The organism is Pseudomonas sp. No.117 (genome assembly GCF_054558395.1).
Map to the genome: position 1 here is coordinate 112,433 of NZ_BAAJNP010000004.1, position 56,556 is coordinate 168,988.

The 56,556-nt window shown below is 67.5% G+C and carries 48 protein-coding genes, 1 other RNA gene and 1 riboswitch (2 of these 50 only partly in view); of the genes, 26 read left to right on the forward strand and 23 right to left on the reverse strand.

Features of this window, described 5'->3' with window-relative positions; genetic code table 11:
• The 3 genes in view from ACYJP6_RS10385 to ACYJP6_RS10395 are tightly spaced (at most 29 nt apart) and all read right to left on the reverse strand, a layout consistent with a single transcriptional unit that may run on beyond the window.
• Positions 1–225 carry the 5' portion of an ABC transporter substrate-binding protein gene (locus ACYJP6_RS10385; RefSeq protein WP_459474905.1) on the reverse strand. 612 nt of this gene lie to the left of the window's left edge, so the window shows 225 of its 837 coding nt (coding positions 1–225); it begins with the start codon at positions 223–225; its stop codon lies beyond the left edge, outside the window.
• Between the two features lie 26 nt (positions 226–251).
• Positions 252–1,124, reverse strand: a complete 873-nt coding sequence (locus ACYJP6_RS10390; protein WP_459474906.1) for a phytanoyl-CoA dioxygenase family protein — start codon at positions 1,122–1,124, stop codon at positions 252–254.
• A gap of 29 nt (positions 1,125–1,153) precedes the next feature.
• A complete protein-coding gene (locus ACYJP6_RS10395) occupies positions 1,154–2,674 on the reverse strand; it encodes an amino acid ABC transporter permease/ATP-binding protein (RefSeq protein WP_459474907.1) in 1,521 nt (506 codons plus the stop codon).
• A gap of 391 nt (positions 2,675–3,065) precedes the next feature.
• On the opposite strand from ACYJP6_RS10395, the gene ACYJP6_RS10400 reads away from it, so the two are divergent.
• The 9 genes from ACYJP6_RS10400 (at position 3,066) to ACYJP6_RS10440 (ending at position 12,564) form a co-directional block, all read left to right on the forward strand.
• Entirely contained in the window at positions 3,066–4,028 is a 963-nt protein-coding gene (locus ACYJP6_RS10400; RefSeq protein ID WP_459474908.1) for a LysR family transcriptional regulator, read from the forward strand.
• Positions 4,029–4,108: 80 nt separating this feature from the next.
• The gene (locus ACYJP6_RS10405; RefSeq protein WP_459474909.1) at positions 4,109–4,621 is read left to right on the forward strand and encodes a sigma-70 family RNA polymerase sigma factor; all 513 of its coding nucleotides are present in this window, start codon (positions 4,109–4,111) and stop codon (positions 4,619–4,621) included.
• Positions 4,615–5,562, forward strand: a complete 948-nt coding sequence (locus tag ACYJP6_RS10410; protein ID WP_459474910.1) for a FecR domain-containing protein — start codon at positions 4,615–4,617, stop codon at positions 5,560–5,562. The genes ACYJP6_RS10405 and ACYJP6_RS10410 overlap by 7 nt, the downstream gene beginning before the upstream one ends.
• Before the next feature lie 72 nt (positions 5,563–5,634).
• On the forward strand, positions 5,635–8,031 hold the full coding sequence (locus ACYJP6_RS10415) for a TonB-dependent siderophore receptor (RefSeq protein ID WP_459474911.1): 2,397 nt from the start codon (positions 5,635–5,637) through the stop codon (positions 8,029–8,031).
• 9 nt (positions 8,032–8,040) lie between these two features.
• The gene (locus tag ACYJP6_RS10420) at positions 8,041–8,976 is read left to right on the forward strand and encodes an ABC transporter substrate-binding protein (protein WP_459474912.1); all 936 of its coding nucleotides are present in this window, start codon (positions 8,041–8,043) and stop codon (positions 8,974–8,976) included.
• Positions 8,973–9,974 carry a FecCD family ABC transporter permease gene (locus tag ACYJP6_RS10425; RefSeq protein ID WP_459474913.1) on the forward strand — a complete coding sequence of 334 codons (1,002 nt, stop codon included), beginning with the start codon at positions 8,973–8,975 and terminating at the stop codon, positions 9,972–9,974. The genes ACYJP6_RS10420 and ACYJP6_RS10425 overlap by 4 nt, the downstream gene beginning before the upstream one ends.
• Positions 9,964–10,995, forward strand: coding sequence for a FecCD family ABC transporter permease (locus tag ACYJP6_RS10430; RefSeq protein WP_459474914.1), 1,032 nt, complete (start codon positions 9,964–9,966; stop codon positions 10,993–10,995). The genes ACYJP6_RS10425 and ACYJP6_RS10430 overlap by 11 nt, the downstream gene beginning before the upstream one ends.
• Before the next feature lie 10 nt (positions 10,996–11,005).
• Positions 11,006–11,803 (forward strand): ABC transporter ATP-binding protein, encoded by a 798-nt coding sequence (locus tag ACYJP6_RS10435; protein ID WP_459474915.1) that lies wholly within the window; start codon positions 11,006–11,008, stop codon positions 11,801–11,803.
• Positions 11,794–12,564 (forward strand): IucA/IucC family C-terminal-domain containing protein, encoded by a 771-nt coding sequence (locus ACYJP6_RS10440; RefSeq protein WP_459474916.1) that lies wholly within the window; start codon positions 11,794–11,796, stop codon positions 12,562–12,564. Before ACYJP6_RS10435 ends, ACYJP6_RS10440 begins: the two co-directional genes overlap by 10 nt.
• A 13-nt stretch (positions 12,565–12,577) precedes the next feature.
• On the opposite strand, the gene ACYJP6_RS10445 is transcribed toward ACYJP6_RS10440, so the two are convergent.
• A complete protein-coding gene (locus ACYJP6_RS10445) occupies positions 12,578–13,474 on the reverse strand; it encodes a LysR family transcriptional regulator (RefSeq protein WP_459474917.1) in 897 nt (298 codons plus the stop codon).
• 87 nt (positions 13,475–13,561) lie between these two features.
• On the opposite strand from ACYJP6_RS10445, the gene ACYJP6_RS10450 reads away from it, so the two are divergent.
• Genes ACYJP6_RS10450 through ACYJP6_RS10465 form a run of 4 tightly spaced genes read left to right on the forward strand, consistent with a single transcriptional unit; the run spans position 13,562 to position 17,898 of the window.
• On the forward strand, positions 13,562–14,338 hold the full coding sequence (locus ACYJP6_RS10450) for an SDR family NAD(P)-dependent oxidoreductase (RefSeq protein ID WP_459474918.1): 777 nt from the start codon (positions 13,562–13,564) through the stop codon (positions 14,336–14,338).
• 1 nt (position 14,339) lies between these two features.
• On the forward strand, positions 14,340–15,095 hold the full coding sequence (locus ACYJP6_RS10455; RefSeq protein ID WP_459474919.1) for an SDR family NAD(P)-dependent oxidoreductase: 756 nt from the start codon (positions 14,340–14,342) through the stop codon (positions 15,093–15,095).
• 38 nt (positions 15,096–15,133) lie between these two features.
• Complete coding sequence (locus ACYJP6_RS10460) at positions 15,134–16,534, forward strand: aspartate aminotransferase family protein (protein ID WP_459474920.1); 1,401 nt, start codon at positions 15,134–15,136, stop codon at positions 16,532–16,534.
• Positions 16,531–17,898: a glutamine synthetase family protein gene (locus ACYJP6_RS10465; RefSeq protein WP_459474921.1), complete on the forward strand. Its 1,368-nt coding sequence runs from the start codon at positions 16,531–16,533 to the stop codon at positions 17,896–17,898. Before ACYJP6_RS10460 ends, ACYJP6_RS10465 begins: the two co-directional genes overlap by 4 nt.
• A gap of 9 nt (positions 17,899–17,907) precedes the next feature.
• Here ACYJP6_RS10465 and ACYJP6_RS10470 read toward each other — a convergent pair whose 3' ends face one another.
• The 3 genes from ACYJP6_RS10470 to ACYJP6_RS10480 all read right to left on the reverse strand — a co-directional run bounded on the left by ACYJP6_RS10470 (position 17,908) and on the right by ACYJP6_RS10480 (position 23,487).
• On the reverse strand, positions 17,908–19,233 hold the full coding sequence (locus ACYJP6_RS10470; RefSeq protein ID WP_459474922.1) for a tetratricopeptide repeat protein: 1,326 nt from the start codon (positions 19,231–19,233) through the stop codon (positions 17,908–17,910).
• 196 nt (positions 19,234–19,429) lie between these two features.
• Positions 19,430–20,095 carry a response regulator gene (locus ACYJP6_RS10475; RefSeq protein ID WP_140216109.1) on the reverse strand — a complete coding sequence of 222 codons (666 nt, stop codon included), beginning with the start codon at positions 20,093–20,095 and terminating at the stop codon, positions 19,430–19,432.
• Positions 20,092–23,487 carry a hybrid sensor histidine kinase/response regulator gene (locus ACYJP6_RS10480; RefSeq protein ID WP_459474923.1) on the reverse strand — a complete coding sequence of 1,132 codons (3,396 nt, stop codon included), beginning with the start codon at positions 23,485–23,487 and terminating at the stop codon, positions 20,092–20,094. The genes ACYJP6_RS10475 and ACYJP6_RS10480 overlap by 4 nt, the downstream gene beginning before the upstream one ends.
• Positions 23,488–23,871: 384 nt before the next feature.
• Between ACYJP6_RS10480 and urtA the strand changes: the two genes are divergently transcribed.
• The 6 genes from urtA (at position 23,872) to urtE (ending at position 29,095) form a co-directional block, all read left to right on the forward strand.
• Positions 23,872–25,116 carry an urea ABC transporter substrate-binding protein gene (urtA, locus tag ACYJP6_RS10485; protein WP_459474924.1) on the forward strand — a complete coding sequence of 415 codons (1,245 nt, stop codon included), beginning with the start codon at positions 23,872–23,874 and terminating at the stop codon, positions 25,114–25,116.
• A 60-nt stretch (positions 25,117–25,176) separates the two neighbouring features.
• Positions 25,177–25,252: non-coding RNA, sX9 sRNA (locus ACYJP6_RS10490), on the forward strand.
• A 66-nt stretch (positions 25,253–25,318) separates the two neighbouring features.
• Positions 25,319–26,236, forward strand: coding sequence for an urea ABC transporter permease subunit UrtB (urtB, locus tag ACYJP6_RS10495; protein ID WP_309761875.1), 918 nt, complete (start codon positions 25,319–25,321; stop codon positions 26,234–26,236).
• Between the two features lie 10 nt (positions 26,237–26,246).
• The gene (gene urtC / locus ACYJP6_RS10500; RefSeq protein ID WP_459474925.1) at positions 26,247–27,407 is read left to right on the forward strand and encodes an urea ABC transporter permease subunit UrtC; all 1,161 of its coding nucleotides are present in this window, start codon (positions 26,247–26,249) and stop codon (positions 27,405–27,407) included.
• On the forward strand, positions 27,404–28,168 hold the full coding sequence (gene urtD / locus ACYJP6_RS10505) for an urea ABC transporter ATP-binding protein UrtD (protein ID WP_459474926.1): 765 nt from the start codon (positions 27,404–27,406) through the stop codon (positions 28,166–28,168). The genes urtC and urtD overlap by 4 nt, the downstream gene beginning before the upstream one ends.
• Before the next feature lie 237 nt (positions 28,169–28,405).
• A complete protein-coding gene (urtE, locus tag ACYJP6_RS10510; RefSeq protein WP_459474927.1) occupies positions 28,406–29,095 on the forward strand; it encodes an urea ABC transporter ATP-binding subunit UrtE in 690 nt (229 codons plus the stop codon).
• A gap of 395 nt (positions 29,096–29,490) precedes the next feature.
• Here urtE and ACYJP6_RS10515 read toward each other — a convergent pair whose 3' ends face one another.
• From ACYJP6_RS10515 to ACYJP6_RS10550, 8 genes are all read right to left on the reverse strand, one after another.
• Entirely contained in the window at positions 29,491–30,729 is a 1,239-nt protein-coding gene (locus tag ACYJP6_RS10515) for a Zn-dependent hydrolase (RefSeq protein ID WP_459474928.1), read from the reverse strand.
• 12 nt (positions 30,730–30,741) lie between these two features.
• The gene (locus ACYJP6_RS10520) at positions 30,742–31,917 is read right to left on the reverse strand and encodes an amidase (RefSeq protein WP_459474929.1); all 1,176 of its coding nucleotides are present in this window, start codon (positions 31,915–31,917) and stop codon (positions 30,742–30,744) included.
• Positions 31,918–31,945: 28 nt separating this feature from the next.
• A complete protein-coding gene (locus ACYJP6_RS10525) occupies positions 31,946–32,941 on the reverse strand; it encodes an ABC transporter ATP-binding protein (RefSeq protein ID WP_459474930.1) in 996 nt (331 codons plus the stop codon).
• On the reverse strand, positions 32,934–34,007 hold the full coding sequence (locus tag ACYJP6_RS10530; protein ID WP_459474931.1) for an ABC transporter ATP-binding protein: 1,074 nt from the start codon (positions 34,005–34,007) through the stop codon (positions 32,934–32,936). Before ACYJP6_RS10530 ends, ACYJP6_RS10525 begins: the two co-directional genes overlap by 8 nt.
• Entirely contained in the window at positions 34,004–34,897 is an 894-nt protein-coding gene (locus tag ACYJP6_RS10535) for an ABC transporter permease (RefSeq protein ID WP_058784481.1), read from the reverse strand. The genes ACYJP6_RS10530 and ACYJP6_RS10535 overlap by 4 nt, the downstream gene beginning before the upstream one ends.
• A 1-nt stretch (position 34,898) precedes the next feature.
• Positions 34,899–35,852 (reverse strand): ABC transporter permease, encoded by a 954-nt coding sequence (locus ACYJP6_RS10540; protein WP_459474932.1) that lies wholly within the window; start codon positions 35,850–35,852, stop codon positions 34,899–34,901.
• Positions 35,853–35,938: 86 nt separating this feature from the next.
• The gene (locus ACYJP6_RS10545) at positions 35,939–37,612 is read right to left on the reverse strand and encodes an ABC transporter substrate-binding protein (protein ID WP_459474933.1); all 1,674 of its coding nucleotides are present in this window, start codon (positions 37,610–37,612) and stop codon (positions 35,939–35,941) included.
• A 203-nt stretch (positions 37,613–37,815) separates the two neighbouring features.
• Positions 37,816–38,607 (reverse strand): IclR family transcriptional regulator, encoded by a 792-nt coding sequence (locus ACYJP6_RS10550; RefSeq protein ID WP_459474934.1) that lies wholly within the window; start codon positions 38,605–38,607, stop codon positions 37,816–37,818.
• A gap of 255 nt (positions 38,608–38,862) precedes the next feature.
• On the opposite strand from ACYJP6_RS10550, the gene fmdA reads away from it, so the two are divergent.
• From fmdA to ACYJP6_RS10570, 4 genes are read left to right on the forward strand one after another with little or no spacing between them, the layout of a single operon-like run.
• Positions 38,863–40,092 (forward strand): formamidase, encoded by a 1,230-nt coding sequence (gene fmdA / locus ACYJP6_RS10555; protein WP_459474935.1) that lies wholly within the window; start codon positions 38,863–38,865, stop codon positions 40,090–40,092.
• 25 nt (positions 40,093–40,117) lie between these two features.
• Positions 40,118–40,465 carry an FmdB family zinc ribbon protein gene (locus ACYJP6_RS10560; protein ID WP_459474936.1) on the forward strand — a complete coding sequence of 116 codons (348 nt, stop codon included), beginning with the start codon at positions 40,118–40,120 and terminating at the stop codon, positions 40,463–40,465.
• Between the two features lie 33 nt (positions 40,466–40,498).
• Positions 40,499–41,542, forward strand: coding sequence for an aliphatic amidase (locus ACYJP6_RS10565; protein WP_459474937.1), 1,044 nt, complete (start codon positions 40,499–40,501; stop codon positions 41,540–41,542).
• Between the two features lie 23 nt (positions 41,543–41,565).
• Positions 41,566–42,597, forward strand: a complete 1,032-nt coding sequence (locus ACYJP6_RS10570; RefSeq protein ID WP_459474938.1) for an AAA family ATPase — start codon at positions 41,566–41,568, stop codon at positions 42,595–42,597.
• An 18-nt stretch (positions 42,598–42,615) separates the two neighbouring features.
• Here ACYJP6_RS10570 and atzF read toward each other — a convergent pair whose 3' ends face one another.
• The 8 genes from atzF to ACYJP6_RS10610 form a co-directional block, all read right to left on the reverse strand.
• The gene (atzF, locus tag ACYJP6_RS10575) at positions 42,616–44,418 is read right to left on the reverse strand and encodes an allophanate hydrolase (protein ID WP_459474939.1); all 1,803 of its coding nucleotides are present in this window, start codon (positions 44,416–44,418) and stop codon (positions 42,616–42,618) included.
• Positions 44,419–44,429: 11 nt separating this feature from the next.
• On the reverse strand, positions 44,430–48,029 hold the full coding sequence (gene uca / locus ACYJP6_RS10580; RefSeq protein ID WP_459474940.1) for an urea carboxylase: 3,600 nt from the start codon (positions 48,027–48,029) through the stop codon (positions 44,430–44,432).
• Between the two features lie 179 nt (positions 48,030–48,208).
• A complete protein-coding gene (locus ACYJP6_RS10585) occupies positions 48,209–48,844 on the reverse strand; it encodes an urea amidolyase associated protein UAAP2 (protein ID WP_459474941.1) in 636 nt (211 codons plus the stop codon).
• Between the two features lie 9 nt (positions 48,845–48,853).
• A complete protein-coding gene (locus tag ACYJP6_RS10590) occupies positions 48,854–49,564 on the reverse strand; it encodes an urea amidolyase associated protein UAAP1 (protein WP_459474942.1) in 711 nt (236 codons plus the stop codon).
• Between the two features lie 11 nt (positions 49,565–49,575).
• Positions 49,576–50,334 (reverse strand): ABC transporter ATP-binding protein, encoded by a 759-nt coding sequence (locus ACYJP6_RS10595; RefSeq protein ID WP_459474943.1) that lies wholly within the window; start codon positions 50,332–50,334, stop codon positions 49,576–49,578.
• Positions 50,334–51,146, reverse strand: coding sequence for an ABC transporter permease (locus ACYJP6_RS10600; RefSeq protein WP_459474944.1), 813 nt, complete (start codon positions 51,144–51,146; stop codon positions 50,334–50,336). The genes ACYJP6_RS10595 and ACYJP6_RS10600 overlap by 1 nt, the downstream gene beginning before the upstream one ends.
• 23 nt (positions 51,147–51,169) lie before the next feature.
• Complete coding sequence (locus tag ACYJP6_RS10605) at positions 51,170–52,234, reverse strand: putative urea ABC transporter substrate-binding protein (RefSeq protein WP_459474945.1); 1,065 nt, start codon at positions 52,232–52,234, stop codon at positions 51,170–51,172.
• Between the two features lie 51 nt (positions 52,235–52,285).
• Positions 52,286–52,385: riboswitch (guanidine-I (ykkC/yxkD leader) on the reverse strand.
• 230 nt (positions 52,386–52,615) lie between these two features.
• Positions 52,616–53,521, reverse strand: coding sequence for a LysR family transcriptional regulator (locus tag ACYJP6_RS10610; protein WP_459474946.1), 906 nt, complete (start codon positions 53,519–53,521; stop codon positions 52,616–52,618).
• Between the two features lie 172 nt (positions 53,522–53,693).
• Here ACYJP6_RS10610 and ACYJP6_RS10615 point away from each other — a divergent pair, with 172 nt between their 5' ends.
• The 3 genes in view from ACYJP6_RS10615 to ACYJP6_RS10625 are tightly spaced (at most 48 nt apart) and all read left to right on the forward strand, a layout consistent with a single transcriptional unit that may run on beyond the window.
• Positions 53,694–55,214, forward strand: a complete 1,521-nt coding sequence (locus ACYJP6_RS10615) for an ABC transporter substrate-binding protein (protein ID WP_459474947.1) — start codon at positions 53,694–53,696, stop codon at positions 55,212–55,214.
• Between the two features lie 48 nt (positions 55,215–55,262).
• Entirely contained in the window at positions 55,263–56,180 is a 918-nt protein-coding gene (locus ACYJP6_RS10620) for an ABC transporter permease (protein WP_459474948.1), read from the forward strand.
• Between the two features lie 8 nt (positions 56,181–56,188).
• Positions 56,189–56,556, forward strand: the 5' portion of a protein-coding gene (locus tag ACYJP6_RS10625; RefSeq protein ID WP_145002508.1) for an ABC transporter permease. Its footprint extends 535 nt past the window's final position; the window shows 368 of its 903 coding nt (coding positions 1–368); it begins with the start codon at positions 56,189–56,191; its stop codon lies off the right edge, out of view.

Below are 56,556 nucleotides of genomic sequence, written 5' to 3' on the forward strand. Positions count from 1 at the left end.
CACGGAGCGACCCATGATCTTCGCCAGCCCGTCGACGAACTCGATGTCGAAGCCTGCCGGCTTGTTGTCCTGCACGTATTCGTAGGGGAAGAAGGTCAGGTCCGAGCCGGCGATGAGCTTGCCCGGCTGCTGGAAGGCGCCCGCGGTCGCCGAGGCCAGGGCGATGGTTGCGCCCAGCACGGTGGTGGTGAAGGTCCGGATCGAGACGCTGCTGAAGCTGTGCATGGCGATGCTCCTTGAGGGTGGGAAACTCAGCTGGCGGCCTGGTCGAGCCCGGCCTGTTGGACGAAGAAGGAGGCGCCGCGCGGCTTCTGCGGCAGGCGCACGCTGTTGGCCACGCTGCGCACCAGGCCGCTTTCCTGGCCGGCCACCAGCACCCCGGCGTGCTCGCTGGGCAGCGGGTTCTCGCCGAAGGGCAGGGCGTCCTCGGCGGCGTAGACGCTGATGAACAGGGTGCGCGGCAATTCGGTCTGGTTGGGGCTGGAGGCATGCAGCAGGCGGGTGTGCATGAAGCACACCGAGCCGGCCGGGCCGAAGCAGGCGGTGGGCTGGCCGCAGTGCTCGGCGACCACCTCGTCATCGACGGCGCCGCTGAAGCGGCCGTTCTGCCAGTGCGACCACAGCGGGCCCTTGTGGCTGCCGGGGATGACCGTGAGCGGGCCATTCTCCGGGGTCACCTCGCTGACCATCAGCAGCGCGGTGACCACGTCATCGTTGCTGTGCGGGGTGAACAGGAAATCCTGGTGCCACTTCACCTGGGTGGCGGTGTGCGGCAGCTTCGAGTTGATCTTGCTGTGATGGAAGCGGGTGCCGTTGCCACCGATCAACTGGGCGGCCACCTGGGCCATCCGCGAAGAAAGGGCGACCTGGCGGTAGGCCGCGGAGATCTCGGTGGGCGAGCTGACCCGGCGCAGGGAGGGGTGGTCGGGCCTGTGGTCCAGCTCCACGTCGAAGCGGGCGCGGCCATCCTGGGTCTCGCCCCAGGCTTCGGCGTGGCTACGGCTGTCTGCCACCCAGAGATCGAAATCCGCCTGCAGCGCGGCGATCTCGTCGGCCGACAGCAGGTTCTCGACCACCAGGTAGCCGTCTCTGTGGAAACTCTCCAGTTGCGCTTGCTCGATCATCTTTCGTTCTCCGAAAACCAAGGGTGGGGTCAAGCCAGGGACACGTCCTTGAGGAAGGCCTCGACGCGCGGATGCTGGCCGTTACGCAGTACCTGGGGCGCGTCGTCGCAGACCACGCGGCCCTTTTCCATGAACACGATGCGGTCCGAGACCTTGAAGGCGAAGTTCATCTCGTGGGTAACGATCACCATGGTGATGCCCTCCTGGGCCAGGGCCTCGATCACCTGCAGCACCTCGTTGACCTTCTCCGGGTCCAGCGCCGAGGTGGGCTCGTCGAAGAGCATGATCTGCGGCCGCATCATCAGCGCCCGGGCGATGGCGACGCGTTGCTGCTGGCCGCCGGAGAGCTGGTGCGGATACTTCCAGGCGTGGTCGAGCATCCCCACCTTGTGCAGCAGGGCATAGGCCTGCTGCTTGAGCGCCTCGGGGCGGTCCAGTCGGTGATAGCGCGGAGCGAGCAGCAGGTTGTCCAGCACCGTGAGGTGGGGGAAGAGGTTGAAGCTCTGGAACACCATGCCGATGTCCAGGCGATGCTCGCTGTGCTCGACGAAGCGCGACTTCTGGGCGCCGTCCTTGTGCAGGTGGATGAACGGCTGGCCGTTGATGCGGATCTCGCCGTTGTCCAGTTGCTCCAGGCCATTGAGCAGGCGGATCAGGGTGGTCTTGCCCGAGCCCGACGGACCGATCACCGAGACCACTTCGCCCGGCTGGATCTGCAGGTTGACCGAGCCCAGCACCTCGACGTCGTTGTAGGCCTTGTGCAGGCGGGCCGCCTGCAGGGCCGGGATGGCGGCGTCCCACTGTGGGCGAGCGGTGGCCGTCGAGGCCTGGGTGGCCAGGGCCAGCACCTGGGCGTCGGGCGTACGCACCACCTTGCGCTGGGTGACGTCGAGGAAGCGCTCCAGGCGTTTGAGCAGGAAGTCGAACAGGGTGACGATCAGCACGTAGTAGAAGGCCACCGCCACCATGGTCTCCATGACCAGGAAATTCTGCGAATAGAGGCGCTGGCCGACCATCAGGATCTCGGTCAGGGAGATCACCGAGACCAGGGAGCTGAGCTTGACGATGGAGATGTATTCGTTGGCCAGCGACGGCAGTGCTACCCGCAGCGCCTGGGGGATGACAATGCGCCACTGGGTGCCGAGAAAGCGCAGGCCTAGCGCCCGCGCGGCCTCACCCTGGCCCTTGGGGATCGACAGCAGGCCGCCGCGGTGGATCTCGGCGACATAGGCCGTCTCGCTGATGACTAGGCCGATCAAGCCGGCCCAGAAGGGGTCCGCCAGCACCACGGAGGTGGCCGGTACCGCCTGCGGCAGGTTGTAGATGAAGATCAGCAGGACCAGCAGCGGCACGCTGCGAAAGAACCAGATGTAGCCGCGAGCGGGGAGGCTGAGCGCCGGATAGCGCGACTGCTTCGCCAGGGCGATGAAGAAGCCGAGCGCGATGCTGATGATCCAGGTGAGGGTACTGAGTTTGATGACCGTCCAGGTTGCCAGCCAGAATTGAGTGTCGCCGATCAGGCTGAACATGTAGTTCCAGTCGAAAGTCATCGCTGCAGGACCCATTGCCATTCATTGAAGAGTGCGTGATCGAAGAAGCACGCCTGTCGCTCTGATTACAGAATTGGCAATCGCCCGACTTATCGTCAATTAACAAATTACGGGCCTCTGTATAGGGCGATCCTATACAGAAAGTTCGAGCTATCACTGGACTTCCGAAGGCGCCCCAAGACAGGGCAATTTGCCGCCATTACTGGCGGAAACGCAGGCTTTTGGTGCGCTTTGCACCAGCGCCCAAGCTCAGGAAGGAACGGAAAGGGCACCGGATTCAGCGACTTATCCCGTCCAGATGGGATGTCCAGCAGGCTTGGCATAGCTTTCGCTTTTCTGAAATGGACTATGCAGAAGCCATGGTTGAACAGTTTTTTTCTATAGGCGATCCGTGACGCATTTTACGCTCAGGCAACTTCGTTACTTCGTGGCGGTAGTAGAGGAAGACAGCATCGTCGAGGCGGCGCGACAGCTGCATATATCCCAGCCGTCGATATCCGTCGCCATCAAGAATCTCGAAGAAAGTTTCGAGCAGAAGTTGTTCGTTCGCCATCACGCCCAGGGCGTTTCCTTGACCGCGAGTGGCCGCCGGCTCTATGAAAAGGCCAAGGAATTGCTGCGGCTTTCCTATGAGCTGGAGCAGAACGCCCGCGCGGAAAGCGAAATGGTCTCGGGTACCGTGGCCGTGGGTTGTTTCGAATCCGCGGCGCCACTCTACCTGCCCAAGCTGGTCGCCGGCTTCAAGCGGCTCTACCCGGAAATCACCATCCAGTTGCACGACGGCGAACAGCATGAGTTGATGCACGGGGTGCACCGTGGTCGCTTCGATCTGGTGTTCCTCTACGACCTGGAGCTGGGCGATTCCATCACCAAGGAAAAGCTCAACGCCCCGCACAAGCCCTATGCCTTGCTGCCCATCGCCCATCCCCTGGCGCGCAAGAAGGCGGTGACGCTCAAGGAGCTCAGCCGCGAACCCATGATCCTGCTGGATGTGGTGCCCAGCCGTAACTACTTCATCGATATCTTCAAGGAGAAGGGCTACCACCCGACGGTGGCCTACAGCTCACCCTCCATCGAGATGGTGCGCTGCATGGTGGGGCAGGGCCTGGGCTTTTCCGTGCTGGTCACCCGGCCGACCACCGACATCACCTACGACGGCAAGCGCCTGGCCCAGGTCAACATCCACGACGACATGCCGGCCTCGACCTTCATCATGGCCTACCTGCGCAACAACGAACCGACCAAGGCGACACGGTTGTTCATGGATTATTGCCGCAGCGTCGATCTCTCGCCGCTGGCGGCGGAGCCAGAGTTGCGCGGGGCTGGCGCTACCGCGAGCCAGGGCACGGCGTAGAGCGTTCGAGCTGGTAGCCTGGGCTTCGCGTAAAGTAGAATCAATATCATTCAGGCATCATCGACCAGGTGGCTACCGGCATGAGTGATATGGCTCTCGAGTCCTCGCGTACCCTCCAGACCCTCTACCGTGACCACAGCGGTTGGCTACAGGCCTGGCTACGTCGCCGGTTGGGCAGCGAGTGGGACGCGGCCGATCTCAGCCAGGACGCCTTCCTGCGGTTGCTGCGCAATCCCCAGGTGCTGGGCGAGCTACAAGAGCCCCGCGCCTATCTGCTGACCATCGGCAAGCGCCTGCTGATCAACCTCCAGCGCAAGCGCAGCCTGGAGCAGGCCTATCTCGAGGCCCTGGCTCACCTGCCCGAAGCCTGCGCGCCATCGCCCGAGCAGCGCTGGGTGCTGCTGGAGACCCTGCAGGCCCTCGACGAGTTGCTCGACGGCTTGCCACCGGCCGTGCGTCGCGCCTTCCTGCTCAGCCAGCTCGAAGGCCTGACCTATCGCGAGATCGCCGAGCGCCTGCAGGTCTCCGAGCGCACCATCAAGAGGTACATGGCGCAGGCCTACGAGCACTGCCTGCTGGCCGAGCTGTGCTGAGTGAGGCCCAGGACCGCCGCCGCACGGCCATCCGCGAAGCGGCCGGCTGGTTGGCCCTGCTCGAATCGGGCGAGGCGGGGGAGCCTGAGCAGCGTCAGTTGCAGACCTGGCGCGCGGCCGATCCCGAGCACGAGCGCGCCTGGCAGGCGGCGCTGCAATTGCAGCAGCGCTTCGCCGCCGTCCCCGCGCGCCTGGCGATGGCCAGCCTGCAACCGGCCGATCGTGGACGGCGCACCGCCTTGCGGCAATTGCTCGGCCTGGCCGTGGTGGTGCCGACCGGCTGGTGGCTTACACGGGAACTACCCCTGGCGGCCTGGAACGCCGATCTCACCACCGGGACCGGCGAGCGGCGCAGCCTGAACCTGGCCGATGGCAGCCTGCTGCAACTCAATACCGCGACCGCCGTGGATCTGGACGAGGCACATCGGTACCTACGGCTGATCCGGGGCGAGGTCTCGCTACAGGTGCCCGGCAGCGCCCTCCTGACCCTGGCGACCGATTTCGGTGACCTGAGAGTGCGTGAGGCGGAGGTCTGCGTGCATCAGCATGACCAAGGCTGCGACGTCCGCGTGGTCAGCGGCACCGTGGGTATCCACCCACTGGCGGGAGACGCTCTGGAACTGCACGGTGGCCAGCAGCTACGCCTGGATGGCCACGGCGCAGGCGCCATCGGGCCCTTCGCGGCAACCCAGCTGAGTTGGCGCCAGGGCGTGCTGATCGCCCAGGACCAGCCCCTGGGTGACTTCCTGCATGAATTCAGCCGCTACCGGCTTGGCCTGCTGCGTTGGGATCCGGCGGTGGCGAACCTGCGCGTCACCGGCAGTTTCCAGCTCGCCGACACCGACCGCGTCCTGGCACTGCTGGCTGCCACCCTGCCGCTGGACGTGCACTGGCGGACCCGCTTCTGGGTCACCCTGGTGCCGCGCGCCACCACCGCCTGAAAAAAGCCTGTCCCCTTTCCCGACCTGGTCGGTCATTACCGGTACAGGACATTTAACAGGAGGGGGTATTCGATGGTGGCGTTGGTATTGCGTCCGTTGCTGCGCACGGGCTTGCTGGTGGCGTTGAGCGGTACTCCCTGGTGGGCCGGTTCGGCCTGGGCCCAGGAGGCGGCCCGCCGGCATTACGAGATTCCGGCGGGCAGTCTGGCCCAGGCACTGACGCGCTTCGCCGCTGAATCCGGAGTCAACCTGGCGGTGGATCCCGGGCTGGTGGGCAGTCGTAACAGCCGTGGCCTGTCCGGCGACTATGGCGTGGAGGAGGGCTTCACCCGCCTGTTGGCCGGCTCGGGTCTCAAGCTGCAACCGCTGGGTGAGCGTGACTTCACCCTGGCGCCAGCGCCGGAGGAAAGTGGCGTCCAGCAACTGGCCGCCACCTCCATCGTCGCCTCCAGCCTGCAGGTGGCCGATGCCCCCTATGCCGGCGGCCAGGTGGCGCGCCAGGGTTCGCAAGGCCTGCTGGGTAATCGCGATTTCATGGATACCCCCTTCAGCCAGACCTCCTATACCGCCAAGACAGTCCAGAATCTGCAAGCGCGCACCCTCAGCGATCTCATCGCCAGCGATCCCTCGGTGCGCTCCACCAACCCCTCGGGTGGTCGTTTCGAGCAATTCACCATCCGCGGCCTCAGCCTGTACAACAGCGATGTCGCCTACAACGGCCTCTATGGCGTACTGCCGACCTATTCCATCGACATGGAAATGGCCGAGCGGGTCGACATCCTCAAGGGCCCCAGCCAGCTGCTCAATGGCATCTCCCCGCGCGGCAGCGTCGGCGGCGGCATCAACCTGGTGCCCAAGCGCGCCACCGACCAGCCGATCACCGAATTCACCGGCAGCTACGCTTCCGACAGCCAGGTCGGGGGTGCGGTGGACATCGGCCGGCGCTTCGGCGAAGGCAATCGCTTCGGGGTGCGCTTCAACGGCGTGAAGCAGTCGGGCGACACCACCTGGGACCACCAGCGTGTCGACCGGCAGATGGGGGTGCTGGGGCTGGACTACCGGGTGGAACGCCTGCGGCTCGGCGTCGATCTCGGCCATACCGAGCGGGATACCGATGCGCCCCAGGAGCGGGTCCTCGTGGGTGCCAACGCCCGGGTGCCGGATGCGAACCACGTGCGCCACAACTATGCCCAGCGCTGGAGCCGGGCGCAGACCGAGGACACCTTCGGCGCCCTCCGCGGCGAGTTCGATGTCGACGACTCCCTGATGGTCTATGGCGCCGTGGGCGCCCGGCGCAGCGACCACGACTTTCTGCGCCACAACGTCTCCCTCACCAACAACGCCGGGGACTTCACCGTCCAGCCGCGGGACTTCACCCGCGACGAGAACGTGCGGACCGCCAATTTCGGTGCGCGCAAATGGCTGCAGACCGGGCCGGTCAGCCACGAAATCAACATTAGCGCCGACTACTTCTACATGGACTTCGAGAACGGAGGAGGGCGCTATGCCAGCGGCACGAGTAACCTCTACAGCCCTCGCGACTTACCGGCGCCGGGCGTCCAGACCCGTTCCGACGGCAAGGACTACACCGAGAATCGCTTCAGCGGCGTGGCCCTGGCCGACACCCTGGGCTTCTTCGACGACCGCCTGCTGGTCACCCTCGGGGCGCGCTGGCAGCGGGTCAAGGTGGACGACTGGTCCGATGGCGTGAAGCAGCCCACCGCCTATGACGAAGAAAAGGTCTCGCCCTCGGCGGGTGTGCTGTTCAAGGCCAGCGAGAAGCTGTCACTCTACGCCAACTATATGGAAGGGCTGAGCCAGGGCAAGATCGCTCCCTCATCCGCCATCAACGAAGATCAGATCTTCCCGCCCTTCATCAGCCGCCAGGCGGAAGTAGGTGCCAAGTATGACTTCGGCGCCGTGGCCGTCACCGCCAGTGCCTTCCGCATCAAGCAGCCCGCCTACGAAACCAATGCCAACAGCCGGGTCTTCGGCCCCAACGGCAAGCGGGTCAACGACGGGGTTGAGCTGAGCGTCTTCGGCGAACCGCTGCAAGGCTTTCGTGTGCTGGGCGGCCTGATGTACATCGACAGTGAGCTGAAGGATACCGTGGGTGGCAGCTTCGACGGCAATCGCGCGCCGGCCACGCCCAAGCTCAATGCCAACCTCGGAGCCGAGCTGGATATCCCGGCGGTACCCGGGCTCACCCTGACCGGCCGCGGGATCTATACCAGCTCCCAGTACCTGGATCAGGCCAACAGCAAGGAAATAGACGCCTGGCATCGCTTCGACGTAGGGGCGCGCTACGCCTTCAAGGTCGACGCCACCCGGGTCACCTTGCGTGCTTCGGTGGAGAACGTGATGAACGAGCGCTACTGGGCCTCCGCCGGCGCGCCGGACGATGCGGAGCCAGGTCTGACCATCGCCACGCCCCGTACCCTGGTGTTCTCCACCACCTTGGCGTTCTGACGACCAGGCATGAGTAACTTCGATCAGCCTGGCTGGAGCGACAGCTTCACCTCGACCCGTCGCCGCCTACTCGGGTTCGCGGGTTTTCTGGCCACCAACCTTGCCCTGGGGCCGGGCATGGCCCAGGCGCAGTCCACGCGCGTGGCCACGCTGTTCCAGGGCGCCACCGACAGCGCCGCGGCCCTGGGGCTCAGGCCTTGCGGGGTGGTCGAATCCTGGAGCGAGAAACCGGTCTATCGCTACCTGCGCCCGGCGCTGGCGGGAGTGCCCTCGCTCGGCCTGGAAACCCAGCCGAGCCTAGAGGACCTGGCACTGCTGGCGCCAGAGCTGATTGTCGCCTCGCGTTTTCGCCATGGTCGTATTACCCCGTTGCTGCAGCAGCTGTGCCCGGTGGTGATGCTGGAGGAGGTCTTCGAATTCAAGCAGACCCTGCTGGCCCTGGGCACCGCCACGGGGCATGAGGCGGACGCCACGGCACTGCTGCAGGCCTGGCAGGCGCGCATCGCCCACCTGCGCGAAGCGCTGCAACGGCATTACGGGGACCAGTGGCCGCTGACGGTGGCGGTACTGGACGTGCGCGCCGATCACCTGCGCAGCTACCTGCCCAACAGTTTCGCCGGACGAGTGCTCAGCGAGCTGGGCTTCGCCTGGCCGGCGGCCAGCCAGGGCAGCGCCGTGCCCTCGATCAAGTTGACCTCCCGGGAAAGCCTGCCGGTGGTGGAGGCCGACGTCTTCTTCGTCTTTCTACGCGCCGACCAGGCTGCCGTGCAGCGCAATTACGCGAGCCTGCTCAAGCATCCGCTCTGGCAGCGCCTAAGCGCGCCCCGGCGGGGGCAGGTCTGGCAGGTCGATGGGGTGGCCTGGAGCCTGGGTGGCGGTATTCTCGCCGCGAACCTCATGCTGGACGACATCGAGCGCGTCTTCGCCGAGCAGGGGGCCGCATGACTGCGCTCCTCAGACTGCTGCTGCTCGCGCTGGCCTTGGTGCTAACCGCCGTACTGAGTCTTTCCGTAGGTGCCCGCTGGATCGCGCCCGCTACCGTGCTGGCGGCCCTAGTACAGGACCCTTCCCTGGCGCTGGACGCCACCCTGGTCAACACCACCCGGCTGACGCGCCTGCTGATCGCCCTGGTGGTGGGGGCCAACCTCGCGGTGGCGGGTGCCCTGATGCAGGCGATGACGCGCAATCCCTTGGCCTCACCGGGGTTGTTCGGTATCAACGCCGGTGCCACCTTCGCCCTGGTGCTGGGGATTACCGCGCTGGGGCTATCCAGCGCCGAGAGCTGGGTGCTCTGCGCGTTGCTCGGCGCCACGGTGGCCGGGGCGCTGGTCTGGACCCTGGGCAACCGGGGCCAGGTGCGTCTCACGCCGTTGCGCATCGTCCTGGCTGGCGCCGCCCTAGCGGCACTGTTCACCGCCTTCAGCCAGGCACTGCTGGTGGTCAACCAGGACGGCCTGGACAGCGTGTTGTTCTGGCTGGCCGGTTCGGTGGGCGAACGCAATCTCGGCACGGCCACGCCGTTGCTGGTCTTCAGCCTGCTGGCCCTGGGCACCGCCGCCTTGCTGGCGGGGCAACTCGATGTGCTGGTGGCCGGCGATGAGCTGGCCCGCGGCCTCGGTCAACCCATCGGCCTGATCCGACTGCTGGCTGGAGTATTAGTGATCTGCCTGGCCGGCAGCGCCGTGGCCCTGGCCGGCAACATCGGCTTCATCGGCCTGATGGTGCCGCACCTGGCGCGCGGGCTGTTGGCTCGCGCGCGAAACGAGCATCGCTGGCTGATCCCCGGCTGCGCCTTGGGCGGGGCCCTGTTGCTGGTACTGGCCGACAGCCTGGCGCGGGTGGTGATCCTGCCCCAGGAAGTGCCGGTGGGAATCGTGACGGCACTGCTCGGTGGACCCTTCTTTATCCATCTGGCCCGCCGCGGAGGCCGTCATGGCCGCTGAGATCACCTGGCGGCTCGGCCGCTTCTCCCGGCGCCTGGCACCGGCCGCCCTCGGACGGCTGGCGGTCGCCGCGCTAGTGGCCCTGGCGGCCCTGCTGCTGTGCCTGTGCCTGGGCAAGGTTTGGTTGACGCCCACCCAGGTGCTGGCTGTCTTGGGCGAAGGCTCGCGCGGTGGCCTGGGCTTCATCGTCATCCAGCTGCGCCTGCCACGGGCGCTGCTGGCAGCCCTGGTAGGTAGCGCCCTGGCGGTGTCCGGCCTGCTGCTTCAGGGGCAGGTACGTAACCCCCTGGCGTCACCCGACCTGCTGGGTATCACCAGTGGCGCCAGTGTCGGCGCGGTCTTCTATCTGGCGGTACTGGCAGAAAGCCTTGGGCCGACCGGTCTACCGCTGGCCGCAACGTTTGGCGCGGGCCTGGCGGCACTGCTGGTCTATAGCCTGGCCTGGAATCACGGCGCTTCGCCGCTGCGCCTGGTGCTGGTGGGGGTAGGGGTGTCGGCCATGCTCGCCGCGGCCGCCACCTTCCTACTGGTGTTCAGCCCCCTGACCACCACGTTGTCGGCCTACGTCTGGCTGACCGGCAGCGTCTATGGTGCCAGCTGGCCGGAGGTGCGCGCCCTGGGGCTGTGGTGGCTGGCCCTGTTACTGCCACTGGCGGCCCTGGCGCGCCACGCCATCATGCAGCAGCTCGACGATGACCTGGCGCGGGGCCTCGGCGTGCGCCTGCAACTGCAGCGAGCGGCCCTGCTGGCGCTGGCCGTCGCCCTGGCCGGGGTGGCCATCGCCTGGGGTGGTGCCATCGCCTTCGTCGGTCTCGTCGCCCCCCATATCGCCCGGCGCTTGGTGCTGGGTGGTTTCGCCGGCCAAACCTGCATGACGGCGCTGACAGGCGCTGTGTTGGTCATGCTCGCCGATCTCTTGGGGCGCACCCTGTTCCTGCCCCTGGACTTGCCCGCCGGCATCTTCGTCGCTGCCTTGGGTGCACCTTTTTTCCTCTATCTGCTGATTCGGCAACGTTCCTGAAGGAGTCGTCATGGCAACCCTGGCCAGTCGCGGCCTGACTCTCGGCTACGGCACTCAGACCATCATCGAGGCTCTCGACCTCGAATTACCGCCGGGCAAGGTCTCGGTGCTGATCGGCAGCAACGGCTCCGGCAAGAGCACCTTGCTCAAGGCCTGCGCTCGCTTGCTCGAGCCGCGCCAAGGCCAGGTGCTGCTGGACGGGCGCGACATCCACCGACAGTCCACCGTGACACTGGCGCGGCAACTGGCGGTGCTGCCGCAGACGCCGATAGCACCCGAGGGCATCAGCGTACGCCAACTGGTCAGCCTGGGACGCTATCCCTACCAGAGCTGGATGCGCCAATGGTCGGCGTCCGATGCGGCGGTGGTGGACAAGGCCCTGCGCCTTACCGATCTGCTGGACCTGGCGGAACGGCCGGTTGACGATCTCTCCGGTGGTCAGCGCCAACGCGCCTGGATCGCCCTGACCCTGGCCCAGGACGCCGCCTGCCTGCTGCTGGACGAACCCACCACCTACCTGGATCTGGCGCACCAGATCGAGGTGCTGGATCTGTTGCGGCGACTGAACCGGGAGGAGGGCAAGACCGTGGTCATGGTGCTGCACGACCTTAATCTCGCCTGCCGCTACGCCGACCATCTGGTCGCCGTGCATCAACGCACCGCCTACGCCCAGGGCGCCCCGGCCGAGGTGCTGACACAGGCGCTGGTACATGAGGTCTTCGCCCTGGATTGCCGCATCATCGCTGATCCCTACTTCGGCACGCCGCTGTGCATTCCCTTTGGCCGTGAGGTACCGCCATGTGCCTGAGACCAACGCTTGCGGCCGAGCAACTGGAAGTCCTGCGCGAGACCTTCGGTTTGCGCGAGGCCCGCGAGCGAGATCCGCATTTCAGCCAACCCGTCGCCGCCTGGTTGGACGCCGCTCGCTGCGCCGAATTGCTCGATGACCTGGCCATGCGTATGGGCGCGCCTTCGCGACGGGTCGCGGCCTCCCTGCTGACCAAGCGGCTGGGCTTTCTCACCACCGGCGTTGCCTTCCAGGCCTTGTCGGTCTGCGACCAGCGACTGGATCTGCGCCCGGCGAACGTCTGGATCGAAGACGGTCACGTGCGGGGACGCTGGCAATCGGCGCTCCCCCTGAACGATACCCGCCCCTTGCCTGAACTCCATGACCACGCTCAGGCACGCGCCACAGTCGCGCGGACGCTGTTCGGCGAGTTGCTCGGGCCGCTCTGGGAAGCCCTGGCCAGGGTGAGCCGCGTCTCGCCACGCATCCTCTGGGAGAACGCGGCGGTGCGTCTCCATTCACTGTATGACCATCGGCTGCCCGAGCGCGTCGCGCCGACGGTACAGACGCGCTGCGCCGAGGACTTCGCCTGGTTACTGGCGGCCTCGCCAGCGGACCTGGGGCTGGAGGTGAATCCGCTGGTGCAATTCCGTCGGCCAGCGGTGACCGATGATGCGGGCCGGAGCATCCGCTTTCGGCGGACCTGCTGCTTCTACTACCAGGCCAGCACCCCAATCGAATACTGCACCAACTGTCCCTTGATCCGCCCGCGCCAGACCTAGCCGTCGAGCGCCGCTACTCCGGCTTGGTCCCGATCTGCTCGCGGAGCAGTTGCAGATAGCGCCGGGCGCCCAGGCCCTGGGGGCGGTTCTTGATCCAGATGACGTCGATCCAGCGGCGGATCTGGCTGGCCATGTTGTCGAACTGGACCTGTTCGAGGAGGCCGGCGGCGATCAGCGGGCGCACCAGGGGATGGGGCAGATAGGCCCAGCCCAGGCCGGCCTGCACCAGGTCGAGGGTGGCCAGGTAGCTGTCGGTCAGCCAGATCCGTTGCGAGAGCACGATCTGCGGATCCGAGGCATTGCGATCGCCGCCCGCCGCGACGATCTGACGGGTATCGGCCATCAGCGTCTCGCCCAGCGGCCGACCGTCATGGCTGAAGGGATAGCCAGGGGCGGCTACCGCGGTCAGCAGCTGACTCCCGGCTTCGGCGAACCCCTCGTGTTCGTCGATCCCTGGCCGCTCGAAGATCAGCGCCATGTCGACGCTACCCTCGTGCAACAGGCGGATCGCCTCGGCCCGCGCCGCCGAACGGATCTCGATTTCCAGTGCCGGAAATTCCTTGGCGAGGGTGACCAGAGGTCGGCTCCAGGCGCCAGTCTGCAGCTCGGGCGCCATCACCAGCACGAAGCGCCGCTCCAGCCCCGCGTGCAATTGCAGAGCGTGGGCATCGAGCAGATTGAGCTGGCTGGCGACCTGGCGCGCCTGGGGTTCGAGGGCGCGGGCCGCTGCGGTCGGCAGGGCCCTGCGGGTGGCGCGGTCGAACAGCACCAGATCCAGCTCGGCTTCCAGTTGGGAAATAGTCATGTTGACGGCCGAGGGTACCCGCCCCAGGGCCCGCGCCGCGGCGGAAAAGGAACCCTCGTCGATCACCGCGAGGAAGACCCTGAGAGTTTCACTGCTAAAGGCCATGGTTGTCAGTTTTGCTGATAATAGTCGTCTTCTTGTATCAGGCCGTTAGGCCTAGAGTCCAGCCAAACCACCAGGGCAGGCAGGGACATGAGCGAGACGCTGGCAGGGCAGGTCGCCGTGGTAAGTGGCGCGGGCAGCCAGGCCGGCATCGGCATGGCTATCGCACGGCGCCTGGGTAGCGCAGGGGCACGGGTGATCGTCACCGCCAGCAGCGCGCGCATCGCCGAGCGGGTGGAGGAATTGCGCGGGGCCGGTGTCGAGGCCGAGGGCCGCGCCCTCGATCTCACCGTGGAGGCCGCGGTTAGCGCCTTCGCCGAGTGGGCCGAGGCACGCTGGGGGCGGATCGATATCCTGGTCAACAACGCCGGCATGACCATGCAGGGCAGCCCCGAGCCCCTGGCCGAACTGGCCCACCTGAGCCTGGCCGAATGGAACCTGTCCCTGGCCCGCAACCTGACTACCGCCTTCCTGCTCACCCGTGCCCTGCTGCCCGGCATGCAGCGGCGCGGCTACGGCCGCATCGTCCACGTCAGCTCCGCCACGGGGACCCGCGCCGGCATTCCGGGAGCGGCGGCCTACAGCGCGGCCAAGGCCGCCATGGTCGGCATGAACCTGAGCCTGGCACTGGAGGTGGCCGGGCAGGGCATCACGGTCAATGCCGTGGCGCCGGGCTGGATCGAGACCGCCTCCAGCCTGCCGGAAGAATTGCAGGCCGCTACCTGGGTCCCCGTGGGCCGCGCCGGCCAGCCCGCCGAGGTCGCGGCGGCGGTGGCCTTCCTGGCCTCGCCCGAGGCGAGCTACATCACTGGGGAATGCCTGGTGGTGGATGGCGGTAACAGCCGTATCGAAAACAAGGGCCCCTGACATGCAGCCCGTCGTAGTGATCAGTGGGGTACTGGGCGGCATTGGCCAGGCGGTGCGTGCCTTGTTCGTCCAGAGGGGCTGGCAGGTCTTCGGTACCGATCTCGACGAGGCGGCCTTGCGGACACTGCAGGCCGAGGGTGGCCTGGCCGGCTATCACCCCGCCGACCTGCGCCAGGCCAGCGCGGCCCGGACGGTGGTGGCGGCCGCCCTGGACCGCCTCGGCCGCCTCGACGCCCTGATCAACTGCGCCGGCGTCTGGCGCGAAGGCCCGGCGGAGACCTTCAGCGAGGAGGATTTCGACCTGGTACTGGACGTCAATCTCAAGGCCAGCTTCTTTCTCTGCGCGGCGGCCATCCCCGCCTTGCGCGATACCCGCGGCGCCATCGTCAACCTGAGCAGCGATGCGGGCCGCCAGGGCAATCGCAACGCGGCCGTCTACTGCGCCAGCAAGGGCGCGGTCACCCTCATGACCAAGGCCCTGGCGCTAGATCTGGCACCTAGCGGGGTGCGCTGCAACAGCATCTCGCCCGGCGATGTGGCGACGCCCATGCTGACCTTCCAGGCTGAGCGCTATGGCCAGGGCGATCCCGCCGGCTACCTGCAGGAGCTGCTGGAGCAATATCCGCAGGGCGCGGAGGCGCGCTTCATCCAGCCCGAGGAAGTCGCCGAGCTGGCCTTTTTCCTGTGCCAGCCGGCCGCCCGTTCCATCACCGGCGCTGACCTGGCCATCGATTGCGGTATATCGGCCGGCCACTGAGCCCAGGCGATCCGCCCACCACCCGAGAGGATTCCGACATGACCCCCAGTGGCATCAGCGAAGCAGCCGTGCAGCAGTTCGTCGCCCGCGAACGCGCGCGCTTCTTGGAGCGCAACCCCCAGTCCCTCGCCCTGGCCGAGCGCGCCCGGCATTCGCTGTTCGGTGGCGTGCCGATGCACTGGATGAGCGACTGGTCGATGCCCTGTGCGCTCTTCGTCAGCCATGCCCAGGGCGCGCGCTTCTCCGATGTCGATGGGCACGAGTACGTCGATTTCTGCCTGGGCGATACCGGCAGCATGTTCGGCCATTCGCCAGCGCCCATCTCCTGGGCGCTGGTCGAACAGAGCGTCCGCGGTCTCACCACCATGTTGCCGGGCGAGGACGCGATCGTCGCCGGCGAATTGCTCGCCGAGCGTTTCGGCCTGCCGTTCTGGCAGGTGGCGACCACCGCCACCGATGCCAACCGCTACGTCATCCGCTGGGCCCGCGCCATCACCAATCGCAAGATGCTGCTGGTGTTCGATGGCTGCTACCACGGCACCGTCGACGAGGTGATGGTGCGCCACCAGGACGGGCGCACCGTGCACCGGGGCGGCCTGATCGGCGAGGCACGCAACCTCGCCGAGACCTGCCGGGCCATTCCCTTCAATGATGTCGCGGCGCTGGAGGCGGCGTTGGCCCAGGGGGACGTCGCCGCCGTCCTCTGCGAACCGGCCATGACCAACATCGGCATGGTGCTGCCGGCGCCCGGCTTCCTGGAGCAGGTGCGCGCGCTGAGCCGCCAGTACGGCAGCCTGCTGATCATCGACGAAACCCATACCCTGTCCACCGGCCCGGGCGGTTGCACCCGTGCCTGGAATCTGCAGCCGGACTTCATCACCTTCGGCAAGCCCATCGCCGGTGGGGTGCCCTGTTCGGCCTATGGCTGCACCCATGAAATGGCCCAGGCGATGCGCCTGGCGCAACAGCATGCCAGCGAGACCAGTCCTGGCCATGGCCATAGCGGCATGGGCACCACCCTGTCGGCCAATGCCCTGGCCATGCGCTGCCTGCGGGTGAGCCTGGAAGAGGTTATGACGCCGGCCGCCTACGCGCGGATGCTGCCCATGGCGGCGCGTCTGGCCGCCGGCCTGCGCGAGGTGATCGCCCGGCATGATCTCGCCTGGTCGGTTACCGAGCTGGGCGCCCGTTGCGAATTCCAATTCTGCGCCGTGCCGCCCCGCACCGGCGCCGAGGCCGAGGCGGCGTTCCACGATAGCCTGCAGCAGGCGCTGCACCTCTATCTGATCAACCGCGGCATCCTCATCACCCCCTTCCACAACATGACCCTGTGCTGCCCGGATACCCAGGCGGCGGATGTTGATCGGCTGCTGGCCACCCTTGACGAGGCACTCACCGCACTGCTGGCGTTGCCAGGCGCCCGGGAGCGCCAGCCATGAGATTCGCCGAGCCCCAGGAGGCCCGGGATTTCCTCGCCGCCCATCCCGAGGTCCGCAGCATCGAATTGCTGCTGATCGACGCCAACGGCGTCCCCCGCGGCAAGCTGCTGCATCGCGAGGAACTCCTGGCGATCTACGAGCAAGGCCGACCGCTGCCCAGCTCCATCCTGGCGTTGACCCTCCAGGGCGAAGACGTGGAAGCCACCGGCCTGGTCTGGGAGGTGGCCGACGTCGACTGCTGGACCTATCCGCTGCCCGGGAGCCTGACCCTGCAACCCTGGCGCAGCACCCCCACCGGCCAGGTGCAGGTCAGCATGCACCCGACCCAGGGCCTGCCGGCGACGCCCGCCGATCCACGCCATGCGCTGGTGCGGGTGATCGAACGCCTCCAGGCCGACGGCTACCAGCCGGTGATGGCGGTGGAACTGGAGTTCTACCTGCTCGACCGCGAGCGTGACGCCCAGGGCCGTCCGCAACCGGCGCTGCAGATGAATGGCACCCGTCCTGGCGCACCCCAGGTCTATGGCGTCCAGGAGCTGGAGCAGCTGCAGCCCTTCCTCGACGACCTCTATGCCGCCTGCGAAGTGCAGGGCCTGCCGGTGCGTACCGCCATCTCCGAGTACGCCCCCGGCCAGCTCGAACTGACCCTGTTGCATCGCCTGGATGCGCTGCAAGCCATCGACGAAGGGGTGCGCTACAAGCGGCTGGTCAAGGGCGTGGCCAATCGGCACGGGCTGCAGGCCTGCTTCATGGCCAAGCCCTTCGGTAACCAGGCCGGCAGCGGCCTGCACCTGCACCTCAGCCTGGCCGATGCCACGGGCCACAACCTGTTCGCCAGCGCCGACCCGCAGGGCACGCCGCTGCTGCGCCACGCCATCGGCGGCATGCTCCACCGACTGCTGGATGCCCTGGCGATCTTCTGTCCCAACGCCAATTCCTACCGGCGCTTCCAGGCCAACAGCTATGCGCCCCTGGCCAAGAGCTGGGGAGTCAACAACCGCAGCGTCTCCCTGCGCGTACCCGGCGGTCCGGCCAGCAGCCGGCATATCGAGCACCGTATCTGCGGTGCCGACGCCAATCCCTATCTAGCCGCCGCTGCCATCCTGGCGGCCGCCCACGAAGGTATCCGTGAGCAGCGCAATCCCGGTCCCGCCACGGTCGGCAACGGCTACGAACAGGCTACCGAATGGCTACCCACCGATTGGCTCACCGCGCTGCAGGCGCTGGATCGCTCACCCTGGATCCGTGAGGCTCTGGGCGAGGGCTTCATCGAGGTCTACCTCGCCATCAAGCGCGCGGAATACCGGCAGTTCATGGCCGAGGTGGGGGAGCAGGATTGGCGCTGGTATCTGAGCCATGCCTAGTCACGGAAGTCAGAGCGCCAGGCTGGCCTGCCACTGACGATCCCGGCGCGATGGCCGCCGATGCAGCCGCTCGTCCAGCAGTGCCTGCGCCTTGGCGTGCTCGTCGCCGCGCAGCAGGGCCACCAGCAGCGTGTCTTCGATGACCTCGCGCTGGGCACCGCTGCCGCCGATCCGGGCGACGTCCGTACGCACGGGCTCCAGCAAGCGTGCACAGCCTGGGTAATCCCCGTCGGCGAACGCTAGGAGGGCGCGACACAGGGTGGCGGCAACCGGTCCGGCCGCCAGCTTGCCGGCTTGGACGAGGGTCTCGAGACCGGCTACGCGCGCCGCCACGGCGGCACGATCCCCGGTCGCTGCCGCGATCAGCGCCATATGCACATCGGCGAAGGCCAGGCCCGGCTGCTGGAACAGTCCGGCGATACTGGCGGCCGTGGCCTGCCATAGCCCCGGCGGCACCTCGTGGCCATAGAGGGAGAGGCGCCAGAGGAAGGAGGCATTGTCGCTGACGCGATTGAGCGGGCCCGCCGTGGAAGCAGCCGGCGCCACATAGCGTTCGTAGAGGTCCAGTGCGCCTTGGCTGTCGCCCTGTTCCAGGGCCACCAGGGCGCCATGCCAGGCGATATGGCCGTGCAGGGTGCCGTGGCGTGGATACTCGGGCAGCCAGCCGGCGATCAGCGCTTCGGCCGCCACACTATCGCCGGATTCGTGCAGCACATGGGTCAGGGCATGGGCGGCATTGACGTTGTGCCGACGCAATTCGAGGGCTCTTTCGGTCAGCGCCCGTCCGCGGACCACCTCGCCATTCTCACCATGGGACCAGCCGCGATAGGTGAGGAACCACCAGTCGTCCGCCGCGAAATGGCGGGCATGGCGCTCGCACAGGTCGACCCGCGCCTGATCGTGGTCGGCCCGCCCGGAAAACGCCAGCAGCCCGAAGGCGCCCAGCGGCAGGCCCAGGATGAGGATGTCGCGCGGCCAGCGGTCGGCATGCTCCAGCGCCCCTTGCAGCGCCTGGGCGGCTTCCCCTGCGACCAGCCGCCGCACGACCTCGACATGGCTGCGCTCGCGCTCCGTCCCACGCCGCTCGACTAATCGCTGTGCCAGGGCGATCGCCTGACGCGCCGCACTCGCTTGGTTATCGATCAGGAGTAGCCGCGCCCGAGCGGCATGGGCCAGGGCGAAGTCGGGATCCAGGGCTATGGCTTCGTCCAAGGCTTCGGACGCTCCGGGCCACAGCGACAGGAGCAGGTCCACGCCATTGCGGTAATGCTCGGCGGCAAGGGCGGAAGAGGTAGCCAAGGGGAGGTCGTAGCGGTCGGGGTAAAAAAGGGACATGAGGGTGTTTCGATCTGCGAGAGAGGAGACGCCACTACCGGGCGACGGACAGCGATTTGGTGGCTCCTAGATAGCAGTTGGCCGAGGCTATGGCTATCGCCCGCGGCTCATGCTGCTTTGAACGGCGTTCATGGACGACGTCGGCCGTATGCCCCAGACCCCTGGTCATGCTCGGCAAGCGACGGGCGAGCCTCCGCTACCGACACGCCGCGATGGCCAGGGTGGCGGCGGCGGTACGGGTTTCCACGCCGAGCTTCACGTAGACATGTTCCAGGTGCTTGTTCACCGTCCGCGGCGAGAGGCCAAGGATGTCGCCGATGTCGCGGTTGGTCTTGCCGCAGGCCACCCAGTGCAGCACCTCGACTTCGCGGCCGGTCAGTTGGTAGCGGCTGCTGAGGGGCGCGAGGTCCAGCGCGGTCCTGGCCTGGGGCCGGCTCACCGGCAGGCTCCTGGCCGCCTGGAGTTCGCGGGCCGTGCGCAGGTGAGCGGCCACCCGTGCCAGCACCTCGTCGGTCTTCAGCGGCTTGGTGACGTAGTCGATGCCGCCCGCGGCGAAGGCCTCCACCACATGTTCGCTCTCGGTCAGGGCGGTCATGAACAGCACCGGGATGTCGGCCAGCTCGGCCTGGGCCTTGATCCGCCGGCAAGTCTCGAAACCGTCCAGGCCGGGCATCACCGCATCGAGCAGCACCACGTCCGGACGGCGGCGCTGCATGCGCTCCAGGGCGCTGGCCCCGTCCATGGCCACCAGCACCATGTAGCCACTGGCGTCCAGGGCATCGGAGAGCAGCGCGAGGTTGTCGGGGGTGTCATCGACGATCAGCACGACGCCGGCGGGAGCGGGCTGTAGGACGGCATTCATGGGTGTTCTCCTTCCAGGGGCAGGTCGGCCGGCTGCAGGCTGTCCTTGAGGCGGCGGTTGAAGTCGTTGAGCTGGAAGCGCTTGACCAGGTTGCGCAGGCTGGCGACATAGGCGGCGCTGAGCGGCTCGTCGCGCTCGATGCGCTCCAGGCATTCGAGGATACCCTTGACGTAGCCCAGCGCGCCCAGCTCCCGTAGCTCGGCCAGACTGGCGGCGCTCGGTGCCTGCAGGGGCAGCGGCGATGCCTGGGGTGGCCCCGCTGGGCGCTCCAGCCATTCCAGGTCCAGGTGCTTCCTGATCTTCTCCAGCAACTGCGGCGTGTGCACCGGCTTGGCCAGGTAGTCGTCGCAAGCGGCGGCGGCGCTGCGCTCACGGTCGTCGGCGAAGGCATTGGCGGAGATGACGATGATCGGCGCCCGGGAGAGGCCGTTGCGGCGGATCAGGGTGCTGGTCTCCAGGCCGTCGAGCAACGGCATGGACAGGTCCATGAGGATCAGGTCCGGCTGCCACAAGGCCACCTGGCGGATGGCGTCCTGGCCATTGCTGGCCTCGGCCAGTTCGAAACCCAGGGGTTCGAGCATGCCGGCCAGCACGCGGCGGTGGTCGAGGTGGTCATCCACCAGCAGCACCCGCCGGCGTGGCCCCTGGTAACCGGTGATGGTGTGCTCGACATGGACCAGCGCCTGGGGCACCCGCACCTCGGAGAGGAACAACCGCACCACGAAGCGGGTGCCCTGGCCCGGGGTGCTGCGGACGTCGAGGGCGCCGCCCATCAGGGTCACCAGCATGCGGGTGATGGTCAGGCCCAGGCCGAGGCCGTTGTCCTGGCGCAACGGGTCACCGCGTTCGAAGGGCTGGAACAGCCGCTCCAGCTGCTCCGGGGCGATGCCCAGGCCGCTGTCGAGGATCTCGAAGGTGGCGGTTTCCCGCGCGTAGGTGACCGCCAGCACCACGCCACCCCGGTCGGTGTAGCGCACGGCATTGCCGAGCAGGTTGATGAGGATCTGGCGGACCCGCTTCTCGTCGCCGCGGACCACCGCCGGCAGGCGCCCCTGGGCGTCGAGGCGGAAGCTCAGGCCCTTGTCCTGGGCTTGGGGAGCGAACATCTGCTGTAGCTGCTCGATGAATTCCGGGAAGGGGATTTCCGAGGGTTCCAGGTTGAGCTTGCCGGCCTCGATCTTGGCGACATCGAGCAGGCCGTCGATCAGCGACAGCAGGTGCGAGCCGCTGCGGTAGATGGTGCCCAGGGCCTCCTGCTGGCGGCTGCTGCTGGCAGGGTCGCGCTGCAGGATCTGGGTGTAGCCGAGGATGCTGTTCAGCGGCGTGCGCAGCTCATGGGACAGGCCGGTGACGTAGCGACTCTTGGCGGCGTTGGCGGCTTCCGAGGCTTCCTTGGCGCGTTGCAGGGCCTCGTCGGTCTTGCGGTGGGCCTGGATTTCCTGCATCAGCAGGGCGGTCTGGCGGGTCGATTCCTCCAGGGCCACGTGGCGGCTCTCGCGGGTCAGCACCACCCACCAGGCCAGCGCCCCGGCGAACAGGGTGAGCACCATGAAGGCCTTGAAGAAGCCCTGGTAGAGCAGATGGCGCTCGTCGCCCTGGAGGCCCTGGGAGACCTGGCTGTAGATCAGCGCCAAGGCGCAAAACATCAGCCCGACCATGACGATCAACACGCCCAGGTAATGCGCCAGGCGGGTATGCAGACGCGGCACCGAGGTGTTCGGCAGCAGCCAGCGCAGCAGGGTGTCGAATTGCGCGGACAGTCGCGCCGCGGGCTTGCACAGGTCGCCGCAGCGCGCGTCCAGGGCGCAGCACAGCGAGCAGATGGGCGCGCCGTAGGCCGGGCAGAAGGCGATGTCCTCGCGCTCGAAGGCATTGGTGCAGAGCACGCATTCCAGATGGACCTGGGCTGGATGGATGAGCTTCAGCACGCTGGTGCGGGCGATGTAGTAGCGGCCCCGGGTGAGCCAGGCCAGCAGCGGCGCGCAGACCAGCGCGGCGAGCAGGGACACCGCCGGCGAGATGGCCTGGGCCAGGGCGCCGAACAGACCGGCGTGGGCCAGGCCGGAGAGCAGCGAGGCCAGCAGCATGGCCCCGACCCCCACCGGGTTGATGTCGTAGAGGTGCGCCCGCTTGAACTCGATGTGCCTGGGTGACAGCCCCAGGGGCTTGTTGATCACCAGGTCGGCGACCACCGCACCGATCCAGGCGATGGCGATGTTGGCATAGAGCCCGAGCACCTCCTCGATGGCCTGGAACACCCCCAGCTCCATCAGCATCAGCGCGATCAGCACATTGAACACCAGCCAGACCACGCGTCCGGGATGGCTATGGGTGACCCGGGCGAAGAAGTTGGACCAGGCCAGGGAGCCGGCATAGGCGTTGGTCAGGTTGATCTTGATCTGGCTGACGATGACGAACAGCACCATGGCGCCCATGGCCCAGCCCGGCGACGAAAAGACGTAACCGAAGGCCACCAGGTACATCTGCGTCGGCTCGGCGGCGCGCTCCAGGGGGATTTCGTGCTGCAGGGCGAGAAAGGCCAGGAAGGCCCCGGCGAGCATCTTCAGGGCGCCGGGCAGGATCCAGCCTGGGCCGGCCAAGAGCAGCGCCGCCCACCAGCGGCGACGGTTGGCGGCGGTCTTCTCGGGCAGGAAGCGCAGGTAATCGACCTGCTCGCCGATCTGGGTCACCAGCGCCAGGCCCACGGTACAGGCGGCGCCGAAGGACAGCAGGTTGAAGGCCCCGGCCTCGCCCTCGCGCCCGGCGAAGGTGGTCCAGTCCGCCAGGGCACCGGGGTTCTTGGCGATGACGAAGGCATAGGGCAACGCCAGCAGGATCAGCCAGAGCGGCTGGCTCCACAGCTGCAGGCGATTGATCAGGGTGATGCCATAGGTGACCAGGGGAATGACGATGATCGAGCAGATCACATAGGCCAGCGCCAGGGGAATGCGGAAGTACAGTTCCAGGGCCAGCGCCATGATCGCCGCTTCCAGGGCGAAGAACAGGAAGGTGAAGCTGGCGTAGATCAGCGAGGTGATGGTGGAGCCGATGTAGCCGAAGCCGGCGCCGCGGGTCAGCAGGTCCATGTCCACCCCATAGCGCGCCGCGTAGTAGCTGATCGGCAGGCCGGTGAGGAAGATCACCAGGCTCACCGCCAGCACCGCCCAGAGGGTGTTGGTGAAGCCGTAGCTGATCGCCAGGGCGCCGCCGATGGCCTCCAGGGCGAGGAAGGAGAGGGCGCCCAGGGCGGTATTGGCGATGCGGAATTCCGACCATTTGCGGAACGACCGGGGGGTGTAGCGCAGAGCGTAGTCTTCCAGCGTCTCGTCGGCGACCCAGCTGTTGTAGTCGCGGCGGATCTTGGCGATGCGTTGCGTCCCGGTCTGCTGCACGGCACGGCTCCTGACGGTTCGGCGGTGGGCTCAGAGCCTGTTCGTCATCTGCTGCGCGTCGGCCAGACCGCGGTGAAAGCGCCTGGTCCGGCTCTGGTTGGCGAAATGATGAACAGGCTCGTGAGGCAAGTTCCGTGCCCCGCTCTGGAGGCCGGTGGCTGACACCTCGGCGTGCGGCGCTCAAGCCATCCTGCTCCGCGCGGGCGCGCGCGAGACAGAGCATGCCCCAGGGCGTTGCAGCGGGCTGTACGTCAGATGACGTAGGCCCTTACGTCATCCTGCGTATGTTCCTGGGCGGCACCGGCGCCCCATCCTTGCTCCGCAGCGAAAACCCGCAGTCCTGGCCACCAGGGACGAACGGCAATCACCTAGAGGAGCGAGAAGATGCACAGATCATCGGGCGTGAAATCCAGCCTTCCCCGGCGCCTGGCGCTGGGCGCCGCGGCGTGGTCCCTGCTGGCGGCCAGCGTGTTCAGCCAGGGCGTCATGGCGGACGCCGCCAATACCACCGGCCTGGCGGTCACCGACACCACGGTCACCGTCGGCCAGTTGCACTCCGCCACCGGTACCATGGCCATCTCCGAGACCGGTGCCATCCAGGCCGAGCGCCTGGCCATCGAGCAGATCAACGCCCAGGGCGGGGTGCTCGGCCGCCAGGTCAAGATCGTCCAGGAAGACGGCGCCTCCGACTGGCCGACCTTCGCCGAGAAGGCCAAGAAGCTGCTCGAGGCCGACAAGGTCGCCGCGGTGTTCGGCTGCTGGACCTCGGCCTCGCGCAAGGCGGTGCTGCCGATCTTCGAGAAGGACAACGGCCTGCTCTACTACCCGACCTTCTACGAGGGCCTGGAGCAGTCGAAGAACGTCTTCTACACCGGCCAGGAAGCCACCCAGCAGATCCTCTCGGCGCTGGACTGGCTGGCCAAGGAGAAGGGCGCCAAGACCTTCTACCTGGTGGGCTCGGACTACATCTGGCCGCGCACCTCGATGAAGATCGCCCGCAAGCACATCGAGAACGTGCTGCACGGCGAGGTGGTGGGGGAGGAGTACTACCCGCTGGGCGGCACCCAGTTCGGCTCCCTGACCAACAAGATCAAGCTGAAGAAGCCCGACGTGGTCTTCGCCGCGGTGGTCGGCGGTTCCAACGTGGCCTTCTACAAGCAGCTCAAGGCGGCCGGCATCACCTCCGCCAAGCAGAACCTGCTGACCCTCTCGGTGACCGAGGACGAGATGCTCGGCATCGGCGGCGAGAACATGGCCGGCTTCTACTCCTCGATGAAGTACTTCCAGACCCTGGACAACCCCAACAACAAGACCTTCGTCGAGGCCTTCAAGGCCAAGTACGGCAAGGACGCGGTGATCGGCGACGTGACCCAGGCCGCCTACCTCGGGCCCTGGCTGTGGAAGATGGCGGTGGAAAAGGCCGGCAGCTTCGACGTCGACAAGGTGGTCGCGGCCTCGCCGGGCCTGGAACTCAAGACCGCGCCGGAAGGCTACGTGAAGGTGCATGACAACCATCACCTCTGGAGCCGCTCGCGCATCGCCCAGATCCAGCCGGACGGCACCTTCAAGGTGGTCTACGAGTCGCCCGAGCTGATCGAGCCCAACCCCTTCCCCAAGGGCTACCAGTAGAGCGACTGGCAAACCTACTGCGCGTCCGCCAGGCGGGCGCGTGCAGTGCTCGGAATCCTCATGTACCGCTCGTACACTGCGGTTCCTGCGCGCCGCCCGCACCCGCCTGACAACCGCTCGCTACGTTTTGTCAGCCGCTCTAAGCCGTGTCTGACCGGGGCCGCCCACGCGGCGGTCCCGCCCACCTCCGCGGGAGAGTCTCATGGAAAGCTTATCGGACTTCGGCGCGATCGCCGTGATGCAGGGCTTCAACGGCCTGTCGGTGTTCTGCGTGCTGCTGCTGATGGCGCTGGGCCTGGCGATCATCTTCGGGCAGATGGGGGTGATCAACATGGCCCATGGCGAATTCCTCGCCGTCGGCGCCTACACCACCTATGTCGTGTCCACGCTGATCCAGCATCATTTCCCCGCCTTGCAGCCCTATTACTTCTTCTTCGCCATCGTCCTGGCCTTCTTCGTCGCCGGCGCCATCGGCTGGCTGGTGGAATGGGCGATGATCAGCCGGCTGTATCAGCGGCCGCTGGACACCCTGCTGGCCACCTGGGGCCTGTCGCTGATCCTGCAGCAACTGTTTCGCTCGGTATTCGGCGCTCGTGAGGTGAGCGCCGAGATGCCGGAATGGCTGATGGGCTCCTGGAGCCCGACCGCCAGCATCGACATTCCCAAGAACGGCCTCTTCGTGATGGCGGTGACGGTACTGCTGACCATCACCCTGTTCCTCATGCTGTACCGCTCGCGCTGGGGCCTGCAGGTCCGGGCGACGGTGCAGAACCGGCTGATGGCCCGTGCCGTGGGCATCAATACCCGGCGGGTGGACCGTATGACCTTCGCCCTGGGCTGCGGCGTGGCCGGGGTGGCCGGCGCGGCCTTCACCACCATCGGCTCCATCGGCCCCACCGCCGGCTCGCTGTACATCGTCGATACCTTCCTGGTGGTGGTGTTCGGTGGCGCGGCCAGCCTGCTCGGCACCATCGCCTCGGCCTTCGGCATCGCCCAGGCGCAATCGCTGCTGGAGTTCTTCCTCTCCGGCTCCATGGCCAAGGTGCTGACCCTGTCGGCGGTGATCCTCATCCTGATGCTGCGGCCCCAGGGGCTGTTCTCGGCAAAAGTCCGCAAGTAGGGAGCGCGAGATGAACAAGGCAATCGACAACCTGCTCGGCGGTCGCCAGGGCGCCCTTGGCCTGCTGGTGCTGGCCGTGCTGATCCTGGTGGTGTTCCCGCTGGCGCTGGATACCTTCCGCCTCAATCTGGTCGGCAAGTACCTGACCTATGCCTTCGTTGCCGTGGGCCTGGTGCTGTGCTGGGGCTATGGCGGCATCCTCAGCCTCGGCCAGGGGATCTTCTTCGGCCTCGGCGGCTACTGCATGGCGATGTTCCTCAAGCTGGAGGCCTCGGACCCGGTGAGCACCAAGATCCAGTCCACCCCCGGCATTCCGGACTTCATGGACTGGAACCAGATCACCGAACTGCCGTGGCTCTGGCAGCCGTTCCACAGTTTCGGCTTCACCCTGGTGGCGGTCGTCGTGGTACCGGCGCTACTGGCCTTCATCATCGGTATGGCGATGTTCAAGCGGCGGGTCGGGGACGTCTATTTCTCCATCGTCACCCAGGCCATCGCCGCCATCCTGAGCATCCTCATCATCGGCCAGCAGGGCCTCACCGGCGGGGTCAACGGCATCACCGACCTGAAGACGGTACTGGGCTGGGATATCCGCCCGGACAGCGCCAAGGTCACCCTCTATTTCATCAACGCCGGCCTGCTGTTCGCTTGCATCCTGCTCGCCCGCTTCGTGCTGGCCTCCAAGCTCGGCCGGTTGCTGGTGGCCATGCGCGACAAGGAAGAGCGGGTGCGCTTCTCCGGCTACGACGTGGCCAGCTTCAAGATCTTCGTGTTCTGCGTGGCCGCGGCCTTCTCGGCGGTGGGCGGGGCCATGTTCGCCCTGCAGGTGGGTTTCATGTCGCCGTCCTTCGTCGGCATCGTGCCCTCCATCGAGATGGTGATCTTCGCCGCCGTCGGCGGGCGCCTGTCGCTGCTCGGCGCGGTGTACGGCACCCTGCTGGTGAATTTCGGCAAGACCTACTTCTCCGAGTCCTTCCCCGAACTCTGGCTGTACCTGATGGGCGGGCTGTTCATCGCGGTGGTCCTCTACTTCCCCAATGGCCTCGCCGGTCTGTGGAAGAGCCATGGCCTGCCCCTGATCGCCCGCCTCAGACGCCAGCCGGCCCGCACCGTCGCCGCACCGGCCAAGCCCACCGCTGCCAAGCCATCCCCGCTGGAGACTACGCCATGAACACCAGTCCCGTCGGTTTCCAGCTGGCCAAGCCGGTGCTGGCCATCGAAGGCCTGACCGTCTCCTTCGACGGCTTCAAGGCGGTGAACGACCTCAACCTCTATGTCGACCGCAACGAGGTGCACGTTGTGATCGGCCCCAATGGCGCCGGCAAGACCACGGTACTCGACCTGATCTGCGGCAAGACCCGCGCCACCGCCGGCAGCATCGAATTCAACGGCCGCGAGCTGACCAAAATGAAGGAATTCGACATCGTCCGTGCCGGCGTCGGTCGCAAGTTCCAGAACCCCTCGATCTACGAAAACCTCACGGTGTTCGAGAACCTGGAGATGTCCTATCCGGAAGGCCGCAAGGTGTTCGGCGCGCTCTTCTTCAAGCGCAGCGCGGCAGTGGTCGCCCGGGTAGCGGAGGTGGCCGAGCAGATCTTTCTCGCCGAGCTGCTGCACCAGCAGGCGGACCTGCTCTCCCACGGCCAGAAGCAGTGGCTGGAGATCGGCATGCTGCTGATGCAGGACCCGGAACTCTTGATGCTCGACGAGCCGGTGGCGGGCATGAGCGTGTCCGAGCGGTCCCAGACCGCCGAGTTGCTAAATCGCATCAGCCAGGGGCGCTCGGTGCTGGTCATCGAACACGACATGGAGTTCGTCAAGAGCATCGCCCATAAGGTCACGGTGCTGCACCAGGGCAAGGTGCTGGCCGAAGGCAGCATGGAGGCGGTGCAGGGCGATCCCAAGGTCATCGAGGTGTACCTGGGGCACTGAAAACCTGTTCACGATCTGCTGCGCGTCGGCCAAACGGCGTTGAAAATGCCCTGGAAGGCCAGCCCCGTCGGAATGCTCGTTTACCACTCGTAAACTCGAGCGCGAGTCTGATCCGCTTCCTCAGGCATTTTCGCGGGGCCGCCTAGGTCTTGTTTGTCTCTAGCTCGCGAGATCGTGAACAGGTTTTGAGACCCCGGCTATCCCCAATTCACGCAGCCGATCACGGAGATCCCGGCCATGTTCACCATCCAGAACCTCGTCTCCGGCTACGGCCAGAGCCGCATCCTCCACGAACTCAGCCTGGACGTGGCGAAACAGGAAATCGTTGCCGTCATGGGGCGCAACGGCATGGGCAAGAGCACCTTCTTCCGTAGCCTCATGGGCATCCTGCCAAGCTGGAGCGGCAGCGTGTCAGTGGACGGGCAAGACGTATCGGCACTGGAAACCCACCAGCGGGTCGAGCGCGGCATCGCCTACGTGCCCCAGGGGCGGATGATCTTTTCCCACATGACGGTGCTGGAGAACATCCAGACCGGCCTGCCGGCCTCGGCCAGGGGCAGGGTGCCGGACGATCTCTATGCGCTGTTCCCGGTGCTGCACGAGATGCGCCAGCGCAAGGGCGGCAACCTCTCGGGTGGCCAGCAGCAACAACTGGCCATCGCCCGCGCCCTGGCCACCAATCCCAAGGTGCTGCTGCTGGACGAGCCGACCGAGGGCATCCAGCCCTCGATCATCAAGGACATCGCCCGCACCCTGAAGGAGATCCGCAGCATGCGGGACCTGACCATAGTAGTGTCCGAGCAGGTGCTGTCCTTCACCCTCGACATCGCCGACCGCTTCCTGGTGATCGAGAAGGGCCGCTTCGTGGTGGAGGAGACCCGTGACAAGGTCGACGAGGCGACCATCAGCCGCTATCTGTCGGTCTGAGAGGCTGTTCGTCGTCGCTGGTTCGTCACGCATTGATCGCCGGGCATGCCGGTGCGCCGTAGCGACCCTCCTACGGGTATCGGCTCGCCTATAGGAGCAACCGCCTTATCGCTATGGATACAACGGTAGCGTGGAAAACGGCGCAGCCTTTTCCACTGGAGACTTGGTGGCAAGGTGCCGCCCTCACCCCAACCCTCTCCCGAAGGGAGAGGGGGCTATCCGAGCCAGCGTTCAGGTCCATCAGTCCCGGCAAGATCGAGATAAACCGTCGTACCTCACCTGTAGGAACGGTCGCTACGGCGCACCGGCATGGCCGCGATAGCGAACGTCCGCTGTCCGCTTGCACGTGTGCTGTTTCGGACGATCGCTTCTGAAGCACAGCACGAGAATATCCCTCAGGACGCCCGGGCCAGCACCGCGTGCAGCAACACATTGGCGCCCGCGGCCAGGTGTTCCTGCTGGGCATCCTCCAGCTCGTTGTGGCTGATGCCGTCCTTGCAGGGCACGAAGATCATGGCGCTGGGCGCCACCGCGGCCAGATAGACGGCGTCGTGGCCGGCGCCGCTGACTACGTCCATGCTGGCCAGCCCCAGGGTGTCCGCGGCGCTGCGCACCAGCCCGATGCAGTCGGCATCGAAGTGACAGGGCTTGAAGTAGACGACCTGTTCCACGGCGACCTCCAGCCGCGCATCGCTGGCCATCAGCGCCGCGCAGCTGTCCCGTAGCGCCTGGTCCATGGCGGACAGCACTTCGTCGTCGAGGGCGCGCAGGTCGACGGAGAACTTGACCGTACCGGGGATGGTGTTGCGCGAGTTGGGCGACACCTGCATGAAGCCGACCGTGGCCCGCGCATGGGGGGCGTGGTCGAGGGCGATCTGGTTGATCCGCTGCACCAGCTGGGCGGCCGCCAGCAGCGCATCGTGGCGCTGGTTCATGGGCGTGGGACCGGCATGGGCCTCCATGCCGGTGACCACCACGTCGTACCAGCGCTGGCCGAGGGCGCCGGGAACCACGCCGATGGTCAGGTCGTGGGCCTCCAGGACCGGTCCCTGTTCGATGTGGGCCTCGAAATAGGCATCGAACATCCCGTTGGGCACCTCGCCGGGCGCCTGGCTGCCGGCGTAGCCGATGCGCGCCAGTTCACCACCCACGGTCAGGCCGTCGATGTCCTGTTGCAGCAACACCTCGTCCAGGCCGAAGGCGCCGCTGAACACGCCGGAGCCCATCATGACCGGGACGAAGCGCGAGCCTTCCTCGTTGGTCCAGGCCACCACCTCCAGGGGCGCGGCGGTGCGGATGCCGGCGTCGTCGAGGGTGCGCAGCACCTCCAGGCCGGCGAGGACGCCGAAGTTGCCATCGAACTTGCCGCCGGTGGGCTGGGTATCGATATGGCTGCCCATGGCGATGGCCCGGCGCGTGGGGTCGCTGCCTTCACGACGGGCGAAGATGTTGCCGATGGCGTCCACCCGTATGCCCAGCCCGGCTTCCTGGCACCAGGCCACGAAGAGGTCACGCCCCTGGCGGTCCAGGTCGGTCAGCGCCAGGCGGCAGACGCCACCCTTGGCGGTGCCGCCGATCTCGGCGAGGTGCATCAGGGACTGCCAGAGGCGGTCAGAGTTGATCTGCAGGGTCATGGGTAGCTCCAGTCAGGACAGACGCTGGCCGGTCAGGCGACGGGCCAGGGCGATGAGGGAGAGATCGCTGCCACGCGGGCCGATCAGCGACAGCCCCAGGGGCGCACCATCGACCTGCAGCAGCGGCAGGGAGAGTTGGGGACAGCCGGACAGCACCGACAGGCAGAGCAGGCGGATGGACAGGTTGCGGTAGTCCTCCAGCGCCTCGTCCGAGGTACTCAGCAGCGGCGCGACGTCCGGCATGGTCGGCAGCAGGAGCACGCCGTCCCGGCCGAGCAGCGCCTGGAAGCGTTCCGCGAAGTCCCCTGCCGTCTGCCTGGCGGACGCGACCTGGCCGTCGTCGAGGGTCTGGGCCCAGGCCACGCGCTCCTTCACGCCCGGACCGAGCTGCACCGGATGGCGCGAGAGGAACTCACCCTGGTTCTCCCAGACCTCGCGGCCCTGGATGTGGCGGAAGGCCCAGTAGAGTTCGTCCAGGGGCAGCACCGCGCCCTTGACCGGGGTCGGCAGCAATTCGAGCTCGTCCAGCAGGGCGCGGGTGGCCTCGCGGACGCTGGGGGTGACCAGGGCCAGGAGGTCGGTCGCCAGCAGCAGTCGCGGCAGCGCTGGCAGGGGGCTGGGATCCGCGCCGAGCAGCACGTCGCCGACCCGGGCGAAGGTGTTCAAATCGCGGGCGAACCAGCCGCAGGTATCGAAGCTGTGGGCCAGCGGCATGCAGCCGTCCAGGCTGACGCGGTCGTGGGTGGGACGCAAGCCGATCAGCCCGCAGTGGCTGGCCGGCGCCCGTACCGAGCCGCCGGTGTCGGTGCCGAGGGCGAAGTCGCACAGGCCGTTGGATACCGCCGAGGCCGAGCCGGAGCTGGAGCCACCGGGAATCCGCAGGGGTGCGGCGCCATTGCGCGGCGTGCCGAAGTGGGCGTTCTTGCCGGTCATGGAAAAGGCCAGTTCATCGGTGATGACCTTGCCGGTGAAGCGGGCACCGGCCTCCAGCAACTGCCGGACGACCGGGGCATGGCTGGACTTGAGTCCGGACGCGGCCAGCTTGTGCGGATTGCCACAGCCGGTGGGATAGCCGGCGACGTCGAAGAGGTCCTTGACGGCGAAGCTCAGGCCGCCGAGAGGGCCAGTGTCCGCGTGGGGCACGGGACTGGCGGGGTAGGGCAGGTAGCAGTGTGCGTGGGCGTTCATGGGGGCTCCGCAAGCGTTCGAACGATATTCAGTGAGGGGCGCTGGGCGGTGCGGTCTGCGCCAGTTGCCAGCAGGCCGCGCGGTGGCCGTGGCCGAGCGGGGTCGCCTCCGGCACCGCCTGGTGGCAGTGTTCCTGGGCCAGTCCGCAGCGCTCGGCGAAGGCACAACCGGGCGGTAGGCGGGCCAGGTCCGGCGGCGCGCCGCCGATGCTGTCCAGGCGCCTGCCCTTTTGCAGGGCGCCTTCGCTACGGCTTTTCAGCAGCGCCTGGGTGTAGGGATGGCGGGGTTGGGTCAGCAGCACGGCCGCTGGGCCTTCCTCGACGATGCGCCCGGCGTACATCACCGCCATGCGGTCGGCGACCTCCGCGGCGGCGCCGATGTCATGGGTGACGAAGACGATGGACAGGCCTAGCTCGCGTTGCAGCTCGCGCAGCAACAGCAGGATCTGGATCTGCACCGTGGCGTCGAGCGCCGTGGTCGGCTCGTCGGCCAGCAGCACCTGCGGATTGCAGGCCAGCGCCAGGGCGATCATGGCGCGCTGGCGCATGCCACCGGACATCTCATGGGGGAAGGCGTCGAGGCGACGTTCCGGGCTGGGGATGCGTACCCGCTCGAACAGCTGCAGGGCCCGAGCCCGGGCCTCGGCCTTGCTCAGCCCCTCGTGGCGGCGGATGGCCTCGCTGATCTGCTGCCCCAGGGTGTACACCGGGTCGAGGGCCAGCAGCGGCTCCTGGAAGATCATGGCGACGCGCTTGCCACGCAGCCGGGTCAGTGCCTTGCTGGATAGGGCCAGCACATCTTCCCCGGCGATCTGCAGGCCGCCGGCATAGCGGGTGGTCTTTTCCGGATGCAGCCGCATCAGGGCGCGCAGCGTTACGCTCTTGCCGGAGCCGGACTCGCCGATCAGCGCCAGCACCTCGCCCTGGCCGACCTCCAGGGACACACCGTTGACCGCCTGGATGCGCTTGCCCGGCGGGTGGAATTCCACGTGCAGGTCACGCAGCTGGATGAGGGCTTCAGACATGGCTTGCCTCCAGGGTAGGGGTGGCGGCCAGGACGTAGCCGGAGTCCGGCTCGTAACGCAGGCAGGCCACGCTGCGTCCCGGCTCGGTCTCGGCGAAGCGCGGCGCGCGCTGGGCGCAGACGGCTTGCGCATGTTCGCAGCGGGTATGGAAACGGCAGCCGGGCGGAGGCGCTATGGGATTGGGCGGATCGCCCGCCAGCGGCGCTTCTTCGGTCCGGTGCAGGGGATCGGTACTGGGCATGGAGCGCAGCAGTGCCCGGGTATAGGGATGCAGGGGCCGCTCGAACAGGGCCTCGGCCTCGCCCACCTCGACCACCTCGCCGAGGTACATCACCAGCACCCGGTCGGAGACGTAGCGCACCACATTGAGGTCATGGCTGATGAAGACGTAGGTCAACCCCAGCGCCTCTTTCAAATCCGCCAGCAGGTTCAGCACCTGGGCCTCCACCGACTTGTCGAGCGCGGAGACCGATTCGTCGAGGATGATCAGTCGCGGCTCCAGCGCCAGCGCCCGGGCGATATTGACGCGCTGCCGCTGGCCACCGGACAGCTCGTGGGGATAGCGCCCGGCGAAGCGACTCGGCTCCAGTCCGACCCGCGCCAGCAGGTCATGGGCGCGAATCAGGGACTCGGCGCGGGAAACGCCATGCACGCTCGGGCCGAAGGCGATGGAGTCCTCGATGGTCATGCGCGGATTGAGCGAGGCGTAGCTGTCCTGGAACACCATCTGGGTCTGCCGGCGATAGTCGCGCAGGGGCAACACCTCGCCGACGGTCTGGCCGTCGAACACCAGCTCGCCGCTGTCCTGGCGGGTAAGCTGCATCAGCAGCCGGGCGGTGGTGGACTTGCCGCAGCCGGATTCGCCCACCACGCCCAGGGTCTCGCCCTTGAGCAGGGTAAAGCTCACGCCGTCCACCGCGCGCACCGCCAGGCGTTCGCGCCGCAGGCTGAAGCCAGTCTTCTGCAAGGGAAAATGCTTCTTCAGGTCGCGCACGATCAGCAGCGGCTGGGCGGGGCCGCCGAGGTCGCGCCGGTCGACCGGGGCAGGAGCGGGAGACCGGTTCATTGCTTGACCTCCATGGCCGAACGCAGGCCATCGGCGAGCATGTTGAAGGACACCGAGGTGATGAAGATCAGCAGGCCGGGCAGGGCGGCGACCCAGGGCTGGCTGTAGATGGCGGTGCGCAGGGTATTGAGCATCAGCCCCCACTCGGGCTCGGGCGGCTTGACGCCGAGGCCGAGGAACGACAGCCCCGAGGCCAGGATCATCGACACCGAGATCAGGCTGGTGGCATAGACGAAGATGGGCCCTATCACGTTGCCCAGTACGTGCTTACGCACGATCAGCAGCGCCGAGGCGCCACTGGCCCGCGCCGCGTCCACGTAGTCGCTGCGCCGCACCGCGGTGGTCACGCTCTCGGCGATGCGGGCGATCTGCGGCACGAAGACGATGGTCAGGGACACCAGGGCATTGGTGATGCCCGCCCCCAGGGCGCCGGACAGGGCGATGGCCAGCAGCACCGAGGGAAAGGCGTAGAGCACGTCGATGCAGCGCATGATGACCGTGTTCAGCCAGCCACCGGCGTAGCCGGCGACGATGCCGAGGGTGCCGCCGAGGACGAAGGCCAGGATCACCGGGGCGATGCCCATGAACAGCGACAGGCGGGCGCCGAGGATCAGCCGCGAGAGCAGGTCCCGGCCGAGTTCGTCGCCGCCCAGCGGCAGCCCCGGCGTGCCGATGGGCTTGAGCCGCTTGAGCATCGAGGTGGCGAAGGGATCGTGGGGCATGATCCAGGGGGCGAACACCGCCATGAGGATCAGCAGCAGGATGATGCTGGCCGAGACCATCGCCAGCGGGTTGCGCACCAGCCGGTGCAGCACGTTGGCGAGGTGGCTGCGCGAGCGTGCGACACCGGGCGCGGCGGGGGTGAGGGACGTCTGGATGGCGGCGGTCATGTCAGCCTCGTTCGATACGGGGGTCGAGGACGGTCTGGAGGACGTCGACCAGCAGGTTCAGCATCACGAAGAACAGCGCCAGGATCAGGATCGAGCCCTGCAGCAGCGGCAGGTCGCGCTGGAAGATCGCCTGGTTGAGCAGGAAGCCGGTGCCGGGCCAGGCGAACACCGTCTCGATCAGGATCGAGCCGCCGAGCAGGTAGCCCAGTTGCAGGCCCACCACCGCCAGGGCGGTGGGCGCGCAGTTCTTCACCACATGGCGCAGCACCCCGCCTTCGCTCAGGCCGCGGGCGCGCAAGCCGATGACGAATTCCTGCGCCAGGGTGTCGGCCACCAGGGCCCGCACGGTGCGGGCGACGATGCCCATGGGGATGAAGGACATGGTCACCGCCGGCAGGATCAGGTACTGGACGTGGGCCCAGTCCCAGCGCCAGTCGCTGGATCCGCCCGGTCCGGCGCCGGTGGCCGGCAGCCACATCAGCTGGGCGGAAAAGACGATGACCAGCACCATGCCCAGCCAGTAGTTGGGCAGGCTGACGCCGATGACCGATACCAGCGAGGCCAGGCGGTCGGCCCAGGAGTTGCGGAAGTAGCCGGCGACGAAGCCGAACAGCGAGCCCAGGCTGAAGCCGATCAGGCTGGCGAGGAGGGCGATCATCAGGGTGTTGCCGACCGCCTTGAGCACCTCCCCGGTCACCGGTCGGCTGGTGGCGATGGAGGTGCCCAGGTCGCCGTGCAGGGCGCGCCATACCCAGCGCAGGAATTGCTCCGGCAGCGGTCGATCGAAGCCGTAGACCCTCATCATCTGCCGCTGCAGTTCGGCCGAGGCATCCGCGGGCAGGATGGACACCAGCGGATCGCCCGGTGCTATGTGCACCAGCATGAAACAGAGGAAGGCCACCCCGAGCATGATGGGGAGTGCATAGAGCAGACGGCGAAGCAGATAGCCGAGCATGGTGGTAAGCCTCCGGGCCTGTGCCTGCGGGAGTCCGTGCCGGCGAGGCACGGGGCTGACCGCCCCGGGGGGCGGTTCAGGCGGCGTCAGTCCATGGTCATGGTGGCGATGTCGATGAACCAGCTGCGGGGTTGCACCACATGCCCGATCTTCGGCGACAGGGCGCGCGGGCCGACGTCGTGGGCGACGAAGAGGAAGGGCGCCTCGTCGACGATGTTGGCGTGCAGTACGCCCAGGGCCTGGTTGCGCGCCTGTTCATCGAAGGACGTACGGGCCTTGGCGATGAGCTGGTCGGTCTGCTCGTTGGTGTAGTAGCCCCAGTTGTTGGAGACCGGCGGCAAGGCCTTGCTGCTGACGAAGCGCACCATGGCGAAGAAGGGATCCATGGTCGCCGCGCTGACGTTGGTCGCGTCCGCGCCGTGCGCCGCCGGGTCCTTGGCACCGAGGCGCCAGCTCGAATAGAGGGTGTTCCATTCCAGGACGTCGAACTGCACGTCGAAGAAGCACTGCTTGAGGTTTTCCTGGATGTACTCGTTCATCGGCAGCGGCTGCATCTGGCCGGAACCCGAGGCGGAGGTCTGCACCTTGATCTTGGCCGGGTGGTCGGCGGAGTAGCCGGCGTCGGCCATCAGCTTCTGCGCCGCGGCCACGTCGTAGCGGACTTGGAAGCTGGGCGAGCCCCGCCAGGGATCACCCGGCTCCACCACCCCGGTCGCCGGCTCCATCTGCCCGCTGAGCAGGGTCTTGAGTTCGTCCCGGTTCACGCAGAGGTTCGCCGCCTGGCGCACGCGCTTGTCATGGAACGGCGACTGCGGCAGCAGGGAGAACTGCCAGGGCCAGAGATGCGGCTGCAGGTTGGAATAGATCTTGTAGCCACGCGCCTTGATGGCGTCGAGGGCATCCGGCGCCGGCGCTTCGATCCAGTCCACCTGGCCGGACATCAGGGCGGCGGTGCGGGCGCTGGCTTCGGGCAGGGGCAGCAGCACCACGTGATCGATGTGCGGGCGGCGCTTGGGGTCCCAGTAGGCGGGGTTGGCCGCCAGCTCCAGGCGCTCGCGCGGGACGAACTTGGCCATCTTGAACGGGCCGGTACCGGAGGCGTCGGCGGCGAAGGCCGTCCAGGCCTGCTGGGCGCGTTGCGCCGGATCGGTCACGGCGGCCGGCACGGCGTCGAACTTGGCCTGCCAGTGGGTCGGCGAGGCCATGAACAGGTTGGTCAGGTTGTAGGGCAGGAAGGAGTCCGGCTCGGCGGTGGTGAGTTCGACGGTATAGGGGTCGATCACCCGGGCGGACCTCAGGGTCGGCATGCGCGAGGCCGTGACGCCGATCTGCGAGGGATCGTATTGCGGCGCCGTCTTGTTCAGCACCTTGTCGACGTTCCACACCACCGCCTTGGCATCGAAGGGCGAGCCATCGTGGAAGGTCACGCCTTGGCGCAGCTTGAAGATCCACTTGGTGTGGTCGTTGGGGTCGACCGACCAGGATTCCGCCAGGTCGGGGATGAGCACGCTGGGCTTGTCCGCCGCGCTGAGGTCCCACTGGGTCAGGCCGTCGTAGAGGGTGATACCGGTGAAGCGATTGCCCTCGTAGCCCTGGTCCGGCTGGCCCAGGGTGCGGGGGATGTCCCCGGCGGTCATGGCGATGCGCAGGGTCTTCTCCTGCGCTGCGGCCAGACTGCTGCCGCCGAGGGCGCAGGCCAGGGCGAGGGTCAGCCCGGCAAGCCGGGCAAGCGGCGCGGAACGGTTGGTGTCATCGCTCATCGGTATCCCTCATCGGTTGAAGTTGGCTGAGGGTGAAAAAGCAACGCACGTGCCAATCGATAGATAGGTATCGATTATCGATTCAACTTGGCAGTCGCCTGTGGCTGGGCGGCGAGCCAGACGTCTCTCAGGACCAACCGGGTGCGCGACCCGCCGGTCTGGCCCCAGTCAAAACGGTGCGCAGACCCGTGTGCCGTGCGCCGTTAGTGCGCGAGGGACTCGGATATGCTGCGGGCGCAGTCGCGCACCAGGGGCGCGAGGCGCTGCGTCGCCTCTTCCAGGGTCCAGCGGCTGGTCGGCGGCGAGAGGTGCACGGCGCCTGCCGGCACGCCGTGCCGGTCGACGATGGGGGCGGCGATGCCCATGTCGCCGAGGAACAGTTCCTCGCAATTGATGGCGTAGCCCAGGTGGCGAGCGGTCTGGATGCGGGTGAGGATGGCCTCGACGTCGGTCAGGGTGCTGGGGGTGCGGGCCTCGCGCGGCGCCGCGCCCAGCACGGCCCGGATTTCGGTGTCGTCCAGGCACCCCAGGTAGGCCCGTCCCGAACTGGTGCAGTACATGGGAATGCGCATCCCCACCGGCGTGAGCACCGGGATGGTCTGGGTGGTCATGATCTGGGCGATGTACACCATGCTCTGGTCGACCGGCTCGGTGAGGCTGGCGGTCTCGCCGGAGGCCTGGGCGAGTTGCGCCAGGTAGGGATGCGCCAGCCGCACCAGGGGATGACCCACCAGGTAGTTGAAGCCCAGCTCGATGACCTTCGGCAGCAGCCGGAAGCGTCGGGTGTGGGGGTCCCGACCGACGTAGCCCAGCACTTCGAGGGTGTGCACGGCGCGCTGCGCGGAAGCCTTGTTCATGTCGGTCAGCCGGGCGATCTCGCCGAGCGTCAGGCTGCGCTGCGCCATGAAGGTCTGCAGGACCTGCAGGCCTTTGCCCAGCGAGAGGTTGAACAGTGGGTCGGAAGGGGTGGGCGGGGTCGAGTCTTCTGCACTCATCGACGGGGTCCAGGCATGAGCGGGTTGCACCAACCTCGGGTTGGCGATGAGGGCCGGCAGGGCGCCGCCGGTGAACTGTAGCGCACTCATCGATCCGCAGGGCGTGGCCACTTGCAACCTGCGGATGCGGGGCGCCCTGAGGCGGTCGCTACGTCATCCAACGTATTTCCCCCTTTCGTCCTGGCATCAAGACTAGCTCCGGCACTCACCCGGCCCCGATGCGCGGGCTACCCACCAGGTCCAAGGAGCTTCGTCATGACCGACACCCTGATCCAGGTCGACCTCACCCAGGCCGCCACCGAGAACGAGAACGTCCACAACCGCTGGCATCCCGACATCCCCATGGCCTGCTGGGTCAAGCCAGGTGACGACTTCATCTTGGAAACCTACGACTGGACCGGTGGCGCCATCAAGAACGACGACGACGCCAGCGACGTGCGCGACGTCGACCTCTCCACCGTGCACTACCTGTCCGGTCCGGTGGGGGTCAAGGGCGCCGAGCCGGGCGACCTGCTGGTGGTCGATCTGCTCGACATCGGTGCCAAGGCCGATTCGTTGTGGGGCTTCAACGGCTTCTTCTCCAAGCAGAACGGTGGCGGCTTTCTCACCGATTACTTTCCCTCGGCGCAGAAATCCATCTGGGACTTCGAAGGGATGTTCACCAAGAGCCGGCACATCCCGGGCGTGCGCTTCGCCGGGCTGATCCACCCCGGCCTGATCGGTTGCCTGCCGGACCCCAAGCTGCTGGCCAACTGGAACGCCCGCGAACAGGAGTTGATCGACAGCAATCCGACCCGGGTGCCACCGCTGGCCAACCCGCCGTTCGCCGCCACCGCTCACCTGGGCAAGCTCACCGGCGCCGCCCGTGATGCCGCCGCGGCGACCGGTGCGCGTACCGTGCCGCCGCGCGAGCACGGCGGCAACTGTGACATCAAGGACCTCTCGCGGGGTTCGAAGATATTCTTCCCGGTCTACGTCGAGGGCGCCGGGCTCTCGGTGGGCGACCTGCACTTCAGCCAGGGCGATGGCGAGATCACCTTCTGCGGCGCCATCGAGATGGCCGGCTGGGTGCACATGAAGGTCGAGCTGATCAAGGGCGGCATGGCCAAGTACGGCATCAAGAATCCCATTTTCAAGCCCAGCCCCATCGTGCCCACCTACAACAACTTCCTGATCTTCGAAGGCATCTCGGTGGACGATGCCGGCAAGCAGCACTACCTGGACGTCAACCTGGCCTACCAGCAGGCCTGCCTCAACGCCATCGAGTACCTGAAGAAATTCGGCTACAGCGGCGCCCAGGGCTATTCGCTGCTGGGCTCGGCACCGGTGCAGGGGCATATCAGCGGGGTGGTCGACATCCCCAACGCCTGCGCCACCCTCTGGCTGCCGACCGACATCTTCGAATTCGACATCAACCCCAGCGCCGCCGGCCCGACCCGCTACCTGGACGGCAGCATCGACATGCCCATCGCCTACGACAAGTAGCGGCCCGCTCGCCAAGGAGTTCGTCATGCCGATCTACGAATACGACTGCCCGCATTGCGGTGACTTCACCCTGCTGCGGCCCATGGCCCAGCGTGACGATCCCTGCAGCTGTCCCGCCTGCGCAACGCCCAGCCCGCGGGTGATCCTCAGCGCGCCGGGTCTCGCGACCCTGGCGGGCGGCCAGCGCCGCGCCCATGAGACCAACGAGCGGGCGCGCCACGCGCCCCAATCGCTGGAGGAATACCAGGCCAAGCGCAGCCACGGTGCCGGCTGCAGTTGCTGCGCCCCGAGCAAGCCGGTGGCGCGCAGCAAGGCCAATCCCCATGGGCTGAAGACCAGTCCGTCGACCCGGCCCTGGATGATCAGCCACTGATCTCCGCTTCATCCCTTCCGAAGGAGCAACCCGATGCGCCATGGCGATATCTCCAGCAGCCCCGACACCGTCGGCGTGGCTGTCGTCAACTACCGGATGCCGCGCCTGCATACCAAGGCGGAGGTCCTCGACAACGCCCGCCAGATCGCCGCGATGATCAAGGGCATGAAGCTTGGCCTGCCGGGCATGGACCTGGTGGTGTTTCCCGAGTACAGCACCATGGGGATCATGTATGACCGCGACGAGATGATGGCTACCGCCGCGACCATCCCCGGCGAGGAGACGGCGATCTTCGCCGCCGCCTGCCGCGAGGCCAGGACCTGGGGCATCTTTTCCCTCACCGGCGAGCGCCACGAGGAGCATCCGCACAAGGCCCCGTACAACACCCTGGTGCTGATCAACGACCAGGGCGAGATCGTGCAGAAGTACCGCAAGTGCATTCCCTGGTGCCCCATCGAGGGCTGGTATCCCGGCGACCGCACCTACGTCAGCGAAGGCCCCAAGGGCCTGAAGATCAGCCTGATCATCTGCGACGACGGCAACTACCCGGAGATCTGGCGCGATTGCGCGATGAAGGGCGCCGAACTGATCGTGCGCTGCCAGGGCTACATGTATCCGGCCAAGGAACAGCAGGTGCTGATGGCCAAGACCATGGCCTGGGCCAACAACTGTTATGTGGCGGTGGCCAACGCTGCCGGCTTCGACGGGGTGTACAGCTACTTCGGCCACTCGGCGCTGATCGGCTTCGACGGCCGCACCCTGGGCGAATGCGGTGAGGAAGAGATGGGCATCCAGTACGCCCAGCTGTCGGTCTCGCAGATCCGCGACGCCCGCGCCAACGACCAGTCGCAGAACCACCTGTTCAAGTTGCTGCACCGCGGCTACACCGGCGTCTACAACTCCGGCGATGGCGACAAGGGCGTGGCCGATTGTCCCTTCGACTTCTACCGCACCTGGGTACTGGATGCGCAGAAGGCCCAGGCGGACGTCGAGCGGATGACCCGCTCCACCATCGGGGTGGCGGACTGCCCGGTGGGCGAACTGCCCCATCCGGGCCAGGAACGCCAGCTGGGCTGAAGTAGGCCGCGCGGGGAGGGAGCATGCCATTCGTCAATGACCTGTTGGAGCACAACCGCAGCCAGCTGGCCCCCGAGGGCCAGGCGCCACTGCCCTCGCGCTTCCTCTTCGAGCCGGCGGCGGTGATGGCGCTGCTGCGGGGGCGCATCCTCGGCCAGGATGCCGTGCTCGACCAGGTAGAGGCGCTGCTGAAGGTGGTCAAGGCCGACATCGGCGATCCGGAGCGGCCGCTCGGCGTCAGCCTGTTCATCGGCCCCACCGGTGTCGGCAAGACCGAGATCGTGCGGCTGCTGGCCCAGGCCATCCACGGCCGCGCGGACGCCCTCTGCCGCATCGACATGAACACCCTGGCCCAGGAACACTACGCCGCGGCCCTGGCCGGGGCGCCACCCGGCTACGTGGGCAGCAAGGAAGGCACCACCCTGTTCGATGCCGAGGCCATCGCCGGCAGCTATGGCCGCCCCGGTATCGTGCTGTTCGACGAGCTGGAAAAGGCCGATCGCCAGGTCATCCGCACCTTGCTAAACGTACTCGACAGCGGCCAGCTGGTGCTCAGCGCCGGCAGCAAGCGCCTCGATTTCCGCAACAGCCTCATCTTCATGACCAGTAACCTGGGCGCCCGCGCCGTACAGGCCTACCGCGCCCGCTTCGAGCACGGCTGGCGGCGCTGGCTCAACCTGCTGCCCCATGACCAGGATCGCGTGCTGGAAGAGGCGCTGCACGACCACTTCGACCCGGAGTTCCTCAACCGCATCGATCGGATCCTGGCCTTCCAGCGCCTCGAGCATGACTGGCTGCCCGGCCTGCTCGATATCGAACTGGCCAAGCTCAACCAGCGCCTGGGCCGCCGCGGGCGCAGCCTGGAGCTGGATGAGGGCGCCAGGGCCTTGCTCTGCCAGGGACACGACGCCCGCTTCGGCGCCCGCGACCTCGTCCGGCGCCTGCGGCGGGTGCTGGAGCCGGCGGTGGCCGCTTATCTGCTGGAGCGGCCTGAGGCCTGTCGCCTGGTGGCCGAAGAGCGCGGGCAAGGATTGCAGGTCCGCGCTCTCGATTAGAGGCCCCTCAGGCGCGTACTAGCTGCCTTTACCCGCCGCCAGCCAGGCACGCCAGCCGCCATGGGCGGTGATGTCCTCGGCTCCCGCCAGGCCATAGGGCTCGCAGATGAAGCCGGTTTCCCAGCTGCCGTCGGCCAGCTCGACCTTGCCCAGGCCGAGCGGGGCGGGGATGCCGGTGAGGAAGCTGCCCAGTTCGCTGCTGGGCAGTTCCCAGACTTCCACCTCGATGGCTGCTCCATCCTGCTCGACCCTTACCATGCCGGGCCGCAAGGGCGGTCCGCCAGCCAGGGCATAGAGGCGATAGCGCGGCGCGCTCCGGGTCAGGGCCAGGCGGCGGGAGCCGCGGGCGAGTAGTTGGCCGTTGAGTGGCAGGCCCTGCAGATGGGCGCCGCAGACCACCAGGCGGGCGCGATCATGGCGCGCGGTGCGGGCGGGCAGGGCGGCGTCCGGCAGAGTCCCGCCCACCAGCGGCAGGCCCTGGCTCTCTTGCAGCGCCGCCGCCAGGCTGAGCAGGTACTGGTCGGTGAACACCCGGCCGAACAGCGTCACGCCCCAGGGCAGGCCGTTGCTCATCACCCCGGCGGGCACCGCCACCGCCGCGTAGTCCAGCAGATTCATGAAGTTGGTGTAGTAGCCGAGGTCAGCGTTGCGTGCCACCGGCTCGGCGGCCAGCTCGGCGAGGGTGACCGGCCGGGGATAGGTCGGGGTAAGTACGCAGTCCAGCTCGGCGAGCAGGGCATCGCACTGAGCCTTGAGTGCCTGTAGCCGGTAGCCGGCGCGGAAGGCGTCCACCGCCGAGGCGTCGGGTGCCTTCTCCAGCACGGCACGGATCACTGGCAGCACCGCCTCCGGATCAGCCTCGATCAGGGCGCCGGCCACGGCGTAGCGCTCGGCTACCCAGGGGCCTTCGTAGAGCAGGCGGGCGGCTTCCAGAAAGGGTGCAAGATCCAGCGGCACGGCTTCACCACCCAGGGCTTCCAGCTGGGCCTTGGCCGCTGCGAACAGCGTGGGGCTTTCCGGGCAGCCGAGGAATTCCAGCTGGGTCGGCACGCCGAAACGGAAGGGGCGCGGCGTACCGAAGGCGCTGGCGTCGTTCCACTGCGGATTGGCGCGGCTATAGGGATCGCGCGGGTCGGGCTGGGCGCCCAGGGCCAGCAACTCGCTGGCTTCGGCGGCGGTGGCGGTAAAGAAAGTCACGCAGTCGAGGGTCTGGCAGGCCGGTACCACGCCAGCGGTGGACAGCAGCCCCTTGCTGCCCTTGAGGCCGACCAGGTTGTTCAGCGCCGCCGGCACCCGCCCGGAGCCAGCGGTATCCGTACCCAGGGCGAAACTGGCGACGCCCAGGGCCACGGCCAGTGCCGAACCGGCGCTGGAGCCTCCGGACGGGTAATCCGGATGGACGCTGTTGCGGCAGGCGCCATAGGGCGAGCGGGTGCCGTTGAGGCCGGTGGCGAACTGATCGAGATTGCACTTGCCCAGGGGTATGGCGCCCAAGGCCACCAGCCGCTCCACCAGGGTGGCGGAGCGTTCGGGCACATAGGCGTAGGCCGGGCAGGCCGCCGTGGTGGGGATGCCGGCCAGGTCGATATTGTCCTTGAGCGCGAAGGGAATGCCGTACAGCGGCAGCTCGGCCGGGTCGCGGCCGTCGAGTGCGGCCATATAGGGCTCCAGTTCCGCCGGGGTCAGCAGGTGGATGAATAGCCGATACTCAGGGTTCAGCTGCTCAGCTTTTTCCAGAAGTTCGGCCACGAGAGCCCGTGGCGTCCGGGTACCGGCGGCATAGGCGGCGCGCAGGGTGGCGAGGCGCAGGTCGAATGTCATGGCGGATTCCTTCAATTCTGGTCGATGACGAGCAGGCGCTGGCCGGCGCGGACCGGCGAACCGGGCTGGACATGGAGGTCGCGAATCCGGCCGCTGCAGGGAGCGAGCAGGGGGATTTCCATCTTCATGGATTCAAGGACGAGTAGCGGCTGGCCGGCGTCCACCTGGTCGCCAGGCTGGACCTGCGCCTGCCAGAGATTGCCGGCCACCGGACTTTCCAGTGCCTGCTGGCCAGCCGTGAGCGGCGCGTCCGTGGTCGGCTCGGCGAGGGGCTCGACGCTGTCGAAATGCGCCTGGCCGGAGTCGATCCAGCGTTGCCGCTCGGCGGCGAAGGCGGCTTGCTGGCGGCTGCGGAAGGCGGCGATGCCCTCGGCTTCGCGGGCCAGGAAGGCCTGGTAGTCGGCCAGCGACAGCTCGCTGTCCTCGATACGTAGCGGCACGCGCCCTAGGGGGAAATCCGCCCGGATGCGCAGCAACTCCTCGGCCGAGACCTCATAGAAGCGGATCTGGTCGAAGAAGCGCAGCAGATAGGGCTGGCCCTGGAAGGCCTCGACCTCGCGGTAGCGATTCCACATCTGCAGGGTACGACCGACGAACTGGTAACCGCCCGGTCCCTCCATGCCATAGACGCACAGATAGGCGCCGCCGATGCCCACCGAGTTTTCCGCGGTCCAGGTGCGTGCCGGGTTGTACTTGGTGGTCACCAGCCGATGCCGTGGATCGAGCGGGGTGGCGACCGGTGCCCCGAGGTAGACATCGCCCAGCCCCATCACCAGGTAACTGGCGTCGAAGACGATGCCCTTGACCGCCTCCAGGGAGTCTAGGTCATTCACCCGACGGATGAATTCCAGGTTGCTCGGGCACCAGGGCGCGTCCTTGCGTACCGTGGTGGCGTACTTCTCGATGGCCAGGCGGCAGGCCGGATCGTCCCAGGATAGCGGCAGGTGGACGATGCGCGAGGGCACCCGCAGGTCCTGGGCATCGCCCAGCGCCTGCCAGCAGCGACCGACCGCCGCCAGCAGCTCGGGCAGCGGCAGCGCCTCGGGCTGGTAGTGCACCTGCAGCGAGCGGATGCCAGGGGTGAGTTCGCACAGGCCGGGCAGCGCCAGGGCGGCCAGCGCCTGCATCAGCCCATGGCCGCGAAAGCGCAGGGCCAGGTCCAGCTCCGCTGGGCCGATCTCCAACAGCAGATGGGTGTCCCCGGAGAGCCGCGCCACCAGGCGCTCGGCGCCCTGGCCCAGGTCCAGCACCACGGGATCGCCGCGCTCGGGCGTGATGGCGATCTCCGCCTGCGGCTGCAAGCTGCTTTCCTCGGCCAGGCGTGCCTGCTGCAGACGCCGCGCTGTGGCCAGGTCCACCGGCAGGAAGCGCACCCGGTCACCGGCCTTGAGTTGGCCCAGTTGCCAGAGATCGGCCTCGATCACCGTGACCGGGCAGACGAAGCCGCCCAGGCTGGGCCCGTCCGGGCCGAGGATGACCGGCATGTCGCCGGTGAAATCCACGGCGCCCACCGCATAGGGATTATCGTGGATATTGGAGGGATGCAGACCGGCTTCACCGCCGTCCTCTCGCGTCCACTCCGGCTTGGGTCCGATCAGCCTTACCCCGGTGCGGCTGGAATTGAAGTGCACCTCCCAGTCGGTGGCGAGAAAGAGGTCGAGATAGGCCGGGCTGAAATAGTCCGGCGCGCCATGGGGACCGTAGATGACGCGCAGGGTCCGAGTGGCGTGCAGGTGCGTGGTCAGCGCCTCCGGCAGACGGGCGCCCGTGCTCGGGTCACTCAGGGCATGGAAATGCAGCACGTCGCCTGCGCGCAGGGCGCGGCCGCCATGACCACCGAACTGGCCGAGGGTGAAGGTGCTGCGGCTGCCCAGGTATTCGGGTAGATCCAGGCCGCCGCGTAGGCAAAGGTAGCTGCGCGCACCCGCGCCCTCGATGGCGCCCAATTGCAGGGTGGCACCGGCCGGTACCCGGAAGACGCTGTCCATGGCCTGGGGCTGGTCATCCAGCAGGATCGGCAGGGCCGCGCCGGTGATGGCCACCACGGCCGCGGTGTTGAATCTGAGGGTGGGGCCGGCCAGGGTGATTTCCAGGGCGGCGGCGCGCTCGTCGTTACCCAGCAGACGATTGCCCAGGCGCAGGGCGCGGTCGTCCATGGGGCCGGACGGCGGAATCCCCACCGACCAGTAGCCGAGTCGACCGGGGGCATCCTGCACCGTGGTCTGGGTGCCGGCGCTGAGCACCTCCAGGGTGGTCGCCTGGTAGCTGAGGCCTTCCAGGCAGCGGGTCCAGGGCTGGCCACTGGTGAAGGGTGCAGCGGCGAGGATCTGCCGCAGGTAGTCGCGATTGGTTTCCACGCCGTAGAGCTGGGTCTCGGCCAGGGCCTGGTCGAGGCGCTGCCGAGCGGCGTCGCGGTCGGGCGCCCAGGCGATGAGCTTGGCCACCAGGGGATCGAAGTAGGGCGGGATCTCGCAGCCAGCCTCGACCCAGGTATCCAGGCGCAGGGCGCGGCCGTCCGCGGCCGGGAAGTCGACCTGGGTGAGCAAGCCCGGGCTCGGCTGGAAATCGCGGCCCGGGTCCTCGGCATAGAGGCGCGCCTGGATGGCATGACCCGCGGGATGGAGACCCTGGGCCAGCTCGGCCAGCGGCGGCAGTTCGCCGGCCGCCAGTTCGATCATCCAGCGCACCAGGTCGACGCCCCAGACCTGCTCGGTGACCCCGTGCTCGACCTGCAAGCGGGTGTTCACCTCCAGGAAATAGAAACGGTCGGCGGCGCTGTCGTAGACGAATTCCACGGTACCGGCGCTGCGATAACCCACCGCGCGGGTCAGGGCCAGGGCGGCGGCGCAGAGCGCCTCGGCCATGCCGGCCGGCAGGTTGGGCGCGGGGGTTTCTTCCAGTACCTTCTGGTTGCGCCGCTGCACCGAGCAGTCGCGCACCCCCAGCGCTAGCACCTCGCCCTGGCCATCGCCGAACACCTGCACCTCCAGGTGCCGCGCCCGTTCGATGTATTTCTCCAGAAAGACGCCGGCGTCACTAAAGTTGTTCTGCCCCAGGCGGCGCACAGCGTCGAAGGCCTCGCTCAAGTCGCTGGCCGAGCGGCAGACGCGCATGCCGATGCCACCGCCGCCCGCAGTGCTCTTGAGCATCACCGGATAGCCGATCTGCTCGGCAGCGCTCAGCGCGGCGGCCAGGTCTTCCAGTAGCTCGGTGCCTTCCAGCAGGGGCACGCCCTGGGCCCGTGCCAGGGCGCGCGCGGTGTGCTTGAGGCCGAAGGTGCGCAGTTGCTCGGGGGTAGGGCCGACGAAGGCGATGCCGGCGACCTCGCAGGCTTCGGCGAAGGCGGCGTTCTCCGAGAGAAAGCCATAACCGGGGTGGATGGCCTGGGCGCCGCTGCGGCGAGCCACGTCGAGCAGCTTGGCGGTGTCCAGGTAGGTCGCCGCGGCGGCGCCCTCACCGAGGCTGAAGGCCTGGTCGGCACCGCTGACATGGCGGCTGGCGCGGTCGGCTTCGCTGTAGACGGCGACCGAGGCGACGCCCAGCTCGCGCAGGGTGCGCTGGATTCGGCAGCCAATGGCGCCACGGTTGGCGATGAGCAGGGTGGTGAACATTCGAGGCATCCTCGAAGGTGGCGGGCCGTCCCGCCGGGTAAGAGCTCTCGGGGTCGTCCTCGAGAGGCGCACGAAGGTGGCTGATTAGGGCTGGCGCGGATCTCAATAGCGCCCGGCGCGTAGCTCGCAGAAGCGCTGGAGGCGCGGTCGCAGCCAGTGCCAGAAGCGCGCGGTACGGCTTAGTCCCATAGCAGTACCTCCGCCGGCGTCGGATTCCAGCCATTGCAAGGGTTGTTCAGTTGCGGGCAATTGGAGATCAGCAGGATGACGTCCATCTCGGCACGCAACTCCACGTACTTGCCGGCGCCGGAGATGCCGTCCTCGAAGGTCAGGCCGCCGTCGGCGGTCACCGGCACGTTCATGAAGAAGTTGATGTTGGCGCCGATGTCGCGCTTGCCCAGGCGCCCGTCATGGCCCCCGGCGCAGAGGAAGTTGTCGCGGCAGCTGTGCATCTGGCGGCGGTCGAAGGCGTAGCGCACCGTGTTGCTCTCCTGAGAGCAGGCGCCGCCCAGGGTGTCGTGGCGGCCACAGGTGTCGGCGACGATGGTCAGCAGGGGATTGCCAAGGTTGGAGTAGAGCACGCTGCCGGTGGACAGGTAGACCCGTCCCTGGCGCCTAAGGGTGCGCTGGGGATCGTAGCGCTCCTGCGGGTTGGCGGCGGCATAGAAGAGGGTGTCCACCGCCTGGTTGCCTTCCAGGTCATGGATGCGCAGGGTCTGGCCGGCCTTGATTTCCTTGAGGTAAGGCGCCCCGGCGGGCAGGACGGCGCGGTAGCTGGCCTCTTCCGGGCGTTTGGTGCTGGCGTTCAGGGTCATGGCGAGGCCTCAGACGAAGTAGCGGGCGGTGTTCTGGAAGGCGCGCTCGTTTTCCGGGCGCGAGGTGCGGCAGCCCTCGGCCACCTCGGGCGTGGCGCGCAACTGGGTCAGCTCGACCGGCCGCGGCGCATAGACCGGATCGGGGTCCAGCGGATGCTGCAGGGCGGTGAGCACCACCAGGGTGTTCATGGGCGCATAGAGCTCGACGACATCGCCGGCGCGGGAATTGCCCGGGACGAAGCTGAAGGCGCCCTCGGCATCCACGTCGACCCGGCTGAACAGATTCAGGGTCATCAGCAGGTCTTCGAGGCCCAGGCCCCACTTGGCTAACTCCACCAGCAGGTTGTCGGTACCGTTGCGGTGGAAGCCGTTGCGCAGCTCCTGGTAACGACCCTCGCCGTACCGCTCGGCCACCTCGGCGGCGTTGGCCACGCCGCCGAAGCTGTCGTGCCAGCCGCAGGTGTCACGCACCAGCGCCGCCAGCACCCGGCCCATGTCGGAGTAGAGGCAGTGGCCGGCGGTGAGGCGGGCGGTGTGCTGGCCCTTGAGGGTATCGGGCAGGTTCAGGCGTTCGCTGCGGTCGTCGGCGTTGAACAGCAGCAGGCTGACGTTGGCGCCGCCCTCCACATCGGTCAGCCGCAGGATCTGGCCGCGGCGGAGGATGAAGGAGGCGGTGCCACCGCCGGGAATGCGTTCCTGGTAGAGCACGTCGTCAGGCATGGGTGACCTCGTCAGGTAAGGGCCGGCTGCGCCGTCGCCGGAGCGAGGGTGCGAGCCTTGGCGGTCAGGGGAATGTCGTAGGTGATGCGGGCGCCATAGGCACCGGGGGCCTGGGGGTCCTGGCGGACCTTGTCGAACACCAGCACCCGGGTGGCCAGGCTGAAGCCCTCGTGCAGGTCATGGGTGACCATGAACACGGTCAGCGGCCGCTCGTGCCAAAGCTCCAGCAGCAGGGCATGCATGTCCTTGCGGATGCCCGGGTCCAGGGCACCGAAAGGCTCGTCCAAGAGCAGGATGCGCGGCCGGACGATCAGCGCCTGGGCGATGGCGAGGCGCTGCTGCATGCCGCCGGAGAGCTGGCCCGGGTACTTGTCCAGTGCCTGGCCGAGCCCGACCCGTTCGAGCAGCGCCGCGGCCTGGGCCCGTGCCTCGCGCTTGGCGCCGCCCAGCAGCCGGCCGAGCAGGGGAGCCTTGGGCAATTCCAGGCCCAGGGCGACGTTGTCCAGCACGGTCAGGTGGGGAAACACCGAGTAGCGCTGGAAGACCACCCCGCGCTCGGGGTCCGGCTCCGCCGACAGCGGCCGGCCATCGATGCGGATCTCGCCGCGACTGGGCCGCTCCTGGCCGAGCAGCAGTCGCAGGAAGGTCGACTTGCCGCAACCGGAGGCGCCGACCAGGGCGCAGAATTCGCCTTCGCGCACCTGCAGGTTCAGGCCTTCCAGGACCACCTGCTCGCCATAGCGCTGCCAGAGATTGCTGACCTCGATCATCAACGCGCCTCCCCAAACCAGGGGAAGGCGCGCCGGGTGAGCAGGCGCAGCCCGGCATCCATCAGCCAGGCGAGCAGGGTGATCCAGGCGACATAGGGCAGGATCACGTCCATCGCCAGATAACGCCGCACCAGGAAGATGCGATAGCCCAGGCCATCGGTGGCGGCGATGGCTTCGGCGGCGATGAGGAACAGCCAGGCGGCGCCCAGTTGCAGCCGCAAGGCGATGAGCAGGCGTGGCAGCAGCTGCGGCAGCACCAGCCGCAGGATCACCGTCCAGCTGTTGGCCCCCAGGGTCTGGGCCTTGATCAGCAACTCCCGCGGCAATTCCCGGGCGCGCTGGTCCAGCTCGCGGATCAGCACTGGCGTCACCCCGATCACGATCAGCATCACCTTGGCCAACTCGCCCAGGCCGAAGACGATGAAGAGGATCGGCAGGATCGCTAGCGGCGGGATCATCGACAGCACCGTGACCAGCGGTGACAGCGGCGCTCCTACCAGCGGCAGGCTACCGGCGGCGATGCCCACCACCAGGGCGATCAGCGCGGCGATGCCCAGGCCGATGCCGAGGCGTTGCAGGCTGGCCAGGGTGTCCTGCCAGAAGGGATAGCCGCCGGTGCGGACGTCGGCGGTGAAGGCCAGGCGCTGCACCGCATCGGCCATCTGCGCCACGCTCGGCAGGAGCTTGTCGCTGGGGTTCTCCGCCAGCCGCGTGGCCGAGCCGACCAGATAGAGGAGGGCGAGCAGGGCAAAGGGCAGCAGCACCAGCAGGAGCCGGCCACCGCGGTCGGGATGCCGATTGATGAAGCGCATGGGAGTCTTCCTCGCGACCGGGCTCAGAGCTTGCCGTCGGCAGCCAGCTGCACGAAGGTCGGGTCGAAGCGCAGCTTGAGGTTATTGGCGTCACCCGTGGTCTTGCCGCCGGGATAGGCGATGCCGATGGCGTCGGCACTGGGCGCGCCCTGGCCCAGCAGGCCGTGGTCGAAGGAGAAGTGGGCGATCCGCTGCATGGTGGCGGGCAGCGCGGGGTCCTTGACGAAGGCGGCCGCTTCCGCGGGCGTGGCGAACAGGCGGGTCTTGTCGAGCTGCGCCTGGAAGCCGGCGAGATCGGTGCCGGAGGCCTTGGCCATGGCTTCCAGAGCGGCCTTGCCCTTGGCATCGCCGGACTTCATCAGCGCCATCATCTCGAACCAGGCACCGGTCAAGGCCTTGCCCAGGGCGGGGTTATCCTTGAGCGTGGCCGTGTTCACCACCAGCATGTCGAGGATCTCGCCGGGGATCTTGCTGGAGTCGAACACCTCGGTGGTGTCCGGCTGGGCCTTGATCTCCGCCAGCAGGGGATTCCAGGTCACCACGTTACGCACGTCGGGCGTCTGGAAGGCGGCCACCATGTCGGCGTCGGAGGTATTGACGGTGGTGAGGTCCTTTTCAGACATGCCCACGGTCTGCAGCGCCCGCGCCAGCAGGTAGTGGGAGACCGAGAATTGCACCAGGTTGACCTGCTGGCCCTTGAGGTCGGCCAGGGTCTTGCCCTTGCCCTTCAGCACCACGCCATCGTTGCCGTTGGAGTAGTCGCTGACGATCAGCGCCGTGCTGTCCACGCCACCGGCGGCCGGAATGGTCAGGGCGTCCATGTTGGTCATGGCGCAGCCATCGAACTGGCCAGCGGTGTACTGATTGATGGATTCGACGTAGTCGTTGAGCTGCACGACCTCGACATGGATGCCGTATTTCTTGGCCCACTTGTCGATGATGCCCTGGGCCTGGGCTTCGCCCCAGGGCATCCAGCCGGCGTAGATCGTCCAGCACACCTTGAAGTCGTCGCGCGGCGCCGCCTGAGCGGTGGCACCGAGCAGCAGGGAACAGCCGAGAACGAGCGAGGCGAGCAGGGGATGGCGCATGGGACCTCCAATAGGATGGACGACGGGACAGGAGCACGCGACTGGCGCTGTGTCTCCCGGGCTTTTGTCCCGCCGTGTAACCCCATCAGAGGTCGACGACTCTCGGACCAGACACTCGCCTTGGCGAGCCGGAACCCTAGTCGTCCATTGCAAATTGTGGTGCATCAAACCGGCTGGCCGGTGCTCCTGCACAGGCTAGGCAAAGCCAGATGCGTGCCAGGTGCCGCCAAGCCCCATGGCCAGGGGGATGGCGCTGCTTGCAGGGTGCGGGAGCGAACGCGTGGCGCTCCGTTGCAGTGCGCTCCAGGCCTCCGGCTGCACCGCTTTGATCCAGTGGCGAAGGGCGATCTTCTCCGGCCAGCAGTTGGTGCCTAACCCACCTCATTGCTCCAGCGCTCTTACGAGAAACGTGCGAAAGGCCGCTACCGCCGGCGGCAGCTCCCGTCCAGCCATGCTCTGCAACTCGATCCGGCGCGCGGCCAGGCCCTCGTCCAGCAGCGGCAGGGCGACCAGCTGGCCTTCGCGCAGGCGGCTGCGCAGGCTGAGTTCGCTGGACAGGCAGACGCCGCCGCCCAGGGCGGCGAAGCGGTAGAGCGCCTGCATGTTGTTGCTCACCAGCACCGGCTCGAAGGACAGCCCCTGGACACCACAGCAGATGTCGAACAGCTGGCGCACCGTGGTATCGGGCATGGGGATGGCCAGGGGATAGGGCTGCAGATCAACCAGCGCCAGGCCGGTGCGCCCGGCGAGGGGGTGGTCGGGCGCGACGATGGCCTCGATGGCGCCGCTCAGGGTGGCTTCGACGCGGATGTCGGGCGCGGGCTTGAGGCTGAAGGTGAGGCCCAGGTCGGCATCGCCTTCCTGTACCCGGCGGGTCACCGTGGCCGGTGCCCCGACTTCCAGGGAAAACTGGATACCAGCGTAGCCGCGGCGAAAGGCGACGATGAGCTCGGGCAGGAAGTCCAGCGAGAAGCCTTCGGTGGTGGCCAGGCGCACCTGGCCGCGGTGCAGGTCGGACAGCCCGCGCAGCTCGGCGGCCACCTGCTCGCTGGCCAGCTGTGCCTTGCGCGCATGGGCCGCCAGCCGCTCGCCGGCGGCACTGGGCACCACGCCGCGGGCGCGACGTTCCAGCAGCGGCGTCTCCAGCTCGCGTTCGAGCTTGGCGATCTGCCGGCTCACGGCGCTGGCCGCGACGTTGAGGCGCTGGGACGCCTCGCTGATGGAGCCGCAGCGCACCACCTCGAGGAAATAGCGCAGTGCGGTGGACTGGATGCCGTGCAGATGCATGCTGCCTCCTTTGCCGAAATGGCATGGCTTGCATCTAAATATTCTGCTTGTGGCATGGGATGGCAAGACCTAGAGTCGAGCCAAGAGACCAACAAAACAGGTAACGCCAGCACCCCTTTCCCGCGCTTCGCGGACCTGCCTTTGACCAACCACCGCCCCGGAGACAGACGGCATGGGACTCAAAGGTTTCGCTTGTGGCATCGCGTTTTCCCTCTTCCTGGCCCAGGGCCAGGCCTTCGCCAGCAAGGCGAACGACACCCTGGTCTACGCCTCCGACACCGAGCCCGAGAACGTCAGCCCCTATCACAACGACGCCCGGGAAGGCGTCATCCTCGCCCACCTGGCCTGGGACACCCTGGTCTACCGCGATCCCCAGACCGGCGAGTACCGCCCCATGCTGGCCACCCACTGGCAGCAGGTCGATCCGCTGACCCTGGACTTCGACCTGCGCCAGGGCGTGACCTTCCACAACGGCGATCCCTTCAGCGCCGACGACGTGGTCTTCACCTTCAACTACGTGGCCTCGCCCGAGGGCAAGGTGGTCACCCAGCAGAACGTCAACTGGATCAAGAGCGCCGAGAAGCTCGGCGACTACAAGGTCCGCCTGCACCTCAAGCAGCCCTTTCCCGCGGCGCTGGAATACCTCGCCAATCCCTTGCCCATCTACCCCGGCAAATACTTCCAGCAGGTCGGCCTGGCCGGCTTCGCGCAGAAGCCGGTGGGCACCGGGCCCTACCGCATCGTCTCGGTCACCAGCGGGCAGGGCGTCAAGCTGGAGCGCAATCCCGACTACTTCAAGGACAGCCCCCAGGGGCAACCGCGCATCGGCCATATCGAATTCCGCGTCATCCCGGATGCCGAGACGCGTCTCGCCGAGCTGATGACCGGTGGCATCGACTGGGCCTGGCGCGTGGCGCCGGACCAGGCCGAGCAGCTCAAGGCAGCGCCCAACCTGACGGTGGAGAGTGGTGCCAGCATGCGGATCGGCTTCCTCAGCATGGACGCCCAGGGCACGTCCTCGCCGGACTCGCCCTTCGCCAAGGCGGAGGTGCGCCAGGCGGTCAACTACGCCATCAACCGCCAGGCCATCGCCAGCCAGCTCATGGGTGGCGGCAGCCAGCCGCTGCAGGTGGCCTGCTATCCGCAGCAGTTCGGCTGCGATGCCAAGGCGGTGCCGGGCTACCCCTACGACCCGGCGAAGGCCAAGGCCCTGCTCAAGGCCGCCGGCTATCCCAATGGCTTCAGTACCGAGATCTTCGCCTACCGCGAGCGGGACGTGGTCGAGGCAATGATCGGCGACCTGCGCGCGGTGGGCATCGACGCCAAGCTGCGCTACCTGAAGTACGCCGCCCTGCGTGACCAGCAGCGCGCCGGCAAGGTGCCCATGGCTTTTCTGGCCTGGGGCTCCTTTTCCATCGCCGACGCCTCGGCGGCCACTGGCGTCTATTTCAAGGGCAATGCCGACGACGTGGCCAAGGATCCCCAGGTGATCGACTGGCTCAAGGTCGCCGATACCGCCATGGACCCACAGGTTCGCCAGGACAACTACCGCAAGGCGTTGCAGCGGATCGCCGCCCAGGCCTACTGGGCGCCGGTGTTCAACTACTCCATCAACTACGCCTTCACCTCGGACCTGGCCTTCCAGCCCTATCCGGACGAGTTGCCCCGTTTCGCCCTGGCGCACTGGAACTGATCCGTCCCCGCGCTCCCGGTCGGGGCGCCTTCAGCCGAGGAACCGCGCATGTCCGCCTATCTCTTGCGCCGCCTGGGTATCGCCCTGGCCGTAGCCTTCACCGTTTCCCTGGTCAGCTTCTTCCTGCTGCATCTCTCCGGCGACCTGGCCACCGCCATCGCCGGACCGGAAGCCACCGCCGAACAGATCGAGGTGGTGCGTCACCAACACGGGCTGGACAAGCCCCTGCCCACCCAGTACGTGGAGTGGGTGGGGCAGTTGCTACGCCTGGACCTTGGCCAGTCGTTCTTCTTCCAGGAGTCCGTGCGTGACCTCATCGCCACCCGCTTGCCGATCACCCTGACCCTGGGTGCCATCGCCCTGGCAGTGGCCCTGCTGATCGCCATTCCCCTGGGGGTGCTGGCCGCGGTCAAGCGCGACACCTGGATCGACCGGCTGGCGCTGACCCTGGCCACCTTCGGCCAGGCGATGCCGAGCTTCTGGTTCGCCCTGGTGCTGATCGTCATCTTCGCCGTGACCCTGCACTGGCTGCCGGTCTCCGGCAACACCACCTGGCAGCACTTCATCCTCCCGGCGGTCGCCCTGGGCTACTACGCCACGCCCTCGCTGATGCGCCTGACCCGCGCCGGCATGCTCGACGTGCTCGGCGCCGACTACATCCGCACCGCCCGGGCCAAGGGCCTGAGTCCGGCACGGGTGCTGTTCAAGCACGCCCTGCGCAACGCGCTGATCCCGGTGGTGGCCCTCGCCGCGGTGGAGTTCGGCTTCATGCTGGGCGGCTCGGTGGTGATCGAGGCGGTGTTCTCCCTGCAGGGCATCGGCCAGCTGGCCTGGGACGCCATCGCCCGCAACGACTTCCCGGTGGTCCAGGCCATCGTCCTCTTGATCGCGCTGATCTACATCGTGCTGACCCTGGTCGCCGATCTGCTCAACGCCTTGCTCGACCCGCGCATCCGCGTGCGCTAGGAGGCTCCATGACCGTCGCCAACCCCTTCGTCCTCGACGACTACCTGCCACCGCGGCCAACCCTCAATCGCCAGCTGCGCCGCTGGTTCGGTCACCGCGGCTTCGCCCTCGGCGCGCTGCTGCTCCTGCTGATCGTGCTGGCCGCCCTGGCCGCACCCTGGCTGGCGCCCCACGATCCCTATGCCCAGGACGTGATGCAACGGATGAAGCCGCCGGTGTGGATGGCGAAGGGCACCTGGGCCCATCCGCTGGGCACCGACAAGCTCGGCCGCGACTACCTGTCCCGCTTGCTCTATGGGGCGCGCATCTCGCTGTTCATCGGCCTGGCCGCGGCGCTCATCTCCGGCGCCATCGGCACGCTGCTGGGGGTGCTGGC

Excerpts from the sequence above, each read along its gene's own strand:
- ACYJP6_RS10415 (WP_459474911.1), top strand. The coding sequence starts at position 5,635 with ATGGTGGCGTTGGTATTGCGTCCGTTGCTGCGCACGGGCTTGCTGGTG.
- ACYJP6_RS10440 (WP_459474916.1), top strand. The coding sequence starts at position 11,794 with ATGTGCCTGAGACCAACGCTTGCGGCCGAGCAACTGGAAGTCCTGCGC.
- ACYJP6_RS10475 (WP_140216109.1), bottom strand. The coding sequence starts at position 20,095 with ATGAATGCCGTCCTACAGCCCGCTCCCGCCGGCGTCGTGCTGATCGTC.
- ACYJP6_RS10605 (WP_459474945.1), bottom strand. The coding sequence starts at position 52,234 with ATGCGCCATCCCCTGCTCGCCTCGCTCGTTCTCGGCTGTTCCCTGCTG.
- ACYJP6_RS10470 (WP_459474922.1), bottom strand. The coding sequence starts at position 19,233 with ATGTCCCTTTTTTACCCCGACCGCTACGACCTCCCCTTGGCTACCTCT.
- atzF (WP_459474939.1), bottom strand. The coding sequence starts at position 44,418 with ATGACATTCGACCTGCGCCTCGCCACCCTGCGCGCCGCCTATGCCGCC.
- urtA (WP_459474924.1), top strand. The coding sequence starts at position 23,872 with ATGCACAGATCATCGGGCGTGAAATCCAGCCTTCCCCGGCGCCTGGCG.
- ACYJP6_RS10395 (WP_459474907.1), bottom strand. The coding sequence starts at position 2,674 with ATGACTTTCGACTGGAACTACATGTTCAGCCTGATCGGCGACACTCAA.
- ACYJP6_RS10515 (WP_459474928.1), bottom strand. The coding sequence starts at position 30,729 with ATGACCCTGCAGATCAACTCTGACCGCCTCTGGCAGTCCCTGATGCAC.
- ACYJP6_RS10565 (WP_459474937.1), top strand. The coding sequence starts at position 40,499 with ATGCGCCATGGCGATATCTCCAGCAGCCCCGACACCGTCGGCGTGGCT.
- ACYJP6_RS10530 (WP_459474931.1), bottom strand. The coding sequence starts at position 34,007 with ATGAACCGGTCTCCCGCTCCTGCCCCGGTCGACCGGCGCGACCTCGGC.
- ACYJP6_RS10425 (WP_459474913.1), top strand. The coding sequence starts at position 8,973 with ATGACTGCGCTCCTCAGACTGCTGCTGCTCGCGCTGGCCTTGGTGCTA.
- fmdA (WP_459474935.1), top strand. The coding sequence starts at position 38,863 with ATGACCGACACCCTGATCCAGGTCGACCTCACCCAGGCCGCCACCGAG.
- ACYJP6_RS10535 (WP_058784481.1), bottom strand. The coding sequence starts at position 34,897 with ATGACCGCCGCCATCCAGACGTCCCTCACCCCCGCCGCGCCCGGTGTC.
- ACYJP6_RS10615 (WP_459474947.1), top strand. The coding sequence starts at position 53,694 with ATGGGACTCAAAGGTTTCGCTTGTGGCATCGCGTTTTCCCTCTTCCTG.
- ACYJP6_RS10600 (WP_459474944.1), bottom strand. The coding sequence starts at position 51,146 with ATGCGCTTCATCAATCGGCATCCCGACCGCGGTGGCCGGCTCCTGCTG.
- ACYJP6_RS10445 (WP_459474917.1), bottom strand. The coding sequence starts at position 13,474 with ATGGCCTTTAGCAGTGAAACTCTCAGGGTCTTCCTCGCGGTGATCGAC.
- ACYJP6_RS10545 (WP_459474933.1), bottom strand. The coding sequence starts at position 37,612 with ATGAGCGATGACACCAACCGTTCCGCGCCGCTTGCCCGGCTTGCCGGG.
- ACYJP6_RS10595 (WP_459474943.1), bottom strand. The coding sequence starts at position 50,334 with ATGATCGAGGTCAGCAATCTCTGGCAGCGCTATGGCGAGCAGGTGGTC.
- ACYJP6_RS10455 (WP_459474919.1), top strand. The coding sequence starts at position 14,340 with ATGCAGCCCGTCGTAGTGATCAGTGGGGTACTGGGCGGCATTGGCCAG.
- ACYJP6_RS10390 (WP_459474906.1), bottom strand. The coding sequence starts at position 1,124 with ATGATCGAGCAAGCGCAACTGGAGAGTTTCCACAGAGACGGCTACCTG.
- uca (WP_459474940.1), bottom strand. The coding sequence starts at position 48,029 with ATGTTCACCACCCTGCTCATCGCCAACCGTGGCGCCATTGGCTGCCGA.
- urtE (WP_459474927.1), top strand. The coding sequence starts at position 28,406 with ATGTTCACCATCCAGAACCTCGTCTCCGGCTACGGCCAGAGCCGCATC.
- ACYJP6_RS10420 (WP_459474912.1), top strand. The coding sequence starts at position 8,041 with ATGAGTAACTTCGATCAGCCTGGCTGGAGCGACAGCTTCACCTCGACC.
- ACYJP6_RS10620 (WP_459474948.1), top strand. The coding sequence starts at position 55,263 with ATGTCCGCCTATCTCTTGCGCCGCCTGGGTATCGCCCTGGCCGTAGCC.
- ACYJP6_RS10465 (WP_459474921.1), top strand. The coding sequence starts at position 16,531 with ATGAGATTCGCCGAGCCCCAGGAGGCCCGGGATTTCCTCGCCGCCCAT.
- ACYJP6_RS10585 (WP_459474941.1), bottom strand. The coding sequence starts at position 48,844 with ATGACCCTGAACGCCAGCACCAAACGCCCGGAAGAGGCCAGCTACCGC.
- ACYJP6_RS10430 (WP_459474914.1), top strand. The coding sequence starts at position 9,964 with ATGGCCGCTGAGATCACCTGGCGGCTCGGCCGCTTCTCCCGGCGCCTG.
- ACYJP6_RS10525 (WP_459474930.1), bottom strand. The coding sequence starts at position 32,941 with ATGTCTGAAGCCCTCATCCAGCTGCGTGACCTGCACGTGGAATTCCAC.
- urtD (WP_459474926.1), top strand. The coding sequence starts at position 27,404 with ATGAACACCAGTCCCGTCGGTTTCCAGCTGGCCAAGCCGGTGCTGGCC.
- ACYJP6_RS10405 (WP_459474909.1), top strand. The coding sequence starts at position 4,109 with ATGAGTGATATGGCTCTCGAGTCCTCGCGTACCCTCCAGACCCTCTAC.
- ACYJP6_RS10550 (WP_459474934.1), bottom strand. The coding sequence starts at position 38,607 with ATGAGTGCAGAAGACTCGACCCCGCCCACCCCTTCCGACCCACTGTTC.
- ACYJP6_RS10460 (WP_459474920.1), top strand. The coding sequence starts at position 15,134 with ATGACCCCCAGTGGCATCAGCGAAGCAGCCGTGCAGCAGTTCGTCGCC.
- ACYJP6_RS10590 (WP_459474942.1), bottom strand. The coding sequence starts at position 49,564 with ATGCCTGACGACGTGCTCTACCAGGAACGCATTCCCGGCGGTGGCACC.
- ACYJP6_RS10560 (WP_459474936.1), top strand. The coding sequence starts at position 40,118 with ATGCCGATCTACGAATACGACTGCCCGCATTGCGGTGACTTCACCCTG.
- ACYJP6_RS10610 (WP_459474946.1), bottom strand. The coding sequence starts at position 53,521 with ATGCATCTGCACGGCATCCAGTCCACCGCACTGCGCTATTTCCTCGAG.
- ACYJP6_RS10520 (WP_459474929.1), bottom strand. The coding sequence starts at position 31,917 with ATGAACGCCCACGCACACTGCTACCTGCCCTACCCCGCCAGTCCCGTG.
- ACYJP6_RS10450 (WP_459474918.1), top strand. The coding sequence starts at position 13,562 with ATGAGCGAGACGCTGGCAGGGCAGGTCGCCGTGGTAAGTGGCGCGGGC.
- ACYJP6_RS10570 (WP_459474938.1), top strand. The coding sequence starts at position 41,566 with ATGCCATTCGTCAATGACCTGTTGGAGCACAACCGCAGCCAGCTGGCC.
- ACYJP6_RS10540 (WP_459474932.1), bottom strand. The coding sequence starts at position 35,852 with ATGCTCGGCTATCTGCTTCGCCGTCTGCTCTATGCACTCCCCATCATG.
- ACYJP6_RS10435 (WP_459474915.1), top strand. The coding sequence starts at position 11,006 with ATGGCAACCCTGGCCAGTCGCGGCCTGACTCTCGGCTACGGCACTCAG.
- urtC (WP_459474925.1), top strand. The coding sequence starts at position 26,247 with ATGAACAAGGCAATCGACAACCTGCTCGGCGGTCGCCAGGGCGCCCTT.
- urtB (WP_309761875.1), top strand. The coding sequence starts at position 25,319 with ATGGAAAGCTTATCGGACTTCGGCGCGATCGCCGTGATGCAGGGCTTC.